A 57,144-nucleotide genomic window follows, 5' to 3' on the forward strand; every position below is an offset into this window, starting at 1 on the left:
GCCCACGACCGGCTGCAGCGGGGTGTCTTCAAGCACCTGATTGACGCCGTTCAGCACCTCGGGAAAGACCATGTTCGACAGCGACGGGATAATCACCGCGACAAGGTTCACCCGTTGGGACGCTAGCGATCCGGCAATCTGGTTGGGCACATACCCCAGCTCTTTCGCCGCAGCCAGCACCCGCCGGCGCGTCGCTTCGGACACGTCGCCGCGTTTTCGCAGAACCCGGCTGACCGTCATTTCCGACACCCCGCAGGCATCGGATACATCACGAAGGGTCAACGGGCGTTTCGGAGGCTGTGTCAAAGGCGCTTGTCCTGCTTGAAAGTGGTATTCTATCAACAGCGTAGTGTGTCGGTTGGGCGCAGGCAATCACCATATCAAGCCCCCCACCACAGAGCCGCTATACCACCGTGCAGTGTGGCTGGATCACCACCCCGTTTTGCGCTAAGCCAAACCCGTGGCCCCGTGGCTCAACTGGATAGAGCAGCCCCCTCCTAAGGGGCAGGTTGCAGGTTCGAATCCTGCCGGGGTCGCCATTACTGCCTGAGAACGTGACCTATTTGCGGGGAAGCCGAACGCGTGGGGGTAAGGGGGCGGCCTAACGTCATCGGCCAGCAGGACGTATTCGACACGCCTTGCAGCGATTGCGCATTTAGTGATGGCAGAATGCGAGACGTTCTTACGGTCTGCGCGAAACCGGACCTTCACGCCATCAGCGGCGAAGGTCCGGAGCGATGCTTGTGAGCAGGCCGTGCCTTATGCAGGCTGTAACCTGTGCCTCGTGTCTGTCAGCCGGCGATCGCCACACCGATTTTACCCATGTGCGACTTTTCCAGAAATGCCTTCTGCGCCGCGTGCAAGTCAGCCAAGGGATAGGTTTCGGCGACCACGGGGTTGATCTCGCCTGCTTCGATGTAGCTGACCAAATCAGCGAATACGCGTGGGTCTTGCCGGGTGCTCCCGATGAGGGTCAGATCCTTGAGGTAGAGGGTCCGCAGATCAAGTTCGACGATCGGACCGGCAATCGCGCCCGACGTGACGTAGCGCCCCCGTGGCACCAAAGCATCAAGCAGTTCGGGCCAGCGCGGCCCCCCTACAAGGTCGAGCACGACGTCGAAGGCATCATTCGGATAAGGCTCATTGCGGTCGATCACCGCATCCGCGCCGAGGGCTTTCAGCGCGTCCATTTTCGCCGGGCTGGTAGAGGCGGTGACATGGGCACCGCGCCGCTTGGCCAATTGCACCGCCGCCGATCCGACGCCGCCGGATGCACCTGTGATGAGCACACGCTCGTCCCCCAATCCGGCGCGTTGGATCATGCCTTCGGCGGTGGAGAATGCGCAAGGAAAGGACGCGAGCTCGACATCCGAAAGCGGGCTTTCGATCCATAGTGCGTTTTCCTCGCCCACGGTGGTGTATTCCGCAAAGCCGCCATTGCGCTCGGAGCCGAAGGTCACAAGTGCATCTGGTCCGGCACCGGTCGGACGGTGCATCGGCCGCACCAGCACGCGCTGACCGATCCGCGCAGCGTCCACACCGTCACCAACCGCAACGATCTCTCCGCAGCAGTCCGCGCCCTGGATGCGCGGAAAGCTGAGCGCACCGGACCATCCGCCGTCGGCGTCAGAGGCCCCCGCGTAACCCTCGGTTGCGGCGGACCCTGTGTCGCCCCGCACCGCTTTCGAATACCAGCCGGTTCGGGTGTTGACGTCGGTGTTGTTCACCGCCGAGGCGCCCACACGGATCAATACCTCGCCAGCTTCCGGTTGCGGAACCAAAACGTCGTCACGCCACTCAAGCTTGTCCAACCCGCCATGGCCTGTGAGGATTACAGCTTTCATCGTTTCAGGAAGTGTCATTGTGGCATGCTCCGGTGTAGAATAATTACTCTACTTGCGTAGGTAGAGAGATCATTCTACATCGTCAAGTATGAGCGATATGATGAACAAGATATCCGCAGGGCTTGAACGCGCCTTTGCCAATCGGGGCTTTGCCGAGCCTAGCGTCGAAGACCTGCGGGATGCTGCGGGTGTGAGCCTTCGCACGCTTTACAAATACACGCCGTCGCGGGCGGAAATGGTGCTTGCTGCGTTAGAGAACCGGCATCAGCGCTATCTCGCCCGCGTGTTTGATGACCTGCCAGAAGACCCGAGCGAGGCGCTCGATACGATACTGACTCGCGTTGGAAACTGGATGGCGACCGAGAGCGCGCATGGCTGTCTCTTTCATGCTGCAGTGGCCGCTGAACCGGGCAGTCAGCCGCTGCGCGAATTACTGGAACGTCACAAGGCAGAGGTCGCGGAAAGGGCCGCAGCGGCGACCGCGTTGAAGGGGGCCGATACCGCGCTGTTGTTGATCATCGAAGGGCTGACGCAAGCGTGGCCCCTGCATCATGAGGCCGCTCTGGATGCGGCCAAGCGATTAGGGCTGTCGCTGCTGCCACCGGATCATTGACGGCCCACAGCCGGATGTCGTGATGGTCCCACATTCCGGCCCGCTTGTGTTCTTGCGGGGGCTGGCGATAGCTCTGGTGTAAACCTGAATGGCTGGCACCGCTGTGGTCGAGCGGCTGTTTTATTCTGCACAACAGATTGGCACATGCGTATTTTCTGCGCACTGTTTGGGCTAAGCATGTCGTAAGCCGCTGGCGCACGAGGGATGCCGGATTGAAGTTGCACCGATGATCGTGGATCAAAATGCATGAATGCAGATCTGCGTATCCTGGTTGTAGAGCCAAACCCCGAGCGCGTGCGTGACATCGTGGATGCGTTGCGCGAAGCGGGTTGGTCTGACGTCAAGGCTTTGCTGCAGATGTCGGAACTGAACCAGACGGTGAGGGAATTTTCACCGGACATCGTTCTTATCGACCTGACAAACCCGGACCGCGATACGCTTGAACATATCTCTCACGCGACCGAGACGACCAAGCGGGCGGTCGCGCTGTTTGTGGATCAGACGGATGAGAACCTGACGCAGGCGGCGCTGAATGCCGGGGTCAGCGCCTATGTGGTGGATGGTCTTCAGATGGACCGGATAAAACCCGTGCTGCAAACGGCCATCGCGCGCTTCAAAATGATGCGTCAATTCCACTTTGAACTGAATGCTGCCAAGCAAGCGCTGGAGGATCGCAAGACGATCGACCGCGCAAAGGGGATCTTGATGCGCCAACGCGGCATGCCCGAGGATGACGCCTATAAGCTGCTGCGCACCACCGCGATGAGCCAGAATCGCAAGGTCATCGATGTGGCACAAGCGTTGGTAACGGCAGCGGATCTGTTGTCATGAGCGAGGTTGTTCTGAACTGTGGCTATGTCCCGTTGGTTGATTGCGCCCCGCTGGTCATCGCGAAAGAGCTGGGATTTGCTGCCGAACAGGGGCTCGCGCTTAATCTTTTGCGTCAGCCTTCGTGGTCTGCGCTGCGCGATATGCTGGCACTGGGGCATCTGGATGCCGCGCATATGCTGTCGCCAATGCCGGTGGCCATGTCCATCGGGATGGGTGGATTGCCCGCGCGGGTAGATGCGCTGATGGTCTTATCCGTGAACGGCACGGTGTTCGGCGTCTCTAACGCTGTTGCTTCCGCATTGGAGAACGTGCGCTTTGGGGACACGACTGCATTGCTGTCGGGGCTCAGCGCGCGCGGTGCCAAACCGCTGCGTGTGGGTATCCCGTTCCACTATTCCATGCACCGGCTGCTGCTGTCCTATTGGGCCGCGCAAGCGCCCGACCTGCAGATTGAGGAAGTCACCGTGCCGCCGATGCGTATGGCGGATGCAGTCTCGGACGGGTTTGTCGATGCCTTTTGGGTGGGCGAGCCCTGGGGCGGTGTGGCCGTGCAGAATAATGTGGCCAAGCTGATGATGGCGGGCCGCGATGTCTGGCAGTTCGCGCCGGAGAAGGTGCTTGCCGCGCGCCATGAGTGGGCTTCGCAGAACGAGGACAGCGTGCGTCGCCTGATGCGGGCGGTATACCAAGCGTCGGCCTGGCTTGATGCGCCGGGAAACAAGCCGCTGGCGGTCGAGATTTTGGGCCGCAGTGAACACCTGAGCATGTCACCCGATTTGATCGATCCGGCGCTGACCGGGCATATCGTCCCCCGAACGGGGGCCTCTCCGGTCACTGTGGACCGGTTTTTGCAGTTCCACAGCCATGCCGCCTCTTTCCCGTGGCGCAGTCAGGCGGCGTGGATCGCGCATCACCTTGGTGCAGACGCCGCGGGAATCGAGAAAGCCAAAACCTGTTTTCGCGCCGATCTTTTCCGCCAGAATCTGTCTGATATCGGCGCTGATATGCCCCAATCCTCCGAGAAAACCGAAGGGGCGATGACCTTGCCAACATCTGTAGCATCTGCGCGGGGAGAGATGATTCTTTCGCCTGACGCCTTTTTTGACGGCAGAACGTTTGATTTCACCGCAGCTGTGCGATGAATTCTTAAGCGGCTTCTGCATGGGCCTCTGAAAAGCTGCCGCAATGCAGAAAATCCGTTGCGTGAAGCCGCGTCTATGAGCCACCCTTGATGCCAAGGGACAACGTTGTCCGACCTATACCGCTGACCAATGCTGGTCGCACATCACTCAGAGCAATGCCGCTCGTACGGAGCACGGATTTCTTCCCCGTGAACCATACGTGCGGCTTTTTTCGTTTCTGCCCTTCGGGGCCATGAAAGGACATGACCCATGAAAAATACATTCACACTCCTGCTCGCCTCGACAAGTCTGCTGGCGACGGCGGCGTCGGCCGAAATGCTGGCGCTCGAGAAAGAGGAGCTGACCTTTGGCTTTATCAAGCTGACCGATATGGCACCTTTGGCCGTGGCCTACGAGCTGGGATACTTTGAGGACGAGGGGCTTTTTGTCAGGCTTGAGGCGCAGGCCAACTGGAAAGTGCTGCTGGACGGTGTGATCGACGGCCAACTGGACGGCGCGCATATGCTGGCGGGCCAACCGCTGGCGGCAACGATCGGCTATGGCACCAAAGCGCATATCATCACGCCCTTCTCGATGGACCTGAACGGCAATGCGATCACCGTTTCCAATGACATCTGGGACGAGATGAAGCCGAACGTGCCCACGATGGACGATGGCCGGCCGCAGCATCCCATCAGCGCCAGTGCTTTGGCTCCGGTGGTCGAAGGCTACAAGGACCGCGGCGAGCCGTTCAATATGGGCATGGTCTTTCCCGTTTCGACCCACAACTACGAGATCCGGTACTGGCTTGCGGCGGGCGGACTGAAGCCCGGCTACTATAGCGCGCAAGATATTTCCGGCCAGATTGATGCGGATGTGCTGCTGTCCGTGACGCCGCCACCGCAGATGCCTGCGACAATGGAAGCGGGGACGATATCGGGCTACGCCGTGGGTGAGCCTTGGAACCAGCAGGCGGTTTTCAAAGGGATCGGCGTGCCGGTGATCACCGACTACGACATGTGGAAAAACAACCCCGAGAAGGTCTTTGGCATTACCGCCGAATTTGCCGAGGAAAACCCCAACACGACGCTTGCATTGACCAAGGCACTGATCCGCGCGGCAATGTGGCTTGATGACAACGACAACGCCAACCGCGAGGAAGCGGTGGAGATGCTGTCGCGCTCTGAATATGTGGGCGCGGATGCGGATGTGATCGCCAACTCCATGACCGGCTTTTTCGAGTTCGAAAAAGGGGATGTGCGCCCCGCCCCCGACTTCAACGTCTTCTTCCGCTACAATGCGACCTATCCGTTCTATTCAGACGCGATCTGGTATCTGACCCAGATGCGCCGCTGGGGCCAGATCGATGAGACAAAGCCGGATGAATGGTATTTCGAGACGGCTGCAGACGTGTATCGCCCAGACATCTACCTGCAGGCCGCAAGGCTGCTGGTGGACGAGGGTATGGCCGACGAAGCGGCGTTTCCTTGGGATAGCGACGGCTTCAAAGCACCGACACCGGCTGCCGATATCATCGACGGGATCAGCTACGACGGACGCGCGCCGAACGCCTATATCGACAGCCTGCCCATCGGTCTGAAGTCCGGTCAAACGGTCGTCGACAGCAAGGTCGAAGGCTAAACCCCGCCCCCGCGCTTTGCCACACCGCAAAGCGGAAGGGGGAGGGAGCCACTTTCATCAAAAGCAGCAATTGGACAGCCGATATGACCGCGATTGACACAAACACACTCGATATCGAAGCCCGCCGCGCGCGGCGCTTTGCCCGGATCAACAAGGCCGACGCATGGTTCAGCGTCTTTGGCCTGTCTTGGATGACACCGATCCTGAAGGCCGCCGCGGGGGATAATCCGCGCGCGCAGGCGGGCGAGATCTGGCGGCTTCTGGGCGTGCCGCTCTTGGCGATTGCGATCTTCCTGACCCTCTGGGCAAGCTTGGCCCCCAAGGTTCAAACCTCGCTCGGGGCTGTGCCCGGCCCTGCCCAAGTCTGGGAGCAGGTGGGCGAGTTGCATCAGGATGCCATCCGCGAGGGCGAACGCGAAGCCGCCTTCTATGAGCGGCAAGAGGCACGCAACGCCAAGCATATCGCAAGTGGCAACGCAGATCGAGTGCGTGATCGCGCCTATACAGGCAAGCCAACCTACTACGACCAGATCTGGACCTCGATCAAAACCGTGCTTTTCGGTTTTCTCATTGCGTCGATCGTTGCGATCCCACTGGGCATCGCTGCGGGCCTGTCTGTAACAGCGAATGCGGCGCTGAATCCGCTGATACAGATCTTCAAACCGGTCTCGCCACTGGCATGGCTGCCCATCGTGACCATGATCGTATCAGCCGTCTATAGCACCAATGACGGTATGTTCTCCAAGTCATTCCTCATTTCGGCGATCACTGTTACGCTCTGCTCGCTCTGGCCCACGCTGATCAACACATCCCTTGGCGTCGCCAGCATCGACAAGGATCTTGTCAGCGTCAGTCGCGTGCTGAAAATGAATACCTATACCAAGATCACCAAACTGGTGCTGCCCTCGGCGCTGCCATTGATCTTTACCGGGCTGCGGCTGTCGCTTGGTGTGGGCTGGATGGTTTTGATCGCGGCGGAAATGCTGGCGCAGAACCCCGGGCTTGGAAAGTTCGTCTGGGATGAATTCCAGAACGGTAGCTCGCAAAGTCTGGCGCGGATCATGGTCGCGGTGCTGACCATCGGCATCATCGGCTTCCTTCTGGACCGTGTGATGTATGCGCTCCAGTCCATGTTCACCTTCTCAAATAACCGGTGATCGATATGGGTATCTTGAACTTCAACAATGTCACCAAAACCTATGGCATCCAACCCGTTCTCAAGGACATCTCCCTTGACGTTGCCGAAGGTGAATTCGTCGTCATCCTCGGGTTCTCGGGCACCGGCAAGACCACGTTGATCAATCTGATGGCGGGGCTGGAACAGCCGACCTCGGGCAGCGTGACCTACAAGGGAAAGCCCATCACCGAACCGGGCCGCGAACGCGGTGTGATCTTTCAGAACTATTCGCTGATGCCGTGGCTGACCGTGCAGGGCAATGTCAGGCTTGCTGTCGATACGATGTTCCCTGATCTCTCCAAACTCGAACGGGCGGCCAAGGTCGATCACTATGTCAACATGGTGGGCCTGTCCCATGCGGCCACGCGCCGCCCTGCTGAATTGTCCGGTGGGATGCGCCAGCGGGTCAATGTGGCACGCGCTCTGGCGATGGACCCCGAAATGCTGCTGCTGGATGAGCCGCTGTCGGCGCTCGACGCCCTGACCCGCGCCAATCTGGCGGATGAGATCGAGGCGATCTGGGACGAAGACAAGAAAACCTGCGTCCTGATCACCAATGATGTGGATGAAGCGATCATTCTGGCGGATCGGATCATCGCCCTTAATCCGGACGGCACGCTTGGGGACGCATTCAAAGTCGACATTCCGCGACCCCGCGACCGGATTGCGATGAACAATGACGCGGCATTCAAGGCGCTGCGTGGGCAGGTCACGACCTATCTGATGGACATCGGCATCGCCGCGAAAGTCGAAGAAACGCGTATGCTGCCCAATGTCACGCCGATCCACTCAGTGCCCGCGGCAGTCTCCAAGGCGCAGGAAGGTGCCATCCAGGAAAAATTCCTGAATTTCTCGCAGCTCGACAAGGTGTATCCGACGCCGAAAGGGCCGCTGACCGTGGTCGAGAACTTTGATCTTAAGATCAACAGGGGCGAATTTATCTCGCTGATCGGGCATTCGGGCTGCGGTAAATCCACTGTGCTGACGATGGCTGCGGGGCTGAACCCGATCTCGAAAGGGGCGATCCGTCTGGACGGGTGGAACGTCCAAGGTGCAGACCCCGAACGCGCCGTCGTGTTCCAGTCGCCCAATCTGTTCCCGTGGCTCTCGGCCAAGGAAAACGTCGCGATCGGGGTGGATAAGGTCTACCCCCGCGCGTCGCAGGCCGAGCGTCAGGATGTGGTGGAATACTACCTTGAACGTGTCGGATTGGCCGACAGCATGGACAAGAATGCCGCCAGCCTGTCGAACGGGATGAAACAGCGCGTCGGCATTGCCCGTGCCTTTGCCCTATCGCCCAAACTGCTGCTTCTGGATGAACCTTTCGGCATGCTCGACAGTCTGACCCGCTGGGAATTGCAGGAAGTGCTGATGGAAGTCTGGTCGCGCACCAAAGTGACGGCGATCTGCGTGACCCATGATGTGGATGAGGCGATTTTGTTGGCCGACCGCGTGGTGATGATGACCAACGGACCCCAAGCCACCATCGGCAAGATTACCGACGTGAACCTGCCGCGTCCCCGCACCCGCAAGGCGCTGCTCGAACACCCTGACTATTACAGCTACCGGCAAGAAGTGCTCGATTTCCTTGAGGAATACGAACACGGCAATGCGCCGAAATCACCTGCCTCCGGCGGGACACCGAAACCCAAAGCAATCGCGGCGGAGTGAGACCATGAAACAGAAACTTGTCGTTATCGGTGCCGGTATGGCCTCCGGTCGGGTGCTGGAGCACCTTCTGGAACAGGACCGCGAAGCCTATGACATCACCCTTTTCAACGCAGAGGCACGGGGCAACTACAACCGCATCATGCTGTCCCCGGTCCTATCGGGAGAGAAGACCTATGCCGACATCGTGACCCATGATGATGGATGGTACGCCGAAAATGACATCACCTGCCGTTTTGGCGAAAAGGTGCTGAATATCGACCGTGCGGCTAAGACGGTAACGGGCGAGAACGGCACGGTGTCCTATGACAAGCTGGTTCTGGGCACCGGATCGAACCCCTTTATGATCCCATTGCCGGGTCACGATCTGGACGGCGTCATCGCCTACCGCGATCTGGAAGACACCGAACGGATGATGGGGCTGGGCGAAGGCAGTAAATGCGTCGTGATCGGCGGCGGGCTGCTGGGGTTGGAGGCGGCGGCAGGCATGGCGGCCCGCGGCGTCGACGTGACCGTTGTGCACATCATGGGGCATTTGATGGAGCGGCAATTGGACGAGGCCGCAGGATATCTGCTGCGCCGCGCCCTGACGGATAAGGGCATCACCGTCAAATGCGCCGCAAACTCCAAGGAGATCCTGGGCGAGAACGGAAAGGTCCGTGCCCTGCTGCTGGATGACGGGACGGAACTGCCCTGCGATTTGCTGGTCATGGCCGTGGGCATCCGCCCCAACGTGGCACTCGGGCAGGGCGCAGGCTTGGCCGTTGGAAAGGGCATCCATGTGGATGACCAGATGGTGACCTCCGACGTCGATGTGCTGGCGGTCGGGGAATGCGTGGAACATAACGGCGCGCTTTTCGGTCTGGTGGCACCGCTGTACGATCAGGCAAAGGTCGCGGCGCAGACCCTGCTGGGGCAGTCATCGACCTTTGTCCCGAAAGAGCTGTCGACCAAGCTCAAGGTGACGGGCTGCGATCTGTTCAGTGCGGGCGATTTTGCCGATGGCGAGGGGCGCGAGGATATCGTCTTTCGCGATCCGGCGCGGGGTGTCTATCGCCGTCTGGTGATCAAGAACAACGTGGTTATCGGGGCGGTGATGTATGGCGACACCGCCGACAGCAACTGGTTCTTTGGCCTGATACGCGACAAGACCGACATCGCGGACATGCGCGATACGCTGATTTTCGGCCCGGCCTACCAAGGGGGGACCCCCCTGGACCCTTTAGCAGCTGTTGCAGCCTTACCGCGTGACGCGGAGATCTGTGGCTGCAACGGTATCTGCAAAGGACAAATTGAAGACGCCATCGCGGCGGGCGCCTCTGATCTGGGCGCGATCAAAGCGACGACCAAGGCCAGCGCATCCTGCGGGACGTGCACCGGGCTGGTCGAACAGGTATTGGCGGTCACGCTGGGGGATGATTTCGTCTTGCCTGCTGCGGCGTCGATCTGCGGCTGCACCGACATGACCCACGAAGACGTGCGGCGGATGATCAAGTCGCAGCGACTGACCTCGATGCCGGCGGTCTGGCAGGAATGCGGGTGGAAGACGCCCGACGGCTGCCATGTCTGCCGCCCCGCGTTGAACTTCTATCTGCTTGCCGATTGGCCGCTGGAATATCGCGACGATCCGCAATCGCGTTTCATCAACGAACGCAAACACGCCAACATCCAGAAGGACGGCACCTACAGCGTCGTGCCCCGCATGTGGGGGGGGATCACCACGCCCGACGAACTGCGTGCCATTGCCGATGCGGCGGATAAATACAGGGTGCCAACGGTCAAGGTCACCGGCGGGCAGCGGATCGACCTATTGGGCGTAAAAAGCGAGGATCTCCCCGACATCTGGGCCGATCTGAACGCGGCCGGCATGGTGTCGGGACATGCCTATTCCAAAGGGCTGCGCACGGTCAAAACCTGTGTCGGCACGGATCATTGCCGCTTTGGCACCCAGGACAGCACCGGACTGGGTATCCAGCTTGAGAAAGAGCTCTGGGGGGCCTGGACGCCGCATAAACTGAAGCTCGGGGTGTCGGGCTGCCCGCGCAATTGCGCCGAAGCGACCTGCAAGGACATCGGCGTCATCTGTGTCGACAGCGGATACCAGATCAGCATCGGCGGGGCGGCCGGTATGGACGTCAGGGAAACCGAATTGCTGATCCAGGTGCCGACCGAGCAAGAGGCGATCAATGTGATCAAGGCGGTGACCCAGCTGTATCGCGAGAATGCCAAATACCTTGATCGCATCTACAAATGGATGGCCAAGGTCGGTCTGGACTGGATCAAGGAACGGGTTGCTGCCGAAGGCGACGCTTTGGTTGATCGCTTCGAGCTGAGCCAGACGATTTACCGCAAAGACCCGTGGGCCGAACACGTGACCCAGCAGGCCGAGCGTTACAAACCCCTTGCAACCCTGTCACTGGAGGCTGCGGAATGACCAGCTGGATCGATATCGCAGCACTTGATGATGTGCCACAGCGCGGTGCGCGTATGATCAAGACCACGCTTGGCTGTGTCGCGGTGTTCCGCACCGCCGAGGATGAGGTCTTTGCGCTTGATAATGCCTGTCCGCACAAGGCGGGGCCGCTGGCCGAAGGCATCGTGCATGGCAAATCCGTAACCTGCCCGCTGCACAACTGGGTATTCTCTCTCGAGACCGGAGAGGCGCAGGGCGCGGACGCGGGCCGCGTCGCGACCTATCCGGCGCGGGTGGAAAGCGGGCGCATCCTGCTGGACCGGACGTTCCTGCACGCGCGGAGCGCCGCATGACCCTCACGCGCACCACTTGCCCTTATTGCGGTGTAGGTTGCGGGATGCTGGCGGCCGCCGATGGTACAATCAAGGGGGATCCGGATCATCCGGCCAACTTCGGGCGGCTCTGCTCCAAAGGTGCTGCCTTGGGGGAAACCATTGATCTGAACGGGCGGCTTTTGCATCCGCAGATCAACGGGGTACGGGCAGAATGGGATACGGCGCTGGATATGGTGGCGCAGAGGTTCAGCGATGCCATCGCGCAGCATGGGCCGGAAAGCGTCGCCTTTTACGCCTCGGGCCAGATGCTGATCGAAGACTATTATGTCGCCAACAAGCTGATGAAGGGGTTCATCGGGGCGGCCAATATCGACACGAATTCACGTCTGTGCATGGCGTCCTCTGTCGCGGGTCACAAGCGTGCCTTCGGCACCGATACCGTTCCCGGCACCTATGAAGATCTGGAGCAAGCCGATCTGGTTGTGCTTGTCGGGTCCAATCTGGCGTGGTGCCATCCGGTCCTGCACCAGCGTATTGCCGCCGCAAAACAGGCCCGCCCCCATATGCGGATCGTCAATGTCGATCCGCGCCGGACGGCGACCACCGATCTGGCGGATGTGCATCTGAGGATAGCCCCGGACGGGGATGTTGCCTTGTTCAATGGGTTGCTGGCGTATCTGGCAGAGACTGGAAAACTCGACACGGCCTATACGGAAAACCATGTGAACGGGCTGGATGCGGCGCTGGCGGCGGCACAGGCCAGTGATCCGGCGGACAGCGGGTTGAACGCTCGGGAATTGGCTGATTTCTATGCGCTTTGGGCAAACACGCCCAAAGTCGTCACCGCGTACTCCCAAGGCGTCAACCAATCGGTCTGTGGCACGGATAAGGTAAACGCGATCCTGAATTGCCATCTTGCCACAGGGCGCATCGGCAATCCGGGGATGGGCCCTTTCTCATTGACCGGCCAGCCCAATGCCATGGGGGGACGCGAAGTTGGCGGTCTGGCCAATATGCTGGCAAACCACCTAGAGATCGGGAATGAAGCGCACCGCAGCGCGGTGCAGAGTTTCTGGCAAAGCCCGACGATCTGCACAAAACCGGGACTGAAGGCTGTCGATCTGTTCGAGGCCTGTGCCGACGGGCAGATCAAGGCACTGTGGGTGATCTCGACCAACCCCGCGGTGTCGTTGCCCGATGCCGATGGCGTGGCGGCAGCAATTGCAAATGTGCCCTTTGTTGTTACGTCTGACATCATGGAGAAGACGGATACCAACGCTTTGGCTGACGTCCTGCTGCCCGCCACCGGTTGGGGTGAAAAAGACGGCACCGTGACCAATTCCGAACGGCGCATTTCGCGCCAACGCGCCTTTCTGCCCGCCCCCGCTGAGGCGCGGCCCGACTGGAAGATCATCAGCGACGTAGCCACGCGTATGGGGTTTTCGGGTGCCTTTTCCTATGGCTCATCCGCGGATGTCTTTGCCGAATATGTCGCGCTTGATCAGGCTGCTTCGGCTTTCCCGCGCGATCTTGATCTGAGCATTTTTGCCGATGCGGATTACGCGAAAATGGTGCCGACCCAATGGCCGCGCAATGGGGCGCGTTTCTTTGCGGACGGGCAATATTATCACCCTGACGGCAAGGCGCAGATGGTTGCCGTGACATCGCCTGTGTCGCTGAATTCACGCTTTACGCTCAATACCGGACGGAATCGCGACCAGTGGCACACGATGACGCGTACGGGCAAATCGGCGCGGCTTGGGGCACATCTGGCCGAACCTTATGTAGAGATGAACCCAGTTGATGCCGCCGCGTTGGGGGCGCTCCCCGGGGCGTTGATCGCGCTGCAAAACAGCCGTGGTCGTGTTTTGATGCGGGCGTTGATCACCCCGCGCGTGGCGCAAGGCGCGTTGTTCGCGCCAATGCACTGGACACGTCAGCGCAGCACCGCGGGCACGGTCAATAGCGTCATGACACCGCTGACCGATCCGATTTCAGGTCAACCCGCCTTGAAGGCCAGCGCTGTCACTGCCGAGGTTTTCAAGGCGAAATGGTACGGCTTTCTGGCAAGCATCGCGGAACCCGCCCCGCGCACCACCTATGCCGCCGTGGCCCGCACCAATACCGGCTGGCAGGCAGAGCTGGCGGGCAGCAAAAACCCCGAGGATTGGGAGGCAGAGGCCCGCCTTCTGACGGGGCAGGCGGAGGGTGATCTTTCGCTCCAGTCCGACGCGGCGACCGGTGGCGTGCGGATTGCGATAACCCAAGGTGGGCGGATCACCGGGCTGCTTTTCGTATCCCCCAATCCGGTGGTCGTCTCGCGCAGTGCGATTATCGCGCTGATCGGGACGGACACATCGGCGTTAGCGGCGCTCGCCGGGCGCAATGCCGCTGACCGGCCGGACCCGGGTGCTACGGTCTGTGCCTGTTTTGATGTGGGGCGCAACACCTTGCTGGCCGCGATCGCCGGCGGGGCCTCTACCGTCGCGGCTTTGGGTGACGCCACCTGCGCGGGGACAAACTGCGGGTCGTGCAAACCCGAACTCGCCGCCTTGCTGGATCAGACCTTGCAACGGATGGCCGCAGAATGAGCCTGGCCCCCTATGTCCGGATCGTCGCGCGCGGCAAGGGGCGTGCCCGCGCTATGACCTTGGCCGAAGCTCAGGACGCCATGGCGCTGATCCTACGCGGTGATGCTGCCCCCGAAGCGGTCGGCGCGCTGTTGATGGTCATGCGTCTGCGCGGCGAAACCCCCGAAGAGATTGCCGGTTTCACCGCGGCATTACGCGCACATGTGGTGGGCAAACTGCCCAAAGCGGATCTGGACTGGCCGTCCTACGCCGCAGGTCGCAGCCGGGGGGTGCCGCTGTTCCTGCTTGCAGCGCGGCTGGTGGGGCAGGCCGGTTACAGCATTTCGATGCACGGGTGGAATTCGCATCAATCGGCCAATGCATCGGTGCGCGAGGTCATTGATCTTGCCGGGCCGCAGGTGGCCTATACCCCGCTAGAAACCCTAAGCCCTGCGGCTTTCAGCATCTTGAACCTGCGCGATACGCTCGGCCTCAGATCGTGTTTCAATACGGTATTGCGCATGTGGAACCCGTCCGAGGCCCCGGCGACGGTGCAAGGCGTGTTCCACCCGTCGTACCGCAGCCTACAGGCCCAAGCCGCGCAACTGTTGGGCCAGCAGGATCTGTGCATCATCAAGGGGGGTGGCGGCGAATTCGAGCGTCATCCCTCCAAGGACATCGCCCTGTTCGGCCTGCGCGACGGGGCGCATATCCAGCAGACCGCCGCGCCAATCCTGGATGACACCCGGCGTTTGCATGAAACAGGCGATGTCATCGACCTGCAGGGCCTGTGGCAGGGTCGCGTGGACGACCCTTTCGCAATCGCCACGGTGACCGGCACTGCGGCACTTGCGCTGTGGACGCTGAAGGCGTCTCGGACACTTTCTCAGGCCGACCAAATGGCGCGCAGCCTTTGGGACCAGCGACACGAGACAAAGGAGCAATCCGCATGAAGACATTCCCCATGTTCCTGCAAATGGCGGGTCGCCGCGTTGTAATCATGGGCGGGGGCGAACAGGCCGCCCAGAAGGCGCGACTGATCCTGAAAACCGAAGCGACGGTCGAGATCTGGGCGGCCACATTCGATGCCGAACTGTCGGACCTTGCTGCATCGGGCCGTGTCACACTTCACGACGGTCCAATCACCCCGAACAGCTTTTCAGACACCGCGCTGGCCTTTATCGCCACTGGCTGCCCTGGTGCGGACATGGCGCTGCATGTTTTGGCCAAAGAGGCCGGGGCGGTTGTGAACGTGGTCGACCAGCCACAGCTTTGCGACGCGATCACACCTTCGATCGTGGACCGTGATCCGGTGGTCGTGGCCATCGGCACCGAGGGGACAGCCCCGGTGCTGGCCCGCCAGATCAAGACGAAAGTAGAGGAAATGCTCGAGCCGCGGCTGGGGGATCTTGCTGCTCTTGCGGGCCGGTTGCGGGGGAAAGCATCCGCGCGCCTTGATCCGCGCGCGCGTCGCGATCTGTGGCGTTGGGTTTTCAACGACAGCCCGCGCTGGATGTTTGCCGCCGGTGCCGAACGCGCGGCGGCCAAGCGTATCAAGTCGGCCATCGAAACGGGTGATTTCGGCACCGCTGCGGGCGGCAGTGTCAGCCTTGTTGGCGCAGGGCCGGGGGCGAAGGATCTGATCACCCTGCGCGGCGTGCAGCGCCTGCAAGAAGCCGATGTGATCTATTATGACCGGTTGCTTGACCCTGATATCCTTGAATTGGCCCGTCGTGACGCCGAGCGCATTTACGTTGGGAAGGCTCCGGGCTGTCACAGCTGGCCGCAAGAGAAAATCACACAGACCCTGGTGATGGCTGCCAAACGCGGCCAGCGCGTCGTGCGCCTGAAATGTGGTGATCCGGGGGTGTTCGGGCGCAGCACAGAAGAAGTCGATGCGCTGAAAGCCAGCGGTATCGCTTTCGAGATCATCCCCGGCATCACCGCGGCCTGCGCCGCGGCCGCGAGCATCGGTGAAAGCCTGACGGATCGGGGCAAGATCGATACCGTGGTGCTGACCACCGGCCATCGCCAAGATGGATATGCGGTGCCCGAACCGATCAAGGATATCAGACCCGGCACATGCGTGGCGCTTTACATGGCCGTGGGGGCCGCGCCACAGATTGTAGATCACCTAAAGACAGCGCATCCGGGGGTTCAGTTCGACCTGCAAATCGCCGCGAAAGCGCAGCGCAAGGATCAGAAGATTTTGCGGTGCTCCCTTCAAGATCTGGAAGCGACGCTGAGCGTCAATAAGATCGCAGGCGAGGCCATGCTGTTCATCCGGTGGCCTCGGGAGGCACAACAGGCTCATATGCCCATGACGCAAAGCGCAGTTGGGCGCGTCGTATCGATGGTGCAAGACTGACCCTTGGTGACGATCCCCGCGGGGATGTTGCGGAATTGACTTATCCGAGTAAATTTGTCAGAAAATGGTTTCAGAATTCTGGAGCTGTCTCAGCGCGTCGTCATGTCATCCGCCCCTCTATCAAAATCCTATGTGCCACAGGTTTTTGTCCCTCGTATGGAGGCGCAGACCCGGAACCTGCGCACGATCAAGCCCTTGCGGTTTCGGCCCTTGTCGGGGGCTATCGCAGATGTCTGGCACGTCGACGGGGATCAAGGGGGCGGCGGGTATTACACCGCGCCGGATCCGCGCCTTGTCGTCTTTCTGGATGACACCCCGCCGCTGATCGCGCTTCGAACGGGCGAGGGTGCGACGGCCCAATTCGGAACGCGCGCTTTCTTTGTACCGGCAGGCACCCCGTTGTGGAGCAAGCTGGGCAAGGCCCAAAGGCTCAGCCATATCGATTTCCATTTTGACGCAGCTGCATTGCAGACACGGCTTGGTGCGATCGGTATATCAGAGCTGCCCCGCCGCGTGATGTTTGCGCCGGAGGATAGCGTGCTGCTGACCCTTGGCCGTCTTGCGGCCAGCGAAGTGGAGACCCCTCAACGCGGGACGATGGTCTTGGAAGGCCTGCTGCAATCGCTTTTGGGCGCAGTGATGGACCCGGCGTCGCAAAACGCCCTGCCTGCGTCCGGCGGGCTGTCGCCTCAGCATATGACGGCCGTGCGGCAGTACATGGCGCAGAATATATTTCGCCCCGTCGGTGTGGGTGAATTGGCCGATTTGGCGGGGCTCTCCGAAAGCTGGTTCAGCCGCGCGTTCAAGCAAACCTCGGGTCTGTCGCCCCAACGCTGGATAGCTGAATGCCGCGTCGTCGCCGCCAAGGAGATGATGGCCGACCCCGGACGCCCCCTTGCCGACATCGCCGCGGCAACCGGTTTTTCCGATCAGGCCCATCTGTCACGGGTCTTTCGCCGGTCTGTCGGGGTGCCGCCATCGCAGTGGCGACGCGATATTCAGTGATACGTTTACAGCGGATTGGGACAAATGACGGCGGATGCGTTCAAGACGTCGCCTTATAGCTGAGTTAAATACTCGGAAAAATAAACAGCGGGACGTATATCCATGAAGTTCACCTTTTTCTTGATGCTGGGGACCAGCGCGCTGGCCCTGTCTGCCGGTGTGGCGACGGCGCAGGACGCCGTTGATCTGGGCGAGATCATCATCCAGTCCGAAGAAGACCCGACCGGCCCGGTGGTGGGCTATGCCGCGGGCACCACGGCGTCGACCAAAAGCGGGCGGTCCTTGCTGGAAACGCCGTCTTCCATCACGGTGGTCACCACCGACCAGATCGAGGATACGGCCGCCAACAATCTGTCAGAGGCGCTTGGCTATGCGGCGGGTGTCGTGACCGAAGCCTATGGGGCGGACCCGCGGTTTGATTCAATTTCGGTCCGCGGGGCTGACCTGCAAAACCAGATCTACCTCAACGGGTTGCAATTCAGCCGCTCTACGCGCCCGAACTATGGCGCGCCCTCGCTTGATCTTTACGGCATGGAACGGGTGGAGCTTCTGCGCGGCCCAAATTCGGTGCTATACGGGGCAGGGTCGCCCGCCGGGCTGGTGAACCTGATCCAGAAACGCGCGCAATTTGATGGCGACACGACCGAGCTAGGCCTCCATGCGGATGGCAACGGGTCCTATTATGTCTTTGGTGATGCCAACCGCGTGGTCGATGACCGCTTTGCTTACCGCATCGTCGGCAAGGCGGGCAATCGTGTTTTGGGGATCGATGAATACGACAACCCCGGAGCCTATCTGGGCTTTGCCGCGAAATACCAGGCGACCGATGCAACGACGGTGGAATTCCTGCTGTCCTATCAGGATGACGACCCGGATTCCCCCTCGGGCGTGCCAAACGGGCTGATCGGCACCCGTTCCGACGAAGACCTGCGCGACTTCTACTTTGGCAATGAGGCATTGGAATACGGCGACCGCAAAGTGCTTAATCTGGGCGCGCAGGTCACCCACACGTTCGATAATGGCTGGCGGCTGGTCAGCAACACGGGCGTGACGAAATTCGACTGGTCCTATTCCAACCTTTCTGTCGGCGGCGTGACCGGCAACGATGTGGCGCGCACACAGCTGTTGCAAGACGAAGATGTGACGTCCTATGCCACGGACCTGCGGCTTGAAGGCTCGGCGCTGACCGGCGATGTGCTGCATAATCTCGCCTTTGGTATCGATGCCAGCCGGTTCGAAGAATCTGCGCTCAGCGTGTTTTACTATGGTCAGGACAGCATTGATTTTGCCGCGCCAGACTACAGCCCGATCACGCCGGTGCGCGACGGGGCAAGCTGGTATGCGAACAAGAATGTGACCGTGGAACAGGTCGGCATCTACGCCAGCGACGAAATCGAATATGGCCATTGGCGCGCGGGTCTGGCCCTGCGCCATGATCGCAACAAATCCGAAGGGCAGTCCAACACGCTCTACACCGTTCCGGGCTCTGGCGGCACGCCCGGCACCGTTGATCTGACACGCGACGACAGCGCCACCACCGGTCAGGCAAGCCTTGGCTATGTCTGGGACAATGGCGTGTCGGCCTATCTGTCCTATGGCACCTCGTTCCAAAGCTTTGCAGAACCGGGCGACACGGGCACAGCGCTTGACCCGACCACGGGCGAGCAATGGGAAGTTGGCGCGAAATACCTGCCCGCCACCCTTGATGCCTATCTGTCGGCCTCGGTCTATCAGCTCGAAGAAAAGAACCGCCCCGTCTATGTGCAGAATGGGGCCGGGGTGCGGGCCTATGATCAGGTCGGCAAATCCCGCATCCGCGGGCTAGAGCTGGAAGGCCGTGCCAATCTGGCCGACGGCTGGAGCGTGACGGGCGGCTATTCCTATACCGATAGCGAGATCATCGGCGGTGACAACAATGGCAACGAACTGGGGCTGACCCCGAAACATACCTTCAAGCTGTGGGCATCGAAAGAGATCCAGGGCGGACCGCTTGCCGGGCTGACCGTGGGCGCAGGCGCGCGGTTCATCGGGGAACGCTATGCGTTTAACGCCAATGCCAATCATCTCGACTCTGTGACGCTGCTGGATGCGGCTGTGTCCTATGACTTTGACGACGGCACGGAACTGCAGGTCAATGTGACCAACCTGACAGACGAGGCCTATGTGTCGTCGGTGGGCTATTTCTCGACCTACTATGGCGACGGGCGCACGATCTCTGCGACGCTGTCCAAGAAGTGGTAAAGCGCCTCGCCCTCACGCGCCGCGCGATCATTGCCACAGGAGCCTGCACTCTTGTGGCATCTCGCGCGCGCGGCGCACGCGGTTGGGGGGGATCGCGCCTCGCCGCGATTGACTGGGCGATGGCGGAAACCGCTGCCGCGCTCGACCTGCCGCTGGTTGCCGTGGCAGAGAAACGTCAGTTCTTGCGCGGTACGGCGGTGACGCTGCCCCCGGGCTGTGCGGATATCGGGTTGCGCGGCAGCCCCAACCTCGAAGCGCTGAGCCTTGTCGCCCCTGACCTGATCCTGTCGTCGAATTTCTACAGTTTCGTTGAACCGCAGTTGGGACGTATCGCACCGGTGTTCACGCAAAATATGTTCATCCCGACCGAACCGGCGCTGCCTAAAGCGCTGTCGGCGCTGGAGACGTTGGCAATACAGCTGGACCGCGGAGAGGTGGGCCACCGGGTGCGTCAGGACTTTGAGACCGCTTTCGATGCGCTGCGCGCACGGGTGACAGGCTTTGCCGCGCGCCCCTTTGTGGTGATGACGGTGGGGGATGCGCGTCATGTGCAGATCTATGGCACCGACAGCCTGTATGGCGGGGCGCTTGGCCGAGTCGGCCTGACGAATGCCTGGCGCGGCGATACTGAATTCGGATTCAATGCCCCGGTCCCTCTGTCCAGATTGATCGATTTTCCGCAGGCGCATCTGGTCATCGCGGGCGCTTTGCCGGTGACTGCTCGGCGCGCGATTGGCCAAAGCGCGCTTTGGTCCGCGCTGCCGCCCGTGCGAGCGGGGCGCGTGTCCTATCTGCCCGATCAGATGCCCTTTGGCGGCGCGCCTTCCGGGCTGCGTTTTGCGTCCCATCTTGTGACCGCGCTGGAAGCCGCATGATCCGTCCGCCCTTTTTGACGCTGCCCCTTGTGGCCGCCCTCGGCGCGGCGTGCCTATGGACCATCGCAGCGCTTGCCGCCCTGCCCGCGGCGCAATGGGTGCTGCCCGGCGCAGGGCTGCAAGACCTGTCGCCCGAACAGATCCTCTTTGCCTTCGGGTTGATGCCGAGGGCGGTGATTGCCCTGCTGATCGGGGCGCTTCTGGGGTTGTCGGGCGCCTTGATGCAGGCGGTGCTGCGCAATCCGCTGGCCGATCCGACGACCCTTGGCGTGGCCTCGGGTGCACAGCTGGCGCTGGTCTGCGCCACGCTGCTATGGCCGAATATGCTCGCCCTTGGTCCCGGCCCTGTCGCAGTGGTCGGAGGCGGGCTTGCAGCGCTGATTGTCATGGCGCTTGGCGCGCGGCGTGGCTTTGCGCCTGTTACGGTCACCATCGCGGGGATGCTGGTGGGCATGCTTGCTTCCGCCATCTCTACCGCGCTCACACTGGGGCAGGGGCATTACCTGCTGTCGCTGGTGATCTGGAACGGCGGGGCGCTTTCACAAGACAGCTGGCACGGGGTGATCCGACTGGCTGTGGTGCTGGTGCTGGGGGCGGCAGGAGCCGCCTTGCTGGTGCGGCCACTGGTGGTCCTAAGCCTTGGCGGGGCCACGGCCAAGGCGCTTGGGGCGCAGGTCGGGGCGATACGGGTCGCGGCGCTGGCGTTGGCGGTGTTCGTCTCGGCTATGGTCTCTGCCGAGGTGGGGCTGGTCGGGTTTGTCGGGCTGGCGGCACCGGCCTTGGCACGGCGTTTGGGCGCGCGCAGCGTGGCGCAAGTCCTGCTGGCCGCGCCACTGGCGGGCGCGCTGCTGCTGTGGCTGGTGGACAGCGCGCTGCTGGCGCTTGCCGCCTTCGGGCTGCCAGAACTGCCGACGGGCGCGTTGACCGGGCTGATCGGCGGGCCGCTTTTGATCGCTTTGCTCCCGCGATTGCGCAACATTGTCCCGCCCGAGGCTGAACGTAACGACACCCTGCCACCGCGCGCGCCGCACCCGTGGCGGCGGGTTGCTCTGCTGGCCTGCGCGGCGGTCGCCTTTGCCGTGCTGAGCCTGTTTGGCACCCGCGGACCCGAGGGCTGGGGCGTGATATCGGGCGCGATTGCGGCGAGTTTCGTGCCATTGAGGGCCACGGCCATTCTGGCGGCTGCCGCTGCCGGAGCGCTGCTGGCGCTTTCGGGCGCCGCATTGCAGCGGGTGACGGCAAACCCGATGGCCGCGCCCGAGGTTCTGGGCGTGACCGGTGGTGCTGCGCTTGGCTATGCGGCAACGCTGTTCCTGCTGCCTGCCCCGTCGCCATTGACGCTGGCGCTCGGGTCTTCTGGCGGGGCGGCGGCGACGCTGATCATCCTGTCCGCCTATGCGGCGCGCAGTGATATGGCACCGGCGCGGCTGTTGCTGGCGGGGCTGGCGATCGGAGCCTTCGCTTCGGCCCTGCTGGCAGCGATCATGGCGTCAGGTGATCCCAGAGCATGGTCCCTGCTGGGGTGGCTTGCGGGAAGTGCGACACGGGTCACGGTCGCAGGGGCGATGGCGCTTGCCGCAATGGCGGTGGCGGCGCTTGGCGCGGCGCTGTTGCTGTCGCGCTGGTTCGACATCCTGCCGCTGGGATCGGGTGTCGCGCAGGGTCTGGGGGTGCCGCTTGGCACCGTGCGGCTTGGCGTTGTGCTGGCGGTAGGGCTGGCCACTGGCGCGGCAAGCGTGCTGGTCGGCCCGGTCAGTTTCGTCGGCCTGATGGCCCCCCATATCGCCCGCAGCCTTGGCCTGCTGCGCCCTGCGCCGTTTCTGGCTGCCAGCTGGTGTCTGGGTGCGTTGCTCATGAGCCTCGCGGCCTTTGGCGCGCGCACCGCCAGCTACCCATATGACCTGCCGCTGGGGCTTTTCGCGACGCTGATCGGCACGCCCTGGCTTTTCATTGCCCTGCTCGGACGGAGACACGCATGACCCTCTTTATGCTCGAAAATGTCTGCTTCGACGTGCCCAAGCGGCGGCTGGTCGATCACCTTTCCTTGGCGATCAAGCCGGGGATCACGGCGCTTGTCGGGCGCAACGGGTCGGGCAAATCAACGCTGTTGAAAATGCTCGCCGCGCAAACCAGGCCGAGCGCCGGAACCATCCAATATGGCGGCCAGGACCTGAGGGACTGGAAGCCGCGGGATTTTGCCCGCGATCTGGCATTTCTGCCGCAGGTAACCCCCCCGACCGAAGGGCTATGGCTGGAGGAGCTGGTCGCGCTTGGCCGATACCCGTGGCGCGGAGCCTTGGGTCGATTGGGCCCCGAGGATCGCTTTATGATTAATACGGCGATTGCGCAATGTGGGCTAGAGCACAAGCGCGGCCAGATGGTCGACACCATGTCAGGTGGGGAAAAACAACGGTCGTGGATCGCGATGATGCTGGCGCAGGGGGCGCGTAGCTTGCTGCTGGATGAACCGATTTCGGCGCTGGATGTGGCCCATCAGATCGAAGTGCTGGGGCTGCTGCGTGAAACGGTCAACGCCGGTGCGCTTTCTGCCGTGGTGGTGCTGCATGACGTGAATATGGCGGTGCGCTTTTGCGATCATGTTATCGCGCTGGATGCCGGGCGCGTGGCGCTTGAGGGCGCTGCGCACTCCTTGCTCGACCCGGACGCGCTTCAGCGGATCTACGGATTGCCCATGCAGGTCATCGACACAAAGCCCAGCCCGGTCGTTCATCCGATTTGACCCCGACCATATTCATCCGAAAGCCAGCCTAATGCTCCGCCAATTTTTCGAATACTATCGTCCCCACACGCGCCTGTTCTGGGTGGACTTCGGCTCTGCCGTGTTGTCCGGCTTGCTGGAGCTTGCCTTCCCGCTCGCCATCACCGCCTTTATCGACCACCTGCTGCCGCTTGGCGATCTGAGGCTGACCATACTGGCCGCGATTGGGCTGCTCTTGGTGTATCTGGTCAATACCGCCCTGATGGGGGTGGTGATCTATTGGGGCCACCGTCTGGGGATCGAGATCGAAACCGAGATGCGCCGCCGCGCTTTTTCGCATCTGACCCGGCTGTCTTGGCGCTGGTATGACCGGGCGCGTACCGGCAAGCTTGTCGCCCGCGTGACCCGCGACCTTGAAGAAATAGGCGAGGTCGCGCACCACGGCCCCGAAGACCTGTTTATCGCGGTGGTCACCTTCGTCGGTGCCTTTGCGTTGATGATCAATCTGCATGTCACGCTCGCGCTGATTACGGTCGTGATCGTGCCGCTGATGGTCTGGGTCGTGGCCGTTTACGGGGCGCGCATGACACGGTCTTGGCGCGATATCTATGCGCGTGTGGGGGCCTTCAACGTGCGCCTGGAGGAAGCCATTAGCGGCATCCGGGTCGTGCAGGCCTTTGCCAATGAAGGTCACGAAGAAACGTTGTTCGCGCGTGACAACGCAGCCTATCGCAGGACCAAACTGTCGGCCTATGCGATCATGGCGAAGGCCAGTGCGATCCACTACATGGGCCTGCGTTTCGTGCAGGTTGTGGTGATGGTGGCGGGTGCGGGTTTTGTGCTGGAAGGGTCGCTGACCACGGGCGGCTTTGTCGGCTTCCTGCTGCTGGTCAGCGTCTTTTTCCGCCCGCTGGAGAAAATTGCTGCTGTGATCGAAACCTATCCCCGCGGTATCGCCGGTTTCCAACGCTACACCGAATTGTTGCAGACCGACCGCGATGTCAGCGATCGGCCGGATGCCGTCGCAGTGACCGTCACGCAAGGCGAGGTCGCTTTTGACGATGTGTCATTTGCCTATGACAGCCCGTTGCCCATTCTGCACAACGTCACCTTGACCGCCAAAGCCGGTGAGACAGTGGCTTTCGTCGGGCCGTCGGGTGCAGGCAAGACAACGCTTTTGGCATTGCTCCCGCGGTTTTACGACCCTTCCGGCGGGCGGATTACGATTGATGAGATCGACATTGCGGATATGACCCTGAACAGTCTGCGCTCTCAGATCGGGTTGGTCTCTCAGGATGTGTTCCTATTCGGGTCCACCCTGCGCGAGAATATCCTGTACGGAAAACTCGATGCCACGGCGGCGGAACTGGATGCCGCGGTCGAGAATGCCCAGTTGGGCGCGCTCGTCTCCGCACTGCCCGAGGGGCTGGAAACCGTCGTGGGCGAGCGGGGTGTCATGCTGTCGGGCGGGCAGAAACAGCGCGTCGCCATCGCCCGCGCTTTCCTGAAAAACCCGCCGATCCTGATCCTGGACGAGGCAACATCGGCGCTGGATCGCGAGACGGAGCGCGACATCCAGCAGGCGTTGGAGCGGCTTTCAAAGGGCCGCACCACGCTCATTATCGCGCATCGGCTTGAGACGGTGAAACATGCCGACCAGATCATCGTCATGGAGGCAGGGCGCAAGGTCGAAGCCGGAACGCACGACAGCTTGCGCGCGCGCAATGGCCTTTACGCGCGGCTGACCTGACACGCATTTTACAACGCTTGGTGCTGCTTGGGCGTGCTTCCGGAACTGTTGGGGAAAGTCACCTTGGGACGTTCGTCGTCTTGGGCAGGCGCAAGACGGCGGCAAAACCGCGCGGGCTCAGTTCTCGGGGTACGTAAATTTCAAGTTGGCATCCGGACTGGGCGCATAGATCTTGTATGATCGACAGTCCCAGCCCGTATCCATCTGACAGCGCGCCACGTCGGTTGAACCGCTGCTTTATGCGGTCGAGGTCCGCGGGTGAGAGAGGGGCGCAATCGTTCACGACGGCAACTCTCCCCGATTGGCTGGCGTCTACAACCGTGGGCAAAGGGCCGCTAGCGTGCTTCAGGGCGTTGTCGAACATATTGTTCAGGATGATCCCAAGGGCATCCGGATCAACGCGCGTTGAAAAATGAGTTTCGGGAAACTTCAATTCGATCTTTTCCGGGGCGCGGCTTCGGCTGCGCATCTCGGACATCAAAAGCGTGATCACCGGGGAAACATCCGTCGCGACCGCATTGAGGCCCAGTCCTGATTGCGCCCTTGATAATTGCAATAGGCGCTCGATCAAGCGCTCAAGCCGCTTCAGACCTGTTTCGATTTCGACGATATTGTCGATCTTTGCGGGGTCGCTCAGCTTTGCCCGCAGCCGCTGCGCCTGCGCCAGACAAATGGCAACGGGGGTGCGCAATTCATGCGCGGCATTCGTGGCAAAGGCACGTTCTGCGGTGATGGCGCGGTCAAGTCGCCCCATGAGCCCGTCAAGCGTATCAATCGCCGGGGTTATTTCGGAAAAGACATTCTCGCGTTCAATCGGGGAAAGGTTGTGTTCGTTCTTTTCTGCGATGTTCCGGCTGAGCTCGGCAATCATCGCGACTGATCGTCGAACCGCCCAGAAGGAGGATAACGCAAATAGCGCCCCCAACAGGCCAAAACCGATCGCCACAGCGATCACCACATCGGTTATCGCCTCATTGCGTTCCACCATCGGCTCGGCCACCACGACGCTGCCCGTCTCGGGCTGATCTGAACGGAGCATGATAAAGCGATGCCCGGCGGCGGTGCTTAGCCCGGTGGCCAATGGCGTGGGAAGCGCAAAAGTACCAACGCTTTTTGACTGCGCGTAGACCTGACCATCCGGATCCAGATACCACATCAACGCGCGTTCATCCGGCTTACGCAGTTTGCTTTCAAAATCCAGCAAGCCGCCCACGTCAAAGCCCGCGTCGCCTTGGGCCGTTTCGATGAACTCCACCAAGAGATGCGCCTTGCCAATCAGGCTGGCATCAAGCAGCTCGTCATACTCGTCCTTGAAGATATGCTGGACGATCAAAACGCCAATCACCATCACCGCCAGCCCGGGCACAAGCAGCGACCCAAGCAGCGATTGAACCAGACTTTTGTGGCGGCGTGTCATGACGTCAAGGCGTAGCCTAAACCACGGTGCGTGGCGATAAGGTCTTTGCCTAATTTCGTGCGCAAACGGCTGATATGTGCCTCGATCGCGTTGCTTTCGACTTCTTCGCCGTAGTCATAGATGGCAGCTTCAAGGCTCTCCTTCGGCACGATCTGGGGTTTGCGGCGCAGTAGCGTTTCGAAGACGCCCCATTCCTTAGCGGTCAGACGTACGGGCTGTTCAGCGCGCATGACGGTGTGATCGGACAGATTGACCACCACATCGTGCAGCTGAACCGTTTGGGCAAACTGGTTGGCGCTGCGTCGACAGACGGTATGGATGCGCGCTTTGACCTCATCAAGGTCAAAAGGCTTGATCACATAGTCATCAGCCCCCCTGTTCAACCCCTCTATCCGGTCCGACACCTTGTCGCGGGCAGTGAGAATGAGGATCGGCGTGCGTATGGCCTTTGCCCGCAGTTTGCTTAAAAAATCCAACCCGTCGCCATCAGGCAACTGCAGGTCCAGAAGTACCACATCATAGGATAGCGTACGCAGCGCGGCGTCTGCCTCGTCCAGGGTGCAGAACCATTCGACAATGTGACGATCCGCCTCCAGATGCTCTTTCAGCGGCCGCGCCAAAGCTTTTTCATCCTCGATCAAGAGTATGCGCATAATGTTACTGTCCAGTTCCGAGACGCGGCTTAGCCAATTCGGCTGATGCTGACATGATCATAGTTTCAGGCTTAGGGCATTCTATTTTCTGCGACCGGTTCATCGGCATATCTCAGGCCATCCCGAAATAGCGCAAAGCGACCACAGCCATGAAAAAACCGTTCGCGAAAAGCAAACACATGGTCGCGAGCGAACCAAGGTCCTTGGCGTCACGAGCGAAAACCTCCCACTGTGGAGCGAGGTGGTCGACGATACATTCGATCGCCGTATTCAGAGCCTCGACCGCGACAAGCGCCGAAAAGAGGACCAGAAAGACCAGAAAATCAGCGACACCCGCATCCATGATGTAGAGCAGAACACTACCGATTGGCAGCGCCACAATGATATGCCTGAACGCGGTTTCCATCCAAAGACGTCGCAGCCCGCCAATCGAATAGCCCGCAGCGGCAAACAGATGGGCGACCCCCGTAACGCGTTCGGGTTTCTCAAGCGGTTTGATAATTTCCGGCTTCATATCTTGGCCACCTCAGTATTTGTTTTGCAGGAAGCGAAGATATCCAGATCGGGGTTACGCTCTGCAGTGTTGATGTCGAGCATCCCAATTAGGGAATGGAACAGATTGTCGTGTGACAGCGGCTTGTCCTTCTGTTCCGCCACACAGCTTTCATCGATGCCAAAGCGGGTTCGGAATGCGTCTGACATCCATAGGAGCATCGGGACATGGGTCTGCGTGTCCGGGGCCATGAAATAGGGTGCCCCGTGCAAATACAGCCCGCGTTCGCCAAGCGATTCACCGTGGTCGGACACATAAAGCAGTGACGTGGCCAAAGCTTCATTCGCGGCAAGCATTTTTATCGTCTGGGCAAGTATCTGATCTGTATAGGCGATGGTGTTATCATAGGCATTGGTGATCTCCTGCGGGGTGCATTTCTTGAACTCCGCCGTACGGCATGCGGGTGTGAAGCGTTCAAATGCCGCGGGATAGCGCTGATAATAGGTCGGCCCGTGACTGCCGATCTGGTGCAGAACCAGGACCGTGTCCTGCTTGATCGATGCGATGTAGTCTTTCAACGGCTCAAGGAATATGCCGTCGATACATTCTCCCGTTGCACAGAACTCCGGGTCGGTCAGATCGTTGAACCTGCGCGTCTTGAACCGTGCGGCAATCGCTTTGTCGCCGGTGTTATTGTCCCACCATTCGACCTGCAGCCCGGCATGCCCGAAGACATCTAGCACATTCTCGGTCGAGGTGCTTTTTTCAAAGCTGTAGTCATCTCGGCTGTATTTTGAGAACATACAAGGCAGTGACACCGCCGTGGCAGTGCCACAGGACTGGGTATTGCTGAAGTTGATAATTGGCAGCTTGGACAGCTCTGGGTTCGTGTCGACGCCGTATCCGTTCAAGCTGAAATTCTGGGCCCGCGCGGTTTCCCCCGCAACGACAACGGTCAGCATAGGCTTTTGCGGCGCGTCATAGGCAGAACCGCCCCTTGCATTCGTTCCGGTGCTGGTGAGGACCAGATTGGCCGAACGCGACATCATCTTGGCGTAACGGATCGCGCCTACCAACGGGGCACCGGGCTGGTAGCTGCTCATGAAATCCTTCCGCTCGCGCAGGATCGACGCATAGGATTTCAGGTCTGACATCAGCAATCCTGCGGCCAATGCAAGGCTGACAACAAAGGTCACTATCGGCGTTACAGCCGCCCTGATCCGCGTCTGGGGTCGAATGGGCACCCACATCACGATGAGCGCGGGCAACACGCCGAAGACAATAATATGGGTGATGTAGCCAGGTGTTATCAGATGCCGGGATTCCGCGACGGTGGTCACCATGACATTTTGGATCATGTCGCGGTCAACGATAACGCCAAGTGTATCGACGTAATAAGACGTCATGGCGGCCAGTATGAGCATCGAGATCAGAAACGGTTTAACCGTCCACGGATATGCGAACAGGCTGAAGGCGGCCAACGTCAAACAGAACACAGCCCCCATAAAGCCCGCGAGCGACAATAGGTGGCCCGAGAAGACATCCCTTGAGATGTCCCAGAATGTGCTATTATCGACACTGAACACGAATGCGATGGAAAGAACGGTCAGCAGCACGGGGGAGATGCTTATCCGTTCACGCAGAACGGCTAGCCGGGATAAAAGGGTCTTCACAGAGGCCATAATAGAGCTTTCGCAGATTTAGATGCGTGCTCATGACCAGCGTAAGCTTACGAAAAGCTTACGATCGGAATTTTTCATTTTTAAAAGGTAATTTGTACATGGAGAACGAAATCGGCGACGCAGCAGTTCGAGAAAGGCCCGGGCTCGTGCGCCTCCTTGCGTGGTACGCGATATTTGGCTGCATCTTGTTTTCGGGGATGATCCTGATCGCGGATTTTGTTGTTCCGGACCACGACTGGATCGCCGACACCATCAGCGATCTTGGCGCGGGTGAATATGAATATATTGTCGATATCGGCATCTATGGGTTTTCGGCTTCACTGATATCTGTCGCTTTACTTGCCGCGCATATTCATCTGGGCAATTGGCGCTGGAGCGTCGGGATCGTGGGCTTCACCGTCTTGGGGCTGATTGTCTTCCTTGTTGGCGCGCGGAATGAATACGGCGACAACGACAGCGATGGCGTCGTGATCCATAGCTACCTGGTCTATGCTCTTGGCCTTCTTATGGCGATCTTGCCGTGGTCCATGTCAGAAGGGGCGCGCTGCTGCGGTGCGATATACGGCAGAATTCTTGTCGGTCTCTCCGCGCTCTGGACCGTCTCGGCCCCGGTCTTTTTCATGCTACCCACCGATGTCGACGGTCTTTACGAACGGTATCTTGGTGTGATTGCGATGGCGACGGTGATCACTCTGGCGACGTTGTTTCTGCGCCGGCAGGGGCGCGGATAGGGTCACGGCTGCTGCATTCGCTTATGGCCGCTTCAACGGACGTGGCTGCGGCATGCGGCAACGTCTGATGCGTCCGGCGAAAGCAAAGCAGCCCCGCCGGTCATCCGGCAGGGCTGCGCTTTATGTCTTACAGGCTCGCGTCCAGCGCGGCGAGGATTGCGTCACCCATTTCGGAGGTCGAGATGGGTGAGCCGCCTTCGGGGCCCATCAGATCCGCGGTGCGTGCCCCATCGGCGAGCACTTTTTCAACGGCTTTTTCCAGACGCGCGGCCTCATCGCCCTGGTCGAAGGAATAGCGCAGCGCCATTGCAAAGCTGAGGATACAGGCGATGGGGTTCGCCTTCCCTTGACCCGCGATATCGGGAGCAGAGCCGTGGACGGGCTCGTACAGCGCTTTGGGGCGGCCATCGGCATTGGGCGCACCCAACGAGGCAGAGGGCAGCATCCCCAGCGAGCCTGTCAGCATCGCGGCACAATCGGACAGGATATCGCCGAACAGGTTGTCGGTGACGATCACGTCGAACTGCTTGGGCGCGCGCACCAGTTGCATCGCGCCGTTGTCGGCGTACATGTGGGACAGCTCGACATCGGGGTAGTCTTCGTCATGCACCTTCTGCACGACTTCGCGCCACAGGATGCCGCTTTCCATGACGTTGGCTTTCTCCATCGAGCAGACTTTGTTGCCCCGACGACGCGCCAGTTCAAAGGCTGACCGTGCGACACGGTCGATCTCGGATTCGGTGTAGCGCTGTGTATTGATGCCGACGCGTTCGTTGCCTTCCTCGAAAATACCGCGGGGTTCGCCAAAGTAGACACCCGATGTCAGTTCGCGCACGATCATGATGTCGAGCCCGGCAACGAGGTCTTTCTTCAGCGAGGAGAAATCCGCCAGCGCGTCAAAACACTGTGCCGGACGTAGGTTCGAAAACAGGTCCATTTCCTTGCGCAGGCGCAGCAGGCCGCGTTCGGGTTTCACGCTGAAATCAAGCGCGTCGTATTTCGGCCCGCCAACGGCACCCAGCAGAACAGCATCCGCCGCCAGCGCTTTGGCCATCGTGTCGTCATGCAGGGGGGTGCCGTGTTTGTCATAGGCGGCGCCGCCGACCAGATCGTGATCCACGTCAAAGGCCAGATCGCGCTTGTCGCCAAACCAGTCGATGATGCGAACAACCTGGCCCATGACCTCGGGGCCGATGCCGTCACCGGCGAGGATTAGCAATGTGGGGTTGGCCATGCGGTGTCTCCTGAAAAATACGTTGATAGCGGGGTAGCGCGGGGAGCCAGAGGGGTCAAGAACGGCTAGCGGTCAAGATCGACCCAGACTACGCCATGACGGCTGGCAGCAGGGTCGCGGGCCACGCCAGCGGCGACGACGCGCCAGTCGGTTGAGGGCAGTAGATAATCGACACGCATATCGCCCAAACCGTCGAAGGTGACGGTGGGCTGACCCGCCAGCGGGTCGTGGAGCGCGGGGTGATCCAACAGCGTCTGGATCGCGGCGCGCAGCCCTTCGCCTTTCGCCGGATCAAGATTTGCATCCCCCAGCAGGATAAAACGGTCTGTTGGCGGCGGGCCGAAGCTGCCCGCCAGATAGTGATCCCAGAACAGGACTTCATCATGGTTGCGTTTGCCGTTGCGGTCCTCTGGTCCGTCGAACACAGGGGGCGTGGCATAGAAGGTCAGCAGGGTCAGGGGCGCTTGATCTGGGATGTCGATCGGCACGACCCATGCCCCGTGCGAGGCAAGCCGCTGCACCTCTTGCGCCGCGGCAGAGGGGATGGGGGCACCGTCCGTCTGCGGCAGCAGCGCATCGGGCAGGTCGCGCCACAGGAAATCGCTGTAATCCTGAACGTCGGTGCGCAGCACGGGATAGCGCGACAGGATCGACATCGCACCCGCGCCGAAGAAGCGGCCATAGCCCTGACCATCGCGCGCGCCGCCCGCTTTTCCGTCGCCGTCCATATCCAGACCCGTAGGCCGTCCCGCATTCGGGGGCAGCGCGAAACGGTAGGGGTAGCTGGGGCCAGCCTCGCCAAGCCTGTCCGCCAAAGCGCCAAGCGTTGTGCCGCCAAGATCGTAATCCACCCCCTGCAGCACGATGATATCGGCAGCAACATTTTCCAGCAGGCGCGTCACAGCGGTAACCTGCGGGTCCGCCCCTTTGGCAATGTCGCGCAGCAGCAGACCCGGTCCGGCCCGCGATAATTCGGTGTTGAAGGTGGCGATGCGCAGGGGCTCTGCCACCGCGGGGGATGCGGCCAGCAGAACGCCTGCGATCAGGCTGGCTGCAAGCCGTGGTCTTTCTCCGCCTCGTCGGCATAGGCGCGACGGCGTTTTTCTTCGATCATCTCGGCGATCTTGCCCATGGCAATGCCGCGCATGATGATGCTGGCAGGAAGGAAGGCCCATGCGGCGACTGTCCAGATCTGGGTATGCGGGTTTTGCAGTGTAATCGGGTCTAGCAGATCGGCCGCCGCTTTGACTACTGCGGGGATCAGGAAGGGCAGAAGGAAGCCAAGCGCGATATTGATCCGTGCGTCCCGTTGCAGACGATAGATGACATCGCCGCCCGCGGTCGGGTCGAAGAGCGGCAGGTTCACCCAGACGTTAAAGGCCCCCTGACGCACTGGCCAATTCATGATGCGCACCAGCACCAGAAACGCCCCCATCGAGATCAGCGAGATCAGATAGGCCATGCCCGCGGACGTACGGACCGATGTCACCAGTGCGTCGCTGGCGCTTTCGGGCAGCATCAGGACAATCATGCGCACCGGCGAAAAGGGGAAATCCATCGCATTACCAAGGATCGTCCCGATAGAGGTCATGGCACCGCCCAGAACCGAGGGGCTGACCTTTTGCTTCAGGATCAACGTCAGCAGGATGATCGTGACCAGCAAGCAGACATAGCGCAGCCGGTTGAAGGGGGCCGCGTCGCGGAATTCGATGATGCTGGGGAAGTTCGAGTTGTATTCGATAAACGTGAGGAAACAGGCGATCAGCGCCACCAGCATTGTGATCTGGCTGGAATCGTTCAACGCATCGGGTAACATGAGGGCGGGCGTTGCAATCAACAATGCCACCAGAATGCCACGCGCTGCCGCGCCGGATATACGTGCAATCACAAAACTACCCTTCCAAACTGGCCAGCCACGATTCTTTGCCGCGTGCTTGTTCCAACTTGATGCCCTCGGGTGTCGAAGGCCTGCCTCAGAATTGCCTCAATTGTGTCTTCTTTCGCCACATTCCTCAAGCCCGTTCCTGACGATGCGCGCGGATCTGAGACATTTTGAGCGCAGGTGTGGTGCGATATTGCATCATGGCTGCGGCGAAAATGACGCAACCCGCGGCCTGTTGTGGGCAACAAAGCGGTGCCCACAACCATGTATAGAACTCAACCCGTGGTTAGGTCAAGCGCGCCAGCCCGTCGGGCCGGGCCCGTGGGGATCAGACCCAGGGGCGTGCCTGTGCAGCGGCAGATTCGAAGCTGTCGATAGAGGCCGCTTTTTCCAGCGTCAGACCAATATCGTCGAGCCCGTTCATCAGGCAGTGCTTCTTGAACGCGTCAACCTGGAAGCTGATGACTTCGCCGTCAGAGCTGGTGATCGTCTGCGCCTCAAGATCCACTTCGATCCGCGCGTTAGAGCCTTTTTCAGCGTCTTTCATCAACAGGTCCACCTGCTCTTGCGGCAGGGCGATCGGCAGGATGCCGTTCTTGAAGCAGTTGTTGTAGAAGATGTCCGCAAAGCTGGGCGCGATGACACAGGTGATGCCGAAATCGGCGATGGCCCAAGGCGCGTGTTCCCGCGAAGAACCACAACCGAAGTTATCGCCCGCTACAAGAATCTGCGCGTCACGGTATTGCGGTTTGTTGAGCACGAAATCCGGTACTTCGTTGCCGTCGCGGTCATAGCGCATCTCGTCAAACAGGTTCACGCCAAGGCCCGACCGTTTGATCGTTTTCAGGAACTGCTTGGGGATGATCATATCGGTGTCGATATTCACCATCGGCATGGGGGCCGCGATCCCGGAAAGCTTGTCGAATTTGTTCATGGTTTTGTTGTCCTTTGATCTGCTGGCCGCTTACGCGTCGAGCTTGCGGATATCGGTCAAACGTCCGGTAAGAGCGGCAGCGGCAGCCATCGCGGGGGACATCAAATGGGTGCGCCCCTTGAAGCCCTGACGGCCTTCGAAGTTGCGGTTCGATGTCGATGCGCAGCGTTCGCCCGGTGCCAGTTGGTCGGGGTTCATCGCCAGACACATGGAGCACCCCGCAAGGCGCCATTCGAAACCGGCATCCTTGAAGATATCGGCAAGCCCTTCTTCCTCAGCCTGCGCCCGCACAAGGCCAGAGCCCGGAACGATCATGGCGCGCATGCCTTCCTTGATCTTTTTGCCTTTCAGAACCGCCGCCGCAGCGCGCAGGTCTTCGATGCGGCCGTTGGTGCAAGACCCGATGAACACGGTGTCGATCTCGATATCGGTCAGCGCCATGCCTTCGGTCAGGCCCATGTATTCGATCGCGCGTTTCGCCGCGTCGACCTTGCCGCCGGTGTAGTCCGAAGCTGCCGGTACGGTGGCGGTGATCGGCAGAACGTCTTCGGGCGAGGTGCCCCAAGTCACGGCAGGTGCGATGTCTTCGCCCTTGATGGTGATGACCTTGTCCCAATGGGCGTCGTCATCGGAGTACAGCGTTTTCCACCAATCCATCGCGGCTTCCCACTGGGCACCCTTGGGCGCGTGGGGGCGGCCTTTGCAATATTCGAACGTTTTGTCGTCCGGCGCGATCAGGCCAGCGCGCGCGCCGCCTTCGATGGCCATGTTGCAGACGGTCATGCGGCCTTCCATCGACAGGTCACGGATCGCCTCGCCGCAATATTCGATGACATAGCCGGTGCCGCCCGCCGTGCCGGTTTCACCGATCACGGTCATGGTGATGTCCTTGGCGGTCACACCGGGGGCAAGCTTGCCGGTGATCTCGACCTTCATGTTCTTGGATTTCTTCTGGATCAGCGTCTGCGTCGCCAGCACGTGTTCCACCTCCGAGGTGCCGATCCCGTGGGCCAGCGACCCAAAGGCCCCATGTGTCGCGGTGTGGCTGTCACCGCAGACAACGGTCATGCCGGGCAGGGTCCAGCCCTGCTCGGGGCCGACGATATGCACGATGCCCTGACGCACGTCGGACACGGGGTAGTAGTGCAGGCCGAATTCCTTGGCGTTTGTATCAAGGGCGGCCACCTGAACGCGGCTGTCTTCGGTCATCGTCGCGGCGTTGGCGCGGTCCAGCGTGGTCGGCACGTTGTGATCGGGCACAGCGATGGTCTGGTCAGGGCGGCGCACGGTGCGGCCCGTTATCCGCAGCCCTTCAAAGGCTTGCGGGCTGGTCACTTCGTGGACGAGGTGACGGTCGATGTACAGAAGGCAGGTGCCATCGTCGGCCTCGTGCGCGACATGGGCATCCCAGATTTTATCATAGAGCGTTTTGGGGGACATGTGGTCCTCTCCCGTATGTTATGTAAGCGAAGAATAGGGGTGTACGAAAGACGAGCGCCAAGGCGCGGGCGGGCGTTTATAGTCGCGCCAGCACGGTGTGGGTTGCCCCGAAAAAGCGTTCGCGCAAGCGGGCGCGGTCGCAAATGTTGAACAGATCGTCTGAAACATGTGTCATAGCGGCTTAGCTAGACGCTTTCGGCCATGTGATCAAGGATTCTGACGGTGCGCGGTGGTGGCGCGGCTGCATCGGATCGCGTGGTTGTGCGTGGGCGCGGGTATCCCTTCTTGCGCGGTGCGCGGGATTGTCCCACCATTAAAGCCCTGTACAAGTTTCTTGCCTTGAAAGTTCATGATGACCCCAGACCCCTTTGCCCATTTCCTTGAGAGTATCCAGGCGTTGATCGCAGGGGGGATCGGATTGGCAGAAAGCCTGATGCAGCCCGGCTGGCGTCAGTACCAGATGTTCATCCTGCTCGGGCTTGCGCTGATATCATGGGGGCTGCATCACGCCACGGGCAACTGGCTGCAAAACTGGGTCCGCTCGCGCGAGGGGTGGTCCAAGTGGCAGCTGCGCATGGTGGTGCAGGTCAAGCGGCGTCTGGGGCTGATGTGGTTCGCCCTGCTGGCAGGGACGGTCTATCTGGTGATGCAGAACATCACCTGGCCGTCGCGGTCCTATCTGATCGGCATATTCGCAACGCTGGTGGCGGTGTGGGTCTGTATCGCCTTTGCAGCGCGGCTGGTGCGCAACCGCCCCATGCGGCGTCTGGTGACATGGGGGCTGTGGATCTACGCCACGCTCTATGCGCTGAACGTGGTTGATGATGTCTCGGCGTTTCTGGATTCGGTCGCGCTGTCGATCGGGGATTTCCGGCTGTCGCTGCTGACGGTGATCACCGCGCTGGTGGTGATCGGCCTGTTCTTCTCTGTGGCGCGGATCATCAGCCAGACCAGCGCTGCCACGATCCGCAAGAACGAAGACATCAGCCCCTCTATGCAGGTGCTGGCGGTGAAGGGCGTACAGCTGACGCTTTATGGCATCGCGTTCTTTATGGGGGTCAAGGCCGTCGGGATTGACCTGACCGGGCTTGCGGTCCTGTCGGGGGCGATTGGTGTGGGCCTTGGTTTCGGCCTGCAAAAGGTCGTGTCGAACCTTGTGTCGGGGATCATCATCCTCATCGACAAGTCGATCAAGCCGGGGGATGTGATTAGCCTTGGCGATACCTTTGGCTGGATCCAGACCTTGGGCGCGCGCTATGCCTCTGTCGTGACGCGGGACGGGAAGGAATATCTGATCCCGAACGAGGACCTGATCACCGGTCAGGTGGTGAACTGGTCCCACTCCAACGATTTTGTGCGGCTCGATATCTATTTCGGCACGGCTTACGGGGATGATCCCCATGTGGTGCGCAAGCTTGCGGTAGAGGCCGCAAGCGGGGTCGAGAGGGTGCTGAGCTTCAAGGCGCCGGTCTGTCATATCGTGGGCTTTGGTGACAGCAGCGTCGATTACATCCTGCGCTTCTGGATCAAGGACCCGACAGGCGGCCTGACCAATATCAGGGGCAATGTTTATCTGGCGCTTTGGGATGCGTTCAAAGAGCATGGCATTTCGATCCCCTTCCCGCAGCGCGAGGTCAAGGTTCTGGACGACAGCAAGCTCGCCCTGTCCCGCGCCGGTGTAGGTACTGGATCAACACAGGAATGAGCGGCGGGAATCAGCGGGGCCGTGAACCGGTCGTGACTGCGCCCGAACCCCCATATCCCCCTGTCGCGGGCGCATGGCAGCTTTGCGACGCTGTGGCACGACTGCCAACCCGAGCCGGACAGATGGCATATGCGCCTATCGGCCAGACCTTCATGGCGCTGCGAGGAGGGTGGTCGTCGTACCCCCTGACAACGCCAGTGCCGTCGGCAAAAATGCACAGCGGACAAGAGTTTGCCCGTCAGGGCGTGCCATTCTCTCGCCGTGTAACGGGCGGTCGGTCAAAGCGGTGGTGTCGCGGCTCTCGGAGCGGCCCCGACCAGCGCGCGCCGGTAAATGCCGGTCATGGCCGCTTGTCATTGAAATTTCACTTCGGCGTGCCTATTCTAGGACATCCCCAGCGCCGGGGGACTGTCGGCGCGTCTAAAGGAGGACAATGTCCTGTCAACGCTTTCAAATGCAGTTCCGACTGCTACCCCGCAGGCAGCCCTGATGACTGCTGAACAAAACACAGCCACAAGCGACGCTCTGCTGGCTTCAATCCTTTCCCAACTTGACGACGACAAAGCCGAAGAAGTTGTGCAGATCGATCTGCGCGGCAAAACGGCGATTGGCGACTATATGGTTGTTTGCTCCGGCCGGTCTTCGCGTCAGGTTTCGGCAATCGCCGAAAAGCTGGCCCAGATGGTCAAGGACGACTATGGCCGTTCGCCCAAGGTCGAAGGCAAGGAAACCGGCGACTGGGTGCTGATCGACACAGGCGATGTGATCGTTCACGTGTTCCGTCCCGAAGTCCGCGAATTCTACCAGCTGGAGAAGATGTGGATGACCACAGAAGCCCCAGCCGTGATGCCGCATTAAGCTGCCTTTCAGGCAGGAATCATGCGTGTTCACATCTGTGCGGTCGGGCGTTTGCGCGCCGGACCGGAAAAAGACCTCATTGATGATTATCTGAATCGGTTCGATCGAACCGGTCGCGCGCTGGGCCTTGGGCCCGCGCGCGTGATCGAGGTTGAGGATAAGAAAAATGGCGGTATGCCCGCCGAAGCCGCGTTGCTGCGCCGTGCCATTCCTGCGGGGTCGTTGATCTGCGTGATGGACGAACGGGGGAAGGTCGAAACCTCGCCGTATTTCGCCAACCGTCTAGGGGGCTGGCGCGATCAGGGGCGGGGGGATCTGTGCTTTGTCATCGGCGGCGCGGATGGCATCGACAAAGAGCTACGCCGCGAGGCGGATCATGCGCTGTCATTCGGCAGGATGGTTTGGCCGCACATGCTGGTGCGCGTCATGCTGGCAGAACAGCTGTATCGCGCCGCCTCGATCCTGTCGGGCGGCCCATACCACCGCGAATAAATCCGCCAGCTCTGGCGTCGAGCCACGCCCAAACCTTACTTGATCTGGACCTTCTTGATCTCTTTCCCCCAACCGGCCTGCGTATCGCGGGCCTGAATGCCGACCTCTGTCGTGCCCGCGGGCAGCTCAACGCCGGACAGGGAACGGGTCAGCGGTTGTTCGTCCACGTGGGGGTGGATCAATTCGCGGATCGCCAGCTGGTTGCCATCGGCATCCAGAATGCGCCACGCGTCCGAAAAGTGGTCCCAGCCGGTATCATTATGACTGATCGTCACGTCGAACTTATAAAGGCCGCCCTCTTTCGACACGCGCACCGAGTTGATGGAGGTCGGGTCCGCCGCAGCGACCTGTGCTGCAACCAACAGCGGAATGGAAAGGATCAATTTGTACATGAATACACCAATGTCTGAAAACAGACATATAGACTAGCCTTGCTCATTTTCCAATAGAATGCGCCGTGACAGTGACGTGAACTCGCGCCGCCAGATGATGATGACGGTGACCATAGCGGCGACGGTGAGGGGGATCGGGCCGACGATCCAGCCCAGACTGGCCAGCGCAAAATAAAGCGACCGCAACCCCCGATTGAAACTGCGTGCGGCGGTGATGTTGATCTCTGCCGCCTTGGACGCCAACGGGGGTGCGCGGCGGTCTTCGGGGTCATTTGGGACGGCGGCCATAAGCACCGAACAATAGCCAAACAGCCGGTTTGACCAGACGAATTTCAGAAAGCCGTTGGTCAGAAAGAATAGTGGCAGCAGCATTTTGAATTCCCACACCACGGTGGGCAGCTCGGTCAGGGCAAGGTCTTCGACCACCGTAGACAGACGCTCGCTGTTGCCCAAAAGCGCCAATGTCCCACCCAAAGCGATCATGCTGGTAGAGGCGAAGAAAGCTGTGCTTTGCCGCAGGGTGCTGATCATCTGCGAATCAAAGATACGCGGCTGACGGGTGATCATCTGGGTCATCCATTCGCGCCGGTATTGCGCCATGATCAGCGACACAGAGGGCTTTGCGGGGTTCGGGTGTTCGATGCGCCAGCCAATGGCCAGCCAGGCGCAAAAGATTATCGCCAAAGCGGCATAATCCAGCGGTTGAAACAGGGCGATGCGATCCATCCAAGTCATGCTAAGCTGCATACGCCGACTGGTTCTGTGTTGCCAATGTCTTTAATTGGTCATATTATTTTACCAAATTGGAGGTTCGCCATGGAAATGCCTATTCCCAGCCAAGCCGTGATCGCGCACAAGACGCGTGTGGTTGACCGGCTGCGTCAGGTTCTGCCGGCTGATGCTGTCATCTCGGATGAACGCGAGACGCGGGCCTATGAATGTGATGCGCTGACCGCCTATAAATGCGCGCCGATGGTGGCGGTGTTGCCCTATACCACACAGCAGGTGTCGGACGTGTTGCGCATCTGCCACGAAGAAGGCGTGCCCGTCGTGCCGCGCGGGTCCGGTACGTCGCTGGCGGGGGGCGCGCTGCCCACGGCGGACTGCGTGATCCTTGGCGTGGCGCGTATGAACGAGGTGATCGAAACCGATTACCCCAACCGCATCATCAAGGTGCAAACCGGGCGTACCAACCTAAGCGTCACAGGCGCGGTCGAGGAAGACGGCTTCTTTTACGCGCCCGATCCTTCAAGCCAGCTGGCCTGTGCCATCGCGGGCAATATCGCGATGAATTCGGGCGGGGCGCATTGTCTGAAATACGGGGTGACGACCAACAACCTCATGGGCGTTACGATGGTCTTGATGGATGGCGAGGTGATCGAGGTCGGCGGCGCGCATCTGGATGCGGGCGGGCTGGACCTGCTGGGGCTGATCTGCGGCTCTGAAGGGCAGCTGGGGGTCGTCACCGAAGCCACGCTGCGCATCTTGCACAAACCCGAAGGCGCGCGGCCCGTGTTGATCGGGTTCGACGATAACGAGGTCGCGGGGGAATGTGTCTCTGACATCATCAAGGCGGGTGTCTTGCCCGTCGCCATCGAATTCATGGACCGCCCCTGTATCGAAGCGACGGAAGCCTTCGCCAAGGCTGGGTATCCCATGTGCGAGGCATTGCTGATCATTGAGGTCGAAGGCTCTGACGCGGAGATCGACCACCAGTTGGGTCTGATTTCCGACATCGCGCAGCGGCACAATCCGGTGGAGCTGCGGCAATCCAAATCCGCAGAGGAAAGCGCCAAGATCTGGCTGGGTCGGAAATCGGCCTTTGGCGCGATGGGGCAGATCAACGACTACATGTGTCTGGATGGCACCATCCCTGTGTCCTCGCTGCCCTTCGTGCTCAAACGTATCAAGGAACTCAGCGATCAGTTCGGGCTGAAGGTCGGCAATGTGTTCCATGCGGGCGACGGAAATATGCACCCGTTGATCCTGTTTGATGCCAACAAACCGGGCGATCTGGAGCTGTGCGAGGCATTCGGGGCCGAGATCCTCAAGCTCTGCGTCGAGGTGGGCGGCTGTCTGACCGGCGAACATGGCGTCGGGATCGAGAAACGCGATCTGATGCATGTGCAATACGCCCCCGACGATCTGGAGGCGCAGATGGCGGTGAAGGATGTGTTCGACCCCGCATGGCTGCTGAACCCCGCCAAGGTCTTTCCGCTGGACGCGTCAGAGACACGCCGCGCCGTGGCGCTCGCGGCGGAATAACCCGCGCCTGATTAACTGCTGATCTTCAACAGATCACACGCACGACGAAGGAGCCGAGCTATGGCCATCACATCCGAAGAGGCGCTGGTCGATGCGGTCAAAGGCGCCGCTGGCCCGATCTCGGTTCAGGGGGGCGGCACGCGCGGCCTGCCCGCGACGGGTCAGATCATGCGCGTTGCGGGGCTGCAGGGGATCACGCTGTATGAACCCGGTGCGCTGACGCTGGTCGCGAAACCCGGCACTCCCGTGGCCGAGATCGAAGAGGCGCTGGCCGCCGAAAACCAGCGTCTCGCGTTCGAACCGATGGACCATCGCGGACTGTTAGGCACCAGCGGCACGCCGACGATCGGTGGGGTGATGGCAGGCAATATCAGCGGGCCGCGGCGGATCTCGGTCGGGGCGGCGCGGGACTTTCTGCTGGGGGTGCGCTTTGTCGACGGGCGCGGTGCCGTGGTCAAGAACGGCGGGCGCGTGATGAAGAATGTCACCGGCTATGATCTGGTCAAGCTGATGGCGGGGTCTTACGGCACTTTGGGTGTGCTGAGCGAGGTATCGATGAAGGTGCTGCCACGCCCTGAAACGCAGGCGACCTTGGTGTTGCACGGGCTGGACGATGGGGCCGCTGTGGCCGCGATGGCCCGCGCCCTTGGCAGCCCGTTCGAGGTGACAGGTGCCGCCCATGACCCTGCCACCCGCGAAACCGCACTGCGCATCGAAGGGTTCGAGGCATCGGTCAGCTACCGTCTGAGCCAGCTTCAATCGTTGCTCGCCGGCGCGGGGGCAGAGATTGAGCAACGCGACGCAGCGGCGACGCAGGCGCTTTGGTCCGGCATCCGTGATGTGGCGGCGTTTCACGACGGGCAGGGTGATGTGTGGCGCGTGTCGTGCAAACCCTCTGACGCGCCGGGAATCGCGGCGCGGTCGGGGGCAGAGCGCTGGACCTATGACTGGGCGGGCGGGCTGATCTGGCTGCGCAGCGCCGCGGGCCATGATCTGCGCGCGGCCATCGGGCCGATGGATGGGCATGCAACGCTGGTGCGGGCTGATGCGCAGACCAAGGCGCGCTTGGGCGTGTTCCACCCCGAACCCGCCGGTGTGGCGCGGCTGACAGCGGCCCTGCGGGCGCAATTCGATCCCAAGGGCGTTTTTAACGCGGGCCAGCTGGACCGTGCGGCATGAGCTTGCTTGCGGTCTTCCTTGTCGTCTTTATCGGCGGGCCGTTGGTGTTCCGCCTCTTGACCCGTGGCAAGCCTGACCGGCGCAGCCTGCGTGCGCTGGTGCTCTTGGCTTTTCTCTGTGCCGTGGCGGGGATGGCGATACGCTATGGCGTGGCGCAGTATTGGGGCGAAAACCTGCTGGCGTCGACGGGGGCGATTGCCTGTACCTGGCTGGGCTGGATCGCCGTTCTGGCCTTTGTCGCGCAGGTGTTGCGCCGCGCCTATCCCGGCTCCGTCACGCAGCGCTGGACCAATGTGCTGGGGATCTTGGCCACCACGCTGCCCTGGTTCGGCCTGATCTGGGCCAGCACCGTCGCCGCTTAACTCTTTACCTCGTCAGGGTCTCGTGCCCGCAACGCCGGAGCTTTCATGCAAACCACATTCACCGCAGAACAGTTGAAAAACCCCGCGACGGCGCGCAGCAACGAGATCCTGCGCGCCTGTGTGCATTGCGGCTTTTGCACCGCCACATGCCCCACGTATCAGGTGTTGGGTGACGAATTGGATAGCCCGCGCGGGCGTATCTATCTGATCAAGGACATGCTCGAGAACGACCGCGATCCGGATGAAAATACGGTCAAACACATCGACCGCTGCCTGTCCTGTCTGGCGTGTATGACGACCTGCCCCTCGGGCGTGCACTATATGCATCTGGTGGATCACGCCCGCGATTACATCGAAAAACGCTACAAACGGCCCTTCAGCGACCGTGCCCTGCGGTGGATTCTGGCGCGTATCCTGCCCTATCCGACGCGGTTCCGGTTGGCGCTTCTGGGGGCGAAGATCGGGCGGCCCTTTGCGCGGTTGATGCCCGACGCGCGGTTGCGTGCGATGATCGAGATGGCCCCCAAGACGATCCCGCCGGTCAGCCGCAACGACGACCCGCAAAGCTTCCCCGCGCAGGGGGCACCGCGTAAACGGGTGGCGCTGATGACGGGCTGTGCGCAAAAGGCGCTGAACACCGACATCAACGACGCCACCATCCGCCTGCTGACACGGCAGGGCTGCGAAGTGGTCGTCGCCGAAGGCGCGGGCTGCTGCGGGGCGCTGACCCATCACATGGGCAAAACCAGCGAAAGCCACGCCACCGCGGCGCGCAACATCAAGGCATGGTGCGCCGAGATGGACGGGCAGGGGTTGGACGCCATCGTCATCAACACCTCGGGCTGTGGCACCACGGTGAAAGACTACGGCCATATGTTCCGCAATGACCCGCTGGCGGCGGATGCGGCGCGGGTGTCGGCGATCGCCAAGGATGTGTCCGAGGTGCTGCACGACCTTGCGGGGGACGCAGACCCAGACGCCATGCCCAACCCCGCCAAGGGGGATATCGCGGGCATCGATGCGCCAACGGCCCCCACGCCTGCCCATCACGGCCTGACCGTGGCCTATCATGCGGCCTGTTCCCTGCAACACGGCCAGCAGATCAAAAGCTACCCCAAGGATTTGCTGAAACGCGCAGGCTTTACCGTGGTCGAGCCTGCGGATTCACATCTGTGCTGCGGGTCGGCGGGGACGTATAACCTGATGCAGCCCGAAATCTCTAAGCAGTTGAAAGAACGCAAGGTCAGAACCCTGCAGGCCAAGAACCCCGACGTGATCGCGGCAGGCAATATCGGCTGCATGATGCAGATCGGATCGGCGGCGGGCGTGCCCGTGGTGCACACGGTAGAGTTGCTGGATTGGGCGTCGGGCGGGCCGAAGCCTCCGGCGTTGTCGCAAGAAAAAGGCGCAAATTTGCAGATTCCTCGCCTCCGCTAAGGTTTTCGCCGCATTTTCGCCTTATCTCGCGGCTAGGAAAGGCTAAAGACCAGACCTCACCGAAGTAGGAGCGATATCCGTGCGCCGTTGGGTAGCCATCTCTATCATGTGCCTGACCGTCGCGACGGCCGGGCTTGCTCAGGATGCGCGGCTGCGCAGGCTGGACACGGGGGTGGATGCCGGCGCGTGGGAGGCCGTGGGCCGTCTGGATATCGGCGGTAAAGGGTTTTGCACCGGCGCGTTGATCGCGCCCCGTCTTGTGCTGACAGCTGCGCATTGTCTGTACGACAAGGAAAGCAAGCAGCGCATTGATCATGGCGAGGTAGAATTCCTTGCCGGTTGGCGCAACGGGCGGGCGGGGGCCTATCGCAATGTGCGCCGTGCGGTGGTGCATCCCGATTATGTCTACGACGGCGTCGTATCCTCGGACCGTGTGCGCAACGATCTGGCCCTGCTCGAACTTGACCGGCCGATCCGCAATACCACGATCAAACCCTTCGACACCGCCCGCCGTCCGCGCCGCGGCGACCAGTTGGGGGTGGTGAGCTATGCCAAGGACCGGTCAGAGGCACCGTCCCTGCAAGAGGTCTGCAGCGTGCTGGCCCGCCAAGAAGGCGTGCTGGTGACCACATGCTCCGTCGATTTCGGGGCCAGTGGTGCGCCGATCTTTACCTTTGAAAACGGGGTGCCGCAGATCGTGTCTGTCGTGTCCGCCAAGGCCCATGTCGAGGACAAGGAAGTGTCCCTTGGTACCGCGCTTGGTGCGCCGCTGGCCCGGCTTCAGGCGGATCTGGTGGCGGGCAAGGGTGTTTTCCAAGGCGGAGGTGTTGTCAGCAAGCGCATCACGTCAGAGGATCGCCGCCGCACCACCGGCGCGAAATTCGTCAAACCCTGACCTTGTCATCAGGGGTGATTTTGTCCCCTTGAAACGCGATTTACCCATCCCCACATGCATGTCACCGGAACGCCTGTTGAGGGTTCCGGTAGACAACCCAAGGTCTGTCCATGGTGGAAGGCCTGAATGATTATCGCTCAAACGAGGATGAATACTATGCGTAGTTTTGATTTTGCACCGCTGCACCGTTCGACTGTCGGCTTTGACCAGATTGCCAATCTGATGGATCGCGTGATGGCCAACGACGCACCGCAGCCAAGCTATCCCCCTTACAACATCGAAAAACTGGACGATGATTCCTATCGTATCAGCATCGCCGTCGCCGGCTTTACCGAAGGCGACCTGAGCGTTGAAGTCCGTGAAAAATCGCTGATCGTCTCGGCGCGCAAAGCTGATGAAGATACGGACAAGACCTATCTGCATCGTGGCATCGCGACCCGCGCGTTCGAACGCCGCTTCCATCTGGCGGATCACGTGCAAGTGACCGGCGCGGCCCATGCCGACGGTATGCTGCACATCGATCTGGAGCGTCAGGTGCCCGAAGCGCTGAAGCCGCGCCAGATCCAGATCGCGCGTGCGACAAAGGCGATTGAAAAGGATGTAGTTGACGCGAACACCGTCAACTAAGCGACACCTCTGTGACAGACGAAGCCCGGTGCATTTGCGCCGGGCTTTTTTGTGCGCGCATGGGGGCTAGGTCACAGTTGTTGACTTAAAATAGCGCAGTGGGCACAGTGCCCCGATCCAGTCGGGGGAGGAACGCCGGATGTCACTGCAGGAAATATTTGCCACACGCGCCAATCGCATGAAGGCGTCGGAAATTCGCGAGCTGCTCAAGCTGTTGGACCAGCCGGATATCATCTCTTTCGCGGGTGGTATCCCTGACCCTGATTTGTTTCCAAAAACGGCGTTTCAGGACGCTTTTGCCGAGGTGCTGAACGGGCCGATGGCGGCGCAGGGGTTGCAGTATTCCACCAGCGAGGGGCACAAACCGCTGCGTGTCTGGATTGCCGCGCAGATGCAGGCGATCGGTATTCCCGCGACGCCGGACAACATCCTGATCACCTCGGGCTCGCAGCAGGCGCTGGATTATCTGGGCAAGCTGTTCCTGTCGCCGGGGGATACCGCGCTGGTGGGCTGGCCGACCTATCTGGGGGCGTTGGGCGCCTTTAACGCCTACGAGCCGCGCTATGACAAGCTGGACCCGCTGAGCAACCGCAGTGGCGCGGATTATATCGCCGCCGCGAAAGAGGCAGGCGGCGCGGCCAAGTTCGCCTATCTTTCCGTTGATTTTGCCAATCCGACAGGGGCCACCGTCAGCCGCGCCGCGCGCGAGCGGGTGATTGATCTGGCCGAGGAAATGGACATCGCCGTGATCGAAGACGCGGCCTATCAGTCGCTGCGCTTTGACGGCGACGCGATCCCGCCGATCCTCGCGCTTGAGGCCGAACGCCGGAATGGTGATCTGGAAGCCTGCCGGACGATCTATTGCGGCAGCTTTTCGAAAACATTGTCGCCCGGGCTGCGTGTGGGCTGGGTCTGCGCCGCGATGCCGGTGATCTCGCAACTCGTGTTGATGAAACAGGCGGCGGATCTGCACAGTGCCACATTGAACCAGATTGCCGTGGCCTCGGTCGCGGAACAGCATTTCGACAGCCACATCGACACGATCCGAAGCGCCTACCGTGCACGTCGCGATGCTATGCTGGAAGCGCTGCAGGCCCATATGCCCGATGGGGTGAGCTGGACCAAACCCGAAGGTGGCATGTTCATCTGGGTGACACTGCCCGACACGCTGGACGGGGCCGATCTGCTGAAACAATCGCTGGAAAGCGAACGGGTCGCCTTTGTACCGGGGCACGCGTTTTTCGCGGACGGGTCGGGGCGCAATACATTGCGGCTCAGCTATTCCACCTCGACCGAAGGCAAGATCGCGGAAGGGATCGAACGCTTGGGCCAGTTGATCACCCGCGCGCTGAACGGCTGATACGAAAACGGGCGGCAGGATGATCCCGCCGCCCGTTTCTAATACCGGATGATCTGCAGGTCAGACCGACATGCAGATGTATTTCATCTCCAGGTAATCCTCGATCCCGTGGTGGCTGCCTTCGCGGCCCAGACCGGACTGCTTGACGCCGCCAAACGGCGCGACCTCGGTCGAGATGATGCCGGTGTTCACACCCACGATGCCATATTCCAGCGCCTCTGCGACCTTGTACACGCGGCTTAGGTCTTTGGCGTAGAAGTAGGATGCGAGGCCAAAGATCGTGTCATTCGCCATCTCGATCACGTCGTCTTCGTTGTCGAACTTGAACAGCGGGGCGAGCGGGCCGAAGGTTTCCTCTTTCGAGACTTTCATATCCTGCGTCACACCGGTGATGATGGTCGGCGCGAGGAAGTTGCCCTCCATCTTCTCTTCTTTGCTGCCCAGCAGGATTTCGGCACCTTTCGACACCGCGTCCTCGACATGTTCTTTCACCTTCTCGGAGGCATCGCCGTTGATCAGCGGCCCCAGCTCTACGCCGTCTTCAAAGCCGTCGCCGACCTTCATCTTTTCAACGCGCGCTTTCAGCTTTTCAGCGAAGGCGTCATAGACACCGGCTTGCACATAGATGCGGTTCGCGCAAACACAGGTCTGGCCGTTGTTGCGGAACTTGCACAGGATCGCGCCTTCGACAGCGGCGTCCAGATCGGCGTCGTCAAAGACGATGAACGGCGCGTTGCCCCCCAGTTCCATCGAGCATTTCATGACCTGATCGGCAGCCTGTTTCAGCAGGATGCGGCCCACTTCGGTCGAACCGGTAAAGGTCAGTTTGCGCACGGCGGGGTTTTCGCAGAATTCCTTGCCCACGGCAGAGGAAGAGGACGACGGCAGCACGTTGAACACGCCTGCGGGGATGCCCGCGCGTTCGGCCAGCACACCCATCACGATTGCCGACAGCGGTGTTTCCGCAGCGGGGCGCGCCACAAAGGCGCAGCCAGCGGCCAGCGCGGGCGCGGCCTTGCGGGTGATCATCGCGTTGGGGAAGTTCCAGGGCGTGATCGACGCGGCCACGCCGATGGGCTGCTTGATTACGGTGATCCGCTTGTCGCGCTGGTGGCCGGGGATGGTCTCACCGTAGACGCGTTTGGCCTCTTCGCCGAAGAATTCGATAAAGGACGCGCCATAGGCGATTTCGCCTTTGGCCTCGCCCAGAGGCTTGCCCTGTTCAGCGGTCAGGATGGCCCCCAGATCGTCTTGGTTTTCCATCATCAGGTCGAACCATTTGCGCATGACGCCGGCCCGTTCCTTGCCAGTCCAGCTGGCCCATTCCTTCTGTGCCTTTTCCGCCTGGGCGATGGCACCGGCCACCTGCGCACGGCTGAGGTTGGCGACCTTGGCAATCACATCGCCGCGGGCGGGGTTCACCACATCAAAGGTGCCATCGTCGCCATCCACCCATTCGCCACCGATATAGGCGCGGGTCTCTAGCAGGCTTGGATCCTTGAGCATTGATTTCAGGTCAGTCTTTGCGTCAGTCATTTTGATCTCTCCGCTTTTGTCTGTGGTTACCCAAAGCAACAAACGCTATGATTGTCTAGTTCCAGTTCGTATCGGGACGCTGACGGAGGACCACATGCAGCTAGACGACGCCTATGCCAACGCCGCTTATATCGATAACGCAGAGGCATATCCGCCCCGCTGGAAAGACGCCGCAGCGGCATTCCGCAAGAAGCTGGGGTTTCGTGCGCAAAAGAATATCTCTTACGGGCCGACCGACCGCGAAATCTATGATCTGTTTGAACCCGAAGGCGTGTCGCGGGGCACGGTGATCTTTGTCCACGGTGGCTATTGGAAAGCGTTTGCCCCTGCCGATTGGTCCCATCTGGCGGCTGGTCCCCTGGCGCGCGGCTATGCGGTTGCGATGGTCGGCTATGACCTGTGCCCCGATGTGCGGATCAGCCAGATCACCGGACAGGTCGCTCGCGCCATTTCCGAGATCGCCAAACGCACCCAGGGTGCGCTGGCGCTTGTCGGCCATTCCGCAGGGGGGCAGCAGGTTGCCCGCATGACCGACCCGCTGATCCTGTCCGGCGATGTCCGCGACCGGATCGAGAATATCGTGTCCATCTCGCCTGTGGCAGACCTGATGCCGCTGTTGCAGACCTCTATGAACGACATCCTTCAGCTGGACGAAGCCGAAGCGACGGCGGAAAGCCCCGTGAACATGACGCCGCCCCATGGGGTGAACGTCACGATCTGGGTCGGGGCCGATGAGCGCCCCGCCTTTCTGGAGCAGGCCGAACAATTCTCGCGCGTGTGGGGGGCCAAGCAGTTCGTCGTCGAGGGGCGGCACCACTTTGACATTATCGACCTGCTGGAAGACCCCGACAGCGATATGGTGAAAGCGCTGCTTGGCATAAAGTGAGCCTTGATCGGGCCGCGCAAATCGGCGAGACAGGGGGCGGGTTGGGACGATGGCGTCGTCCTGCATTTCACGGCCCTTGCGTCCTGCACGCCGGGACCTTTCTGAGAAGGAGGGTCTGATATGACCAATACATCCAAAACCGCCCGTCCCGATATGTACCGTTTCCATAACGGCACGAAGTCTCCGCTGCCGTTTGACACCGCTGAATACGAAGCGCGTCTGGAAGAGCTGCGCGAACGGATGGATGCGGCCGGAGCGACGGCGGCGGTCTTCACGTCGATGCACAATATCGCCTACTATTCGGGCTTTCTCTATTGCGCCTTTGGCCGCCCCTATGGGCTGGTGGTGACCGAGACAGACTGTGTGACGATTTCCGCAGGCATCGACGCCGGTCAGCCGTGGCGCCGCAGCTTTTGCGATAACATCACCTATACCGACTGGCAGCGCGACAATTACTGGCGCGCCGTCGCCTCGGTTACGGGCAAGGGCGCGGTGATCGGCTATGAAGGGGACCACTTGACGCTAATGCAGCGCGACAAGCTGGAAGATTTCCTTGAGCCGGTGGTGATGATCGACCTGTTCGAGACGACCATGCGCCAGCGGATGCACAAGTCTCCGGCAGAGATTGCGTTGATCCGTCAGGCCGCTCAGGTTGCTGATGTGGGCGGCTATGCGATCCGCGATGCGGTCAAGATCGGCGCGCGCGAGATCGACATCGCAATGGCAGGCCGCGATGCGATGGAGCTTGAGATTGCCAAGCGGTTCCCCGACGCCGAATACCGCGACACCTGGGTGTGGTTCCAATCCGGCATCAACACCGATGGTGCGCATAATCCGGTTACCGCACGGCAACTGCAACGCGGCGATATCCTGTCGCTGAACACCTTCCCGATGATCTCGGCCTATTACGTGGCGCTGGAACGCACCATGTTCGCCGGAGAGGTGGACCCCGCAAGCCTGAAAATCTGGGAGGCCAATGTCGCTGCCCATGAATACGGGATGAGCCTGCTGAAGCCCGGTATCAGCTGCGCCGACGTGACCCACAATATCAACGCCTTCCTCGAAGAGCGTGACCTGCTGCAATACCGCACCTTTGGCTATGGCCATTCGTTCGGGGTGCTGTCGCATTTCTATGGCCGCGAAGCAGGACTGGAACTGCGCGAGGACATCGACACGGTGCTTGAACCCGGCATGGTCATCTCGATGGAGCCGATGCTGACCCTTCCCGAAGGTCAACCCGGCGCGGGCGGCTACCGCGAACACGATATTCTGGTGATCACAGAAGACGGCAACGACAATATCACCGGCTATCCTTATGGCCCTGATTTCAACGTCGTAGGCTGATCGCGCTGCCCCCTTTACGGGGGGGCAAACGCCCTTTTGGCGGTTGGGGGTGACCGCGAGTACAAACAGGGAATATGGCTTGACGTACCCTGTCACGTCGATATCTTTACGCATCGCTGTCGCGGGATGGGGGTGTCAGGCCATATCCGTGCCTATCGCCTGCATCCTTAGTCTTGTTAAAAGTGCTTTCCGCACGCTGTTTCGTGAGTGTTCCCGATGAAAGCATCTTTGATAGAGCAAGAAGAAATGCGCCTCGCGTTGCTGCGGGGATATAATATTCTGGATACCGCCCCCGAAGAAGGGTTCGACGACATTACGCGCCTCGCGGCAGAGATTTGCGAGGTGCCGATCGCGCTGATCTCTTTGGTGGATGAAGACCGCCAGTGGTTCAAATCCAAGGTCGGGCTTGAAATTGACGGCAGCGACATCACCGACAGTATTTGCGCCCATGCCATCGCGGGCGATGACTACCTGGAGGTGACCGACACCACCGCCGATCCGCGCACCGCTGACAATAATTTCGTCACTGGCGAGGATTCGATCCGGTTCTATGCCGGTGCCTTGCTGGAGGATGACAAGAATCTGCCGCTCGGGACGCTCTGCGTGCTGGATAAGAAACCGCATCAGCTGAATGATTTTCAGCGCCGTGCGCTCAAGGTGCTGGCGGGACAGGCGATGCGGCAGATCGAGCTGCGCAAGGCACTGGCCGATGCCGAGGTGCTGCGCAAAGAGGTCGACCACCGCGTGAAAAACTCGCTCCAGTCCCTAGAGGCATTGATCCGCATCCAGATCCGCAGCGAAAAATCCCCCGAAGCCCGCGCCGCGCTGGACACCATTCAGGGCCGCCTGTCGACCATCAGTAGCCTGCATGAAGCGTTGTACCTGACTGAAACCGGTGCCGCGGTGGATATCGCAGCCTTCCTGAAGAAGGTCGCCCATTCCACCAGTGAACAATTGCCCGACGGGGTGCAGGTGAACATAGAGGTCGATCAGGCGCATCTGTCGTCCCGCTCTGCGTCATCCGTGGGGATGATCGTGAACGAGGCGATGACCAACGCTGCGAAATACGCCTATGAGGGCCGCAAACGCGGGACACTCGACCTGCGCGGCGAACGCAAGGGCGGCTTCTACCACCTCAGCTGCATTGACGACGGCCCCGGTATTCCCAAAGATCGGACCACGGGCACGGGGCTCGGCATGCGCATCCTGCTTGCCGCCGCGCAGCAATTGGGCGGAGAGCTGGAAACGCCAGAGCGTGAAAGCGGCGGCGAGATCAAGATCGTCTGGCCCGTCACCGACTGACACCCGGCCCGGGACACAAGAGAGGCGCAGGGATTATGCTGGCTTTGTTAAGGTTGATCGTCATCGGGTTCGTCGTTCTAACGATCATCTATATCGCCCTGTCGATCTATTCGCGTCGGGTGCGGCGCGGCAAGCTGTACCAGAAGTGGGCGGACGGGCCGCGTCTTGTGGATCGCGACATTTTCGTGCAACGAGGGCTCAAACGATATGACGGGTCGATCCGTCGCAAGTTGATCCTTGGGGTCTATATTGTCCCGGTGGGGCTGGTCATCCTGACCGTCTACCTCACCAACTTTAACTAAGGGGTAACGCCGATGGCGATCATCAAATGGACCTTCTGGGGTGTGATCTGGCTGATCATTGCCGCGTTCTTTCACTATACGCTGCCTCAGGTCGATATCGTGCGGATCACCGACACCTATGAAAAGCGCATCGACTTTGGCGAGAACTCGATCTTCTGGTCGCATGCGGATGTGGGCAACAGCACCGCCTTGGGCAACCGCGATGTTTTCTTTATCCAGACGCGTCGGGCCAAAGGCGATGTCATGGTCTACCGCAACGAGGATACCGGCTGGGGCTGGCCGCCGTATTTCAAGTTCGACACGACCAACCTGCAGGCCGAGGCATCTGATCTGAAGTCCGCCGCCGGTACGCCGCAGTATGTCGCGGTCAAGCATTACGGCTGGCGCAACGAGTTCCTGTCGATCTTCCCCAACGCGGTGTCCGTGCGCGTGGTGGACGGGCCGGATGCGAGCAAAGGCATCCCGTTCCTGAATATCATCATCCTGATCCTGTTTGCCGCGGTGGTCTATGCGATCTGGGTCCGCTGGCGTCGGTTCAAACGCGCGCGCATCGATCCGACGTTAGAGCGGCTGGAAGATGACATCGCCGAAAAGCAGGGCCGTTTCGCGCGCTGGCGGGCGGGTCGTAAAAACAAATAAGCGCGGCGCAAGATCACGCCGCGTCTTTTGCGCACTGATTGATGTCGTGACGGGTTAGCTGGGGCGCGCCACCATGCGCCCCATGGGCCGACCGCCCAGAATATGCACATGCAGGTGCGGGACTTCCTGAACCCCATGCGCGCCGGCATTGGCGATCATGCGAAACCCTTCGCCCGCGTCCAATGTGACCCCTTCGGCTTTGCAGACTTCCGAGATGGCGCGCACATAGCCCACGATTTCGGCATCGCTTGCCTCTGCCGCGAAGTGGTCAAAGCTGATGTAAGGGCCCTTGGGGATCACCAGCACATGCGTCGGCGCTTGGGGTTCGATATCGCGAAAGGCAAGCGCGTGGTCGGATTCATATACCGTGTTGTTCGGGATTTCGCCGCGCAGGATTTTGGCAAAGATGTTTTGGTCGTCGTAGCTGTAAGCCATGAGATGTCCTTAATCGGTGAAAAGATAATGTGTGTCGGCAATGGGCTGCGCCTGTTCCGGAGAGATGCGCAGGAAAGCGGCCAGCGCCTCGGCATTGTCCTGCGCCGAGGCTGTTTCGCGCATCCGGGCGTAGTTTTCAAACTGCGCGTCGCGGATGCGGTCGGATTCAAGGGTCAGGTCGTTCCGGATGGTGGGCAGCAGCCGTTCCAGCGTGTCGGCCGAGGTGCGTTCGCCCGCCAGCCCCACGCGCATGGCGTGGCCGATCAGGTAGTCATCCGAGAACTGGCATTCGATCTCGAGGACCCGTGTCATCGACCGGTCAGAGGCAAAGTCGTTCAGCAGGTCGATATCGCCGGGGTCCATGCAGACGATCAGCCGGTCGGCCTCGTAATAGTCGAACAGCATCCGCATCAGGGACCGCCGGTGGCGGGTGCGCTTGCCCAGACTGTTCTGGATGCCGCCAAGATCGGGCAGGGGGGTGTCCTGTTCGCTGAAAAGATATTCGATCGCGGGCAGATTGGTGACCTGACGCATCTGCTCTAGCACGCGTTTGGCGACATGCCACTTTTTGCACACGACAATCAGCAGCTCGCGCTCGCGCCCCAGCGTGCTCTCCGTCTCCCAGAAACGGGTAGAGAACCGCCGCCCGATCCGGCCCCGACCGGTCAGGAACTTGAACAGGTTACGCCCTTCGTTGCTGATCTGCAGTTCGACATCCTTGGCCGAATAGAGCAACCCCAACCGGCGCTTGAGGTCCGTCGCCTCGCTGCTGATCTTGCGTGCGAACAGATAGTCTTGGGCCAGCAGCAGATCGTAGTGGTCGTTATAGAAGGTCACCGGCATGCCGTAGTCGGTAAACATCAGGAACGTCAGCGTGCGCGCACGAATTTCGTTGTCGGGCACGATATGGCGCACGATGGTCTGAAAAAACGTCTCGTCCGGAATCCAGGTGGTCCTGAAAAACCGCATCACGTCTTTGCGCTTGCGGGTGAAGGCCATCACCGCCTCTATGGTCTGGCGGCGCAGGCACCACCACTGGCTGCCGATCTGGATTTGCAGGTCCGCAGGAATGTCGCGCGTCAGGCCAAGGCGTTTCTGCAGTTCGAACATGCCGTAGAACCGCTTTTTCTGGGTGCGCTCGTTGAACCAGTGACGGTAGATCAGCCGCTCTTCCTTCCAGCCGGTCTTGATCCAGTCGCTTTCGAAGTAGTCAAAGCTTTCGATGAAATCGACGTCGTTATCATCAAGGTAGTCGTGGATGTATTCGGCGGATTTGATTGCCATGCAATCGCCCGACAGCATGTAGAAGTGTGTGGCACGCGGAAAGGCATCAATCGCGCTTTCGACGGCGTTCAGCGTCGCCTGTACCAGCGACCATTCTCCCCAACCGCAGCGGATGCGTTTGCTTGCGAAGGTCACATTGGGGTTCTTGCCAAGCGCTTGGGTGATCTGTGCGAAATCGGTCGGGCTGGCCGAGGCGTCAAAGTGGATCGACATGTAATCGCCAGACGCCGTCAATCTCTCCGCCTGCTTGATGATCGCAACGGGGTCTTTGTGACACAAAAGGATATAGGCAATTCTGGCCATCGCGAAACACGCATCCCCTCTGCTCTGGACGAGTTTGTTAGATAAAGGCGAACAGCGATTGAATAAACCGCGAATATTTGCTTTTTCTATATTTCAGGCCATTCTGTCGCCATAAATGGCAGCATAAGTGCGAAAAAATTTAGGAGGCAGAGCCGATTATGGGTTTCCCAGGGACATGGATGACAGAAAGCGAAAGCGTGGTCTACCGCGTGGTGCCCAAATGCGCCTGTTCGACCATCGGGCAGATCATGTTCTATTCGGACCATGGCGAATTCTTTGACGGCGACATCCATGACGCGAAATCGGGCATGCACAAATGGGCGCATGACGACTCTCAGCCGTTGATCACGCGCAATGTGGAAAACCACAAATCCTACGCTTTCACCTGCGTGCGCAATCCATATACCCGCATCCTCAGCTCTTTCTTCGACAAGATCTGCGGCATCCAGCGCAATGGCCGGCGGTATCGCGGCAATCTGGTGCCGCTGCTCGTGCAGAAATACGGGATCGAGGTCGGCGGCGATGACGGTAAGCAAGAGTTTGACCAGATCGCCAGCTTCCGCCGCTTCCTGCTGTTTGCCCGCGACACCATCCGCTGGCGTCGCCCGATGGACCCGGACATCCACTGGTCCGCGCAATCGGGGCATGTCAGCACGTTCATCGTGAACGGCGGCACCTATGACAAGATCATCTGGACAGAGAAGTTCAACGACGGCATGCAAAGCGTGCTGGATGCCATCGACACGCCCCATGCGGTGAACCTGTCCGAAATTCCGCGGTTTAACGAATCCGAAGGCCACGGCCCCAAGCGCGCCCACCCGGTTGAGGATTACTTCGACGATCTGTCGATGCATCTGATGCGCGAGATCTTCAAAAAGGATTTCGAGCTGTTTAAATACGATTTCGACAATCCGGCAAACAAGATGCCCACGGCCGAGATCGACCTTGCCGAGGTGCACGCCAAGCTGGGCGACTAAGCGGGCAGGGCCGGCGCGCCCCGCCTGACGGTCCATGCGGTTATGCCCGCTGCGGCATCTTGCGCGCAGGGCCGCAACGCCCTACATCCTTGGCATGTCACAGGTTAAATCATCTTCCAAATCCGACCCGAACTACAAGGTCATCGCCGAAAACCGCCGCGCGCGGTTCGATTACGCGATCGACGATGATGTCGAATGCGGCATCATCCTTGAAGGGTCCGAGGTCAAATCCCTGCGCAACGGCGGTGCCAATATCGCCGAAAGCTATGCCGCCGTGGAAGATGGCGAGCTGTGGTTGGTGAACTCCTACGTCGCGCCTTACACGCAGGCCAAGACCTTCACCCACGAGGAACGCCGCCGCCGCAAGCTCTTGGTGTCCAAAAAGGAACTGTCGAACCTGTGGAATGAAACCCAACGCAAAGGCATGACGCTGGTCCCGATGGTGATGTATTTCAATCACCGCGGCATGGCCAAAATCAAGATCGGCATCGCCAAGGGTAAAAAGCTGCACGATAAACGGGAAACCGCCGCCAAGCGCGACTGGTCCCGCCAAAAGCAGCGTCTGCTGAAAGACCACGGCTGACGCCCCGTCCCGCTCTCGGGGTCTGAACGGAACACAATATGCCCATTTCCGGCCTGTGCTGCATGTGCACAGTCGCGGGCTCTTGCTTGCGGGGGCCGTCGCGGGTAGGCATTGAAAAACCTGTTCTAGAAGGGGGTGGACCCATGGCTGACAACCCGAAAACGCTTGTTTCAACCGATTGGCTGGCGCAGCACCTCAAGGATCCCGACCTGCGTCTGCTGGACGCGTCATGGTATCTGCCCGATGCAGGACGCGACCCCAAAGCCGAATACAATCAGGCGCATATCCCCGGCGCCCGCTTTTTCGACATCGACGAAATCTCGGATGGGCGGTCGGATATGCCG

General features: G+C 60.6%; 53 protein-coding genes and 1 tRNA gene (2 of these 54 running past the window's edge). 37 read left to right on the forward strand and 17 right to left on the reverse strand.

The features are described from left to right. Window positions 1–306, reverse strand: the beginning of a protein-coding gene (locus tag AB1495_RS06755; RefSeq protein ID WP_037942958.1) for a LacI family DNA-binding transcriptional regulator. It extends 732 nt beyond the left edge of the window; only the first 306 of its 1,038 coding nucleotides appear in the window; it begins with the start codon at window positions 304–306; the stop codon falls past the left edge of the window. A gap of 156 nt (window positions 307–462) precedes the next feature. Between AB1495_RS06755 and AB1495_RS06760 the strand changes: the two genes are divergently transcribed. Continuing rightward, window positions 463–539, forward strand: a tRNA-Arg gene (locus AB1495_RS06760). Window positions 540–791: 252 nt separating this feature from the next. Here AB1495_RS06760 and AB1495_RS06765 read toward each other — a convergent pair. After that, the gene (locus tag AB1495_RS06765; protein ID WP_074636217.1) at window positions 792–1,862 is read right to left on the reverse strand and encodes an alcohol dehydrogenase family protein; all 1,071 of its coding nucleotides are present in this window, start codon (window positions 1,860–1,862) and stop codon (window positions 792–794) included. Window positions 1,863–1,944: 82 nt separating this feature from the next. Between AB1495_RS06765 and AB1495_RS06770 the strand changes: the two genes are divergently transcribed. The 17 genes from AB1495_RS06770 to AB1495_RS06850 all read left to right on the forward strand — a co-directional run bounded on the left by AB1495_RS06770 (window position 1,945) and on the right by AB1495_RS06850 (window position 25,171). Next, window positions 1,945–2,457 carry a TetR/AcrR family transcriptional regulator gene (locus AB1495_RS06770; RefSeq protein ID WP_244268932.1) on the forward strand — a complete coding sequence of 171 codons (513 nt, stop codon included), beginning with the start codon at window positions 1,945–1,947 and terminating at the stop codon, window positions 2,455–2,457. 246 nt (window positions 2,458–2,703) lie between these two features. After that, the gene (locus tag AB1495_RS06775) at window positions 2,704–3,288 is read left to right on the forward strand and encodes an ANTAR domain-containing response regulator (RefSeq protein ID WP_074636213.1); all 585 of its coding nucleotides are present in this window, start codon (window positions 2,704–2,706) and stop codon (window positions 3,286–3,288) included. Further along, window positions 3,285–4,430 (forward strand): ABC transporter substrate-binding protein, encoded by a 1,146-nt coding sequence (locus AB1495_RS06780; protein ID WP_074636211.1) that lies wholly within the window; start codon window positions 3,285–3,287, stop codon window positions 4,428–4,430. Before AB1495_RS06775 ends, AB1495_RS06780 begins: the two co-directional genes overlap by 4 nt. Before the next feature lie 249 nt (window positions 4,431–4,679). After that, window positions 4,680–6,050 carry a CmpA/NrtA family ABC transporter substrate-binding protein gene (locus AB1495_RS06785; RefSeq protein ID WP_074636210.1) on the forward strand — a complete coding sequence of 457 codons (1,371 nt, stop codon included), beginning with the start codon at window positions 4,680–4,682 and terminating at the stop codon, window positions 6,048–6,050. Between the two features lie 83 nt (window positions 6,051–6,133). Further along, window positions 6,134–7,207: an ABC transporter permease gene (locus AB1495_RS06790; protein ID WP_005850988.1), complete on the forward strand. Its 1,074-nt coding sequence runs from the start codon at window positions 6,134–6,136 to the stop codon at window positions 7,205–7,207. A gap of 5 nt (window positions 7,208–7,212) precedes the next feature. Then, a complete protein-coding gene (locus AB1495_RS06795) occupies window positions 7,213–8,898 on the forward strand; it encodes an ABC transporter ATP-binding protein (RefSeq protein WP_197145877.1) in 1,686 nt (561 codons plus the stop codon). Between the two features lie 4 nt (window positions 8,899–8,902). After that, window positions 8,903–11,329 (forward strand): nitrite reductase large subunit NirB, encoded by a 2,427-nt coding sequence (gene nirB, locus AB1495_RS06800; RefSeq protein WP_074636206.1) that lies wholly within the window; start codon window positions 8,903–8,905, stop codon window positions 11,327–11,329. Further along, window positions 11,326–11,661 carry a nitrite reductase small subunit NirD gene (gene nirD / locus AB1495_RS06805; RefSeq protein WP_005850994.1) on the forward strand — a complete coding sequence of 112 codons (336 nt, stop codon included), beginning with the start codon at window positions 11,326–11,328 and terminating at the stop codon, window positions 11,659–11,661. Before nirB ends, nirD begins: the two co-directional genes overlap by 4 nt. Further along, window positions 11,658–14,234, forward strand: coding sequence for a nitrate reductase (locus AB1495_RS06810; protein ID WP_074636204.1), 2,577 nt, complete (start codon window positions 11,658–11,660; stop codon window positions 14,232–14,234). The genes nirD and AB1495_RS06810 overlap by 4 nt, the downstream gene beginning before the upstream one ends. Beyond that, window positions 14,231–15,166 carry a glycosyl transferase family protein gene (locus AB1495_RS06815; protein ID WP_074636202.1) on the forward strand — a complete coding sequence of 312 codons (936 nt, stop codon included), beginning with the start codon at window positions 14,231–14,233 and terminating at the stop codon, window positions 15,164–15,166. Before AB1495_RS06810 ends, AB1495_RS06815 begins: the two co-directional genes overlap by 4 nt. After that, window positions 15,163–16,581, forward strand: a complete 1,419-nt coding sequence (gene cysG / locus AB1495_RS06820) for a siroheme synthase CysG (RefSeq protein WP_074636200.1) — start codon at window positions 15,163–15,165, stop codon at window positions 16,579–16,581. The genes AB1495_RS06815 and cysG overlap by 4 nt, the downstream gene beginning before the upstream one ends. Before the next feature lie 102 nt (window positions 16,582–16,683). Continuing rightward, window positions 16,684–17,586 (forward strand): AraC family transcriptional regulator, encoded by a 903-nt coding sequence (locus AB1495_RS06825; RefSeq protein ID WP_244268931.1) that lies wholly within the window; start codon window positions 16,684–16,686, stop codon window positions 17,584–17,586. Window positions 17,587–17,688: 102 nt separating this feature from the next. Further along, entirely contained in the window at window positions 17,689–19,827 is a 2,139-nt protein-coding gene (locus AB1495_RS06830; RefSeq protein ID WP_074636197.1) for a TonB-dependent siderophore receptor, read from the forward strand. Between the two features lie 53 nt (window positions 19,828–19,880). Next, window positions 19,881–20,702: an ABC transporter substrate-binding protein gene (locus tag AB1495_RS06835; protein WP_244268929.1), complete on the forward strand. Its 822-nt coding sequence runs from the start codon at window positions 19,881–19,883 to the stop codon at window positions 20,700–20,702. Next, window positions 20,699–22,681 (forward strand): Fe(3+)-hydroxamate ABC transporter permease FhuB, encoded by a 1,983-nt coding sequence (gene fhuB, locus AB1495_RS06840; RefSeq protein WP_074636193.1) that lies wholly within the window; start codon window positions 20,699–20,701, stop codon window positions 22,679–22,681. The genes AB1495_RS06835 and fhuB overlap by 4 nt, the downstream gene beginning before the upstream one ends. Then, window positions 22,678–23,442 carry an ABC transporter ATP-binding protein gene (locus AB1495_RS06845; protein ID WP_074636191.1) on the forward strand — a complete coding sequence of 255 codons (765 nt, stop codon included), beginning with the start codon at window positions 22,678–22,680 and terminating at the stop codon, window positions 23,440–23,442. The genes fhuB and AB1495_RS06845 overlap by 4 nt, the downstream gene beginning before the upstream one ends. Window positions 23,443–23,473: 31 nt before the next feature. Next, window positions 23,474–25,171 carry an ABC transporter ATP-binding protein gene (locus tag AB1495_RS06850; RefSeq protein WP_074636189.1) on the forward strand — a complete coding sequence of 566 codons (1,698 nt, stop codon included), beginning with the start codon at window positions 23,474–23,476 and terminating at the stop codon, window positions 25,169–25,171. Between the two features lie 58 nt (window positions 25,172–25,229). Here the strand turns inward: AB1495_RS06850 and AB1495_RS06855 are convergent, their stop codons facing one another. From AB1495_RS06855 to AB1495_RS06870, 4 genes are all read right to left on the reverse strand, one after another. Then, window positions 25,230–26,588: a HAMP domain-containing sensor histidine kinase gene (locus AB1495_RS06855; RefSeq protein ID WP_074636187.1), complete on the reverse strand. Its 1,359-nt coding sequence runs from the start codon at window positions 26,586–26,588 to the stop codon at window positions 25,230–25,232. Beyond that, window positions 26,585–27,241 carry a response regulator transcription factor gene (locus tag AB1495_RS06860; protein WP_037964708.1) on the reverse strand — a complete coding sequence of 219 codons (657 nt, stop codon included), beginning with the start codon at window positions 27,239–27,241 and terminating at the stop codon, window positions 26,585–26,587. Before AB1495_RS06860 ends, AB1495_RS06855 begins: the two co-directional genes overlap by 4 nt. Before the next feature lie 112 nt (window positions 27,242–27,353). Further along, a complete protein-coding gene (locus AB1495_RS06865; RefSeq protein ID WP_009825846.1) occupies window positions 27,354–27,755 on the reverse strand; it encodes a diacylglycerol kinase in 402 nt (133 codons plus the stop codon). Continuing rightward, window positions 27,752–29,350, reverse strand: a complete 1,599-nt coding sequence (locus AB1495_RS06870; RefSeq protein ID WP_074636290.1) for a phosphoethanolamine transferase — start codon at window positions 29,348–29,350, stop codon at window positions 27,752–27,754. The genes AB1495_RS06865 and AB1495_RS06870 overlap by 4 nt, the downstream gene beginning before the upstream one ends. A gap of 164 nt (window positions 29,351–29,514) precedes the next feature. Between AB1495_RS06870 and AB1495_RS06875 the strand changes: the two genes are divergently transcribed. Then, window positions 29,515–30,147: a DUF998 domain-containing protein gene (locus AB1495_RS06875; RefSeq protein ID WP_074636185.1), complete on the forward strand. Its 633-nt coding sequence runs from the start codon at window positions 29,515–29,517 to the stop codon at window positions 30,145–30,147. Between the two features lie 127 nt (window positions 30,148–30,274). On the opposite strand, the gene leuB is transcribed toward AB1495_RS06875, so the two are convergent. The 6 genes from leuB to AB1495_RS06905 form a co-directional block, all read right to left on the reverse strand. Continuing rightward, on the reverse strand, window positions 30,275–31,381 hold the full coding sequence (leuB, locus tag AB1495_RS06880; protein ID WP_005851023.1) for a 3-isopropylmalate dehydrogenase: 1,107 nt from the start codon (window positions 31,379–31,381) through the stop codon (window positions 30,275–30,277). Between the two features lie 65 nt (window positions 31,382–31,446). Next, window positions 31,447–32,391: an endonuclease/exonuclease/phosphatase family protein gene (locus tag AB1495_RS06885; protein WP_074636181.1), complete on the reverse strand. Its 945-nt coding sequence runs from the start codon at window positions 32,389–32,391 to the stop codon at window positions 31,447–31,449. 32 nt (window positions 32,392–32,423) lie between these two features. Next, on the reverse strand, window positions 32,424–33,269 hold the full coding sequence (locus tag AB1495_RS06890) for a hypothetical protein (protein ID WP_005851026.1): 846 nt from the start codon (window positions 33,267–33,269) through the stop codon (window positions 32,424–32,426). 322 nt (window positions 33,270–33,591) lie between these two features. Then, window positions 33,592–34,197: a 3-isopropylmalate dehydratase small subunit gene (gene leuD / locus AB1495_RS06895; protein WP_005851028.1), complete on the reverse strand. Its 606-nt coding sequence runs from the start codon at window positions 34,195–34,197 to the stop codon at window positions 33,592–33,594. Window positions 34,198–34,227: 30 nt separating this feature from the next. Then, window positions 34,228–35,637, reverse strand: coding sequence for a 3-isopropylmalate dehydratase large subunit (leuC, locus tag AB1495_RS06900; RefSeq protein ID WP_074636179.1), 1,410 nt, complete (start codon window positions 35,635–35,637; stop codon window positions 34,228–34,230). Window positions 35,638–35,713: 76 nt separating this feature from the next. Next, window positions 35,714–35,812, reverse strand: coding sequence for a hypothetical protein (locus AB1495_RS06905; protein WP_037954076.1), 99 nt, complete (start codon window positions 35,810–35,812; stop codon window positions 35,714–35,716). Between the two features lie 174 nt (window positions 35,813–35,986). Between AB1495_RS06905 and AB1495_RS06910 the strand changes: the two genes are divergently transcribed. From AB1495_RS06910 to rlmH, 3 genes are all read left to right on the forward strand, one after another. Beyond that, a complete protein-coding gene (locus AB1495_RS06910) occupies window positions 35,987–37,342 on the forward strand; it encodes a mechanosensitive ion channel family protein (protein ID WP_139283815.1) in 1,356 nt (451 codons plus the stop codon). Between the two features lie 489 nt (window positions 37,343–37,831). Next, entirely contained in the window at window positions 37,832–38,200 is a 369-nt protein-coding gene (rsfS, locus tag AB1495_RS06915) for a ribosome silencing factor (RefSeq protein ID WP_005851034.1), read from the forward strand. Between the two features lie 21 nt (window positions 38,201–38,221). Further along, window positions 38,222–38,692: a 23S rRNA (pseudouridine(1915)-N(3))-methyltransferase RlmH gene (gene rlmH, locus AB1495_RS06920; RefSeq protein ID WP_074636177.1), complete on the forward strand. Its 471-nt coding sequence runs from the start codon at window positions 38,222–38,224 to the stop codon at window positions 38,690–38,692. A gap of 35 nt (window positions 38,693–38,727) precedes the next feature. Here rlmH and AB1495_RS06925 read toward each other — a convergent pair whose 3' ends face one another. After that, window positions 38,728–39,084 carry a hypothetical protein gene (locus tag AB1495_RS06925; protein ID WP_005851038.1) on the reverse strand — a complete coding sequence of 119 codons (357 nt, stop codon included), beginning with the start codon at window positions 39,082–39,084 and terminating at the stop codon, window positions 38,728–38,730. A 33-nt stretch (window positions 39,085–39,117) separates the two neighbouring features. Next, the gene (locus tag AB1495_RS06930; protein ID WP_037944882.1) at window positions 39,118–39,819 is read right to left on the reverse strand and encodes a DUF599 domain-containing protein; all 702 of its coding nucleotides are present in this window, start codon (window positions 39,817–39,819) and stop codon (window positions 39,118–39,120) included. A gap of 81 nt (window positions 39,820–39,900) precedes the next feature. Here AB1495_RS06930 and AB1495_RS06935 point away from each other — a divergent pair, with 81 nt between their 5' ends. The 7 genes from AB1495_RS06935 to AB1495_RS06965 all read left to right on the forward strand — a co-directional run bounded on the left by AB1495_RS06935 (window position 39,901) and on the right by AB1495_RS06965 (window position 47,209). Next, the gene (locus tag AB1495_RS06935) at window positions 39,901–41,349 is read left to right on the forward strand and encodes an FAD-linked oxidase C-terminal domain-containing protein (protein ID WP_074636175.1); all 1,449 of its coding nucleotides are present in this window, start codon (window positions 39,901–39,903) and stop codon (window positions 41,347–41,349) included. 60 nt (window positions 41,350–41,409) lie between these two features. Beyond that, complete coding sequence (locus AB1495_RS06940) at window positions 41,410–42,528, forward strand: FAD-binding protein (protein WP_074636173.1); 1,119 nt, start codon at window positions 41,410–41,412, stop codon at window positions 42,526–42,528. Then, window positions 42,525–42,890, forward strand: coding sequence for a hypothetical protein (locus AB1495_RS06945; RefSeq protein WP_074636171.1), 366 nt, complete (start codon window positions 42,525–42,527; stop codon window positions 42,888–42,890). Before AB1495_RS06940 ends, AB1495_RS06945 begins: the two co-directional genes overlap by 4 nt. 45 nt (window positions 42,891–42,935) lie before the next feature. Next, on the forward strand, window positions 42,936–44,327 hold the full coding sequence (gene glcF, locus AB1495_RS06950) for a glycolate oxidase subunit GlcF (protein WP_074636168.1): 1,392 nt from the start codon (window positions 42,936–42,938) through the stop codon (window positions 44,325–44,327). Window positions 44,328–44,433: 106 nt separating this feature from the next. Then, entirely contained in the window at window positions 44,434–45,222 is a 789-nt protein-coding gene (locus tag AB1495_RS06955) for a serine protease (protein ID WP_005851046.1), read from the forward strand. A 156-nt stretch (window positions 45,223–45,378) separates the two neighbouring features. Beyond that, window positions 45,379–45,849, forward strand: a complete 471-nt coding sequence (locus tag AB1495_RS06960) for an Hsp20 family protein (RefSeq protein ID WP_074636166.1) — start codon at window positions 45,379–45,381, stop codon at window positions 45,847–45,849. A 139-nt stretch (window positions 45,850–45,988) separates the two neighbouring features. After that, window positions 45,989–47,209 (forward strand): PLP-dependent aminotransferase family protein, encoded by a 1,221-nt coding sequence (locus tag AB1495_RS06965; RefSeq protein ID WP_074636164.1) that lies wholly within the window; start codon window positions 45,989–45,991, stop codon window positions 47,207–47,209. Between the two features lie 60 nt (window positions 47,210–47,269). Here AB1495_RS06965 and AB1495_RS06970 read toward each other — a convergent pair whose 3' ends face one another. Further along, complete coding sequence (locus AB1495_RS06970) at window positions 47,270–48,745, reverse strand: NAD-dependent succinate-semialdehyde dehydrogenase (protein WP_037964723.1); 1,476 nt, start codon at window positions 48,743–48,745, stop codon at window positions 47,270–47,272. A gap of 94 nt (window positions 48,746–48,839) precedes the next feature. Here AB1495_RS06970 and AB1495_RS06975 point away from each other — a divergent pair, with 94 nt between their 5' ends. From AB1495_RS06975 to AB1495_RS06995, 5 genes are all read left to right on the forward strand, one after another. After that, window positions 48,840–49,631 (forward strand): alpha/beta hydrolase, encoded by a 792-nt coding sequence (locus AB1495_RS06975; RefSeq protein ID WP_037943008.1) that lies wholly within the window; start codon window positions 48,840–48,842, stop codon window positions 49,629–49,631. A 120-nt stretch (window positions 49,632–49,751) separates the two neighbouring features. After that, a complete protein-coding gene (locus AB1495_RS06980; RefSeq protein ID WP_074636163.1) occupies window positions 49,752–50,975 on the forward strand; it encodes an aminopeptidase P family protein in 1,224 nt (407 codons plus the stop codon). Between the two features lie 216 nt (window positions 50,976–51,191). Continuing rightward, window positions 51,192–52,277, forward strand: a complete 1,086-nt coding sequence (locus AB1495_RS06985) for a histidine kinase dimerization/phosphoacceptor domain -containing protein (protein ID WP_005851056.1) — start codon at window positions 51,192–51,194, stop codon at window positions 52,275–52,277. A 35-nt stretch (window positions 52,278–52,312) separates the two neighbouring features. Continuing rightward, entirely contained in the window at window positions 52,313–52,579 is a 267-nt protein-coding gene (locus AB1495_RS06990; RefSeq protein ID WP_005851057.1) for a hypothetical protein, read from the forward strand. A gap of 12 nt (window positions 52,580–52,591) precedes the next feature. Next, window positions 52,592–53,218, forward strand: a complete 627-nt coding sequence (locus AB1495_RS06995; RefSeq protein WP_005851059.1) for a DUF1523 family protein — start codon at window positions 52,592–52,594, stop codon at window positions 53,216–53,218. A gap of 54 nt (window positions 53,219–53,272) precedes the next feature. Here the strand turns inward: AB1495_RS06995 and AB1495_RS07000 are convergent, their stop codons facing one another. Beyond that, window positions 53,273–53,653: a histidine triad nucleotide-binding protein gene (locus AB1495_RS07000; RefSeq protein WP_005851062.1), complete on the reverse strand. Its 381-nt coding sequence runs from the start codon at window positions 53,651–53,653 to the stop codon at window positions 53,273–53,275. A gap of 9 nt (window positions 53,654–53,662) precedes the next feature. Continuing rightward, entirely contained in the window at window positions 53,663–55,240 is a 1,578-nt protein-coding gene (locus AB1495_RS07005; RefSeq protein ID WP_037964727.1) for a DUF5928 domain-containing protein, read from the reverse strand. A gap of 158 nt (window positions 55,241–55,398) precedes the next feature. Between AB1495_RS07005 and AB1495_RS07010 the strand changes: the two genes are divergently transcribed. The 3 genes from AB1495_RS07010 to sseA form a co-directional block, all read left to right on the forward strand. Further along, window positions 55,399–56,217: a sulfotransferase family protein gene (locus AB1495_RS07010; protein ID WP_074636161.1), complete on the forward strand. Its 819-nt coding sequence runs from the start codon at window positions 55,399–55,401 to the stop codon at window positions 56,215–56,217. Between the two features lie 94 nt (window positions 56,218–56,311). Next, a complete protein-coding gene (gene smpB, locus AB1495_RS07015) occupies window positions 56,312–56,800 on the forward strand; it encodes an SsrA-binding protein SmpB (RefSeq protein WP_009825868.1) in 489 nt (162 codons plus the stop codon). Between the two features lie 143 nt (window positions 56,801–56,943). Further along, window positions 56,944–57,144, forward strand: partial view of a 3-mercaptopyruvate sulfurtransferase gene (gene sseA, locus AB1495_RS07020; RefSeq protein WP_009825869.1) — the 5' end (the start) only. Its footprint extends 654 nt past the window's final position; 201 of the gene's 855 nt are visible here — the first part of the coding sequence; its start codon is at window positions 56,944–56,946; the stop codon falls past the right edge of the window.

The sequence above is a fragment of the Sulfitobacter pontiacus genome, from assembly GCF_040790665.1.
Lineage (GTDB): Bacteria > Pseudomonadota > Alphaproteobacteria > Rhodobacterales > Rhodobacteraceae > Sulfitobacter > Sulfitobacter pontiacus.

What these genes read in the sequence shown, in the direction of transcription:
- nirB (WP_074636206.1), top strand. Translation starts at nt 8,903, where the DNA reads ATGAAACAGAAACTTGTCGTTATCGGTGCCGGTATGGCCTCCGGTCGG.
- AB1495_RS06765 (WP_074636217.1), bottom strand. Translation starts at nt 1,862, where the DNA reads ATGACACTTCCTGAAACGATGAAAGCTGTAATCCTCACAGGCCATGGC.
- AB1495_RS06945 (WP_074636171.1), top strand. Translation starts at nt 42,525, where the DNA reads ATGAGCTTGCTTGCGGTCTTCCTTGTCGTCTTTATCGGCGGGCCGTTG.
- AB1495_RS07000 (WP_005851062.1), bottom strand. Translation starts at nt 53,653, where the DNA reads ATGGCTTACAGCTACGACGACCAAAACATCTTTGCCAAAATCCTGCGC.
- AB1495_RS06815 (WP_074636202.1), top strand. Translation starts at nt 14,231, where the DNA reads ATGAGCCTGGCCCCCTATGTCCGGATCGTCGCGCGCGGCAAGGGGCGT.
- AB1495_RS06990 (WP_005851057.1), top strand. Translation starts at nt 52,313, where the DNA reads ATGCTGGCTTTGTTAAGGTTGATCGTCATCGGGTTCGTCGTTCTAACG.
- AB1495_RS06970 (WP_037964723.1), bottom strand. Translation starts at nt 48,745, where the DNA reads ATGACTGACGCAAAGACTGACCTGAAATCAATGCTCAAGGATCCAAGC.
- AB1495_RS06980 (WP_074636163.1), top strand. Translation starts at nt 49,752, where the DNA reads ATGACCAATACATCCAAAACCGCCCGTCCCGATATGTACCGTTTCCAT.
- leuC (WP_074636179.1), bottom strand. Translation starts at nt 35,637, where the DNA reads ATGTCCCCCAAAACGCTCTATGATAAAATCTGGGATGCCCATGTCGCG.
- AB1495_RS06865 (WP_009825846.1), bottom strand. Translation starts at nt 27,755, where the DNA reads ATGAAGCCGGAAATTATCAAACCGCTTGAGAAACCCGAACGCGTTACG.
- AB1495_RS06960 (WP_074636166.1), top strand. Translation starts at nt 45,379, where the DNA reads ATGCGTAGTTTTGATTTTGCACCGCTGCACCGTTCGACTGTCGGCTTT.
- AB1495_RS06775 (WP_074636213.1), top strand. Translation starts at nt 2,704, where the DNA reads ATGAATGCAGATCTGCGTATCCTGGTTGTAGAGCCAAACCCCGAGCGC.
- AB1495_RS06825 (WP_244268931.1), top strand. Translation starts at nt 16,684, where the DNA reads ATGTCATCCGCCCCTCTATCAAAATCCTATGTGCCACAGGTTTTTGTC.
- AB1495_RS07010 (WP_074636161.1), top strand. Translation starts at nt 55,399, where the DNA reads ATGGGTTTCCCAGGGACATGGATGACAGAAAGCGAAAGCGTGGTCTAC.
- glcF (WP_074636168.1), top strand. Translation starts at nt 42,936, where the DNA reads ATGCAAACCACATTCACCGCAGAACAGTTGAAAAACCCCGCGACGGCG.
- AB1495_RS06875 (WP_074636185.1), top strand. Translation starts at nt 29,515, where the DNA reads ATGGAGAACGAAATCGGCGACGCAGCAGTTCGAGAAAGGCCCGGGCTC.
- cysG (WP_074636200.1), top strand. Translation starts at nt 15,163, where the DNA reads ATGAAGACATTCCCCATGTTCCTGCAAATGGCGGGTCGCCGCGTTGTA.
- AB1495_RS06790 (WP_005850988.1), top strand. Translation starts at nt 6,134, where the DNA reads ATGACCGCGATTGACACAAACACACTCGATATCGAAGCCCGCCGCGCG.
- AB1495_RS06910 (WP_139283815.1), top strand. Translation starts at nt 35,987, where the DNA reads ATGATGACCCCAGACCCCTTTGCCCATTTCCTTGAGAGTATCCAGGCG.
- fhuB (WP_074636193.1), top strand. Translation starts at nt 20,699, where the DNA reads ATGATCCGTCCGCCCTTTTTGACGCTGCCCCTTGTGGCCGCCCTCGGC.
- rlmH (WP_074636177.1), top strand. Translation starts at nt 38,222, where the DNA reads ATGCGTGTTCACATCTGTGCGGTCGGGCGTTTGCGCGCCGGACCGGAA.
- AB1495_RS06930 (WP_037944882.1), bottom strand. Translation starts at nt 39,819, where the DNA reads ATGACTTGGATGGATCGCATCGCCCTGTTTCAACCGCTGGATTATGCC.
- AB1495_RS06845 (WP_074636191.1), top strand. Translation starts at nt 22,678, where the DNA reads ATGACCCTCTTTATGCTCGAAAATGTCTGCTTCGACGTGCCCAAGCGG.
- AB1495_RS06905 (WP_037954076.1), bottom strand. Translation starts at nt 35,812, where the DNA reads ATGACACATGTTTCAGACGATCTGTTCAACATTTGCGACCGCGCCCGC.
- AB1495_RS06860 (WP_037964708.1), bottom strand. Translation starts at nt 27,241, where the DNA reads ATGCGCATACTCTTGATCGAGGATGAAAAAGCTTTGGCGCGGCCGCTG.
- nirD (WP_005850994.1), top strand. Translation starts at nt 11,326, where the DNA reads ATGACCAGCTGGATCGATATCGCAGCACTTGATGATGTGCCACAGCGC.
- AB1495_RS06995 (WP_005851059.1), top strand. Translation starts at nt 52,592, where the DNA reads ATGGCGATCATCAAATGGACCTTCTGGGGTGTGATCTGGCTGATCATT.
- AB1495_RS06965 (WP_074636164.1), top strand. Translation starts at nt 45,989, where the DNA reads ATGTCACTGCAGGAAATATTTGCCACACGCGCCAATCGCATGAAGGCG.
- AB1495_RS06810 (WP_074636204.1), top strand. Translation starts at nt 11,658, where the DNA reads ATGACCCTCACGCGCACCACTTGCCCTTATTGCGGTGTAGGTTGCGGG.
- AB1495_RS06935 (WP_074636175.1), top strand. Translation starts at nt 39,901, where the DNA reads ATGGAAATGCCTATTCCCAGCCAAGCCGTGATCGCGCACAAGACGCGT.
- AB1495_RS06985 (WP_005851056.1), top strand. Translation starts at nt 51,192, where the DNA reads ATGAAAGCATCTTTGATAGAGCAAGAAGAAATGCGCCTCGCGTTGCTG.
- AB1495_RS06955 (WP_005851046.1), top strand. Translation starts at nt 44,434, where the DNA reads ATGTGCCTGACCGTCGCGACGGCCGGGCTTGCTCAGGATGCGCGGCTG.
- AB1495_RS06780 (WP_074636211.1), top strand. Translation starts at nt 3,285, where the DNA reads ATGAGCGAGGTTGTTCTGAACTGTGGCTATGTCCCGTTGGTTGATTGC.
- AB1495_RS06975 (WP_037943008.1), top strand. Translation starts at nt 48,840, where the DNA reads ATGCAGCTAGACGACGCCTATGCCAACGCCGCTTATATCGATAACGCA.
- AB1495_RS07005 (WP_037964727.1), bottom strand. Translation starts at nt 55,240, where the DNA reads ATGGCCAGAATTGCCTATATCCTTTTGTGTCACAAAGACCCCGTTGCG.
- leuD (WP_005851028.1), bottom strand. Translation starts at nt 34,197, where the DNA reads ATGAACAAATTCGACAAGCTTTCCGGGATCGCGGCCCCCATGCCGATG.
- AB1495_RS06940 (WP_074636173.1), top strand. Translation starts at nt 41,410, where the DNA reads ATGGCCATCACATCCGAAGAGGCGCTGGTCGATGCGGTCAAAGGCGCC.
- AB1495_RS06855 (WP_074636187.1), bottom strand. Translation starts at nt 26,588, where the DNA reads ATGACACGCCGCCACAAAAGTCTGGTTCAATCGCTGCTTGGGTCGCTG.
- smpB (WP_009825868.1), top strand. Translation starts at nt 56,312, where the DNA reads ATGTCACAGGTTAAATCATCTTCCAAATCCGACCCGAACTACAAGGTC.
- AB1495_RS06830 (WP_074636197.1), top strand. Translation starts at nt 17,689, where the DNA reads ATGAAGTTCACCTTTTTCTTGATGCTGGGGACCAGCGCGCTGGCCCTG.
- AB1495_RS06850 (WP_074636189.1), top strand. Translation starts at nt 23,474, where the DNA reads ATGCTCCGCCAATTTTTCGAATACTATCGTCCCCACACGCGCCTGTTC.
- AB1495_RS06925 (WP_005851038.1), bottom strand. Translation starts at nt 39,084, where the DNA reads ATGTACAAATTGATCCTTTCCATTCCGCTGTTGGTTGCAGCACAGGTC.
- rsfS (WP_005851034.1), top strand. Translation starts at nt 37,832, where the DNA reads ATGACTGCTGAACAAAACACAGCCACAAGCGACGCTCTGCTGGCTTCA.
- AB1495_RS06795 (WP_197145877.1), top strand. Translation starts at nt 7,213, where the DNA reads ATGGGTATCTTGAACTTCAACAATGTCACCAAAACCTATGGCATCCAA.
- AB1495_RS06770 (WP_244268932.1), top strand. Translation starts at nt 1,945, where the DNA reads ATGAACAAGATATCCGCAGGGCTTGAACGCGCCTTTGCCAATCGGGGC.
- AB1495_RS06785 (WP_074636210.1), top strand. Translation starts at nt 4,680, where the DNA reads ATGAAAAATACATTCACACTCCTGCTCGCCTCGACAAGTCTGCTGGCG.
- leuB (WP_005851023.1), bottom strand. Translation starts at nt 31,381, where the DNA reads ATGGCCAACCCCACATTGCTAATCCTCGCCGGTGACGGCATCGGCCCC.